At 70.8% G+C, this 50850-nt stretch carries 55 protein-coding genes and 6 pseudogenes; 28 read left to right on the top strand and 33 right to left on the bottom strand.

Translation table 11 applies throughout. From position 1 onward, the window contains the following. Both ACZ7LT_RS34270 and ACZ7LT_RS34265 read left to right on the top strand, forming a co-directional pair. A pseudogene (locus ACZ7LT_RS34270) lies at nucleotides 1-99 on the top strand (DUF4097 family beta strand repeat-containing protein); the annotation flags it as partial. A 286-nt stretch (nucleotides 100-385) separates the two neighbouring features. After that, a complete protein-coding gene (locus ACZ7LT_RS34265; RefSeq protein WP_471240006.1) occupies nucleotides 386-2662 on the top strand; it encodes a S9 family peptidase in 2277 nt (758 codons plus the stop codon). 163 nt (nucleotides 2663-2825) lie between these two features. On the opposite strand, the gene ACZ7LT_RS34260 is transcribed toward ACZ7LT_RS34265, so the two are convergent. Next, nucleotides 2826-3539, bottom strand: coding sequence for an aldehyde dehydrogenase family protein (locus ACZ7LT_RS34260; RefSeq protein WP_471240005.1), 714 nt, complete (start codon nucleotides 3537-3539; stop codon nucleotides 2826-2828). A gap of 132 nt (nucleotides 3540-3671) precedes the next feature. On the opposite strand from ACZ7LT_RS34260, the gene ACZ7LT_RS34255 reads away from it, so the two are divergent. After that, entirely contained in the window at nucleotides 3672-4475 is an 804-nt protein-coding gene (locus tag ACZ7LT_RS34255) for a HEAT repeat domain-containing protein (RefSeq protein ID WP_471240004.1), read from the top strand. A 229-nt stretch (nucleotides 4476-4704) separates the two neighbouring features. Next, entirely contained in the window at nucleotides 4705-5064 is a 360-nt protein-coding gene (locus ACZ7LT_RS34250; RefSeq protein WP_471240003.1) for a hypothetical protein, read from the top strand. Between the two features lie 193 nt (nucleotides 5065-5257). On the opposite strand, the gene ACZ7LT_RS34245 is transcribed toward ACZ7LT_RS34250, so the two are convergent. After that, complete coding sequence (locus tag ACZ7LT_RS34245; RefSeq protein ID WP_471240002.1) at nucleotides 5258-5518, bottom strand: hypothetical protein; 261 nt, start codon at nucleotides 5516-5518, stop codon at nucleotides 5258-5260. A 311-nt stretch (nucleotides 5519-5829) separates the two neighbouring features. Continuing rightward, nucleotides 5830-6318, bottom strand: coding sequence for a carboxymuconolactone decarboxylase family protein (locus ACZ7LT_RS34240; protein WP_471240001.1), 489 nt, complete (start codon nucleotides 6316-6318; stop codon nucleotides 5830-5832). A 262-nt stretch (nucleotides 6319-6580) separates the two neighbouring features. Here ACZ7LT_RS34240 and ACZ7LT_RS34235 point away from each other — a divergent pair. From ACZ7LT_RS34235 to ACZ7LT_RS34200, 8 genes and pseudogenes are all read left to right on the top strand, one after another. Beyond that, nucleotides 6581-7631, top strand: a pseudogene (locus ACZ7LT_RS34235) (threonine/serine dehydratase). A gap of 150 nt (nucleotides 7632-7781) precedes the next feature. Further along, nucleotides 7782-8570 (top strand): GNAT family N-acetyltransferase, encoded by a 789-nt coding sequence (locus ACZ7LT_RS34230; RefSeq protein WP_471240000.1) that lies wholly within the window; start codon nucleotides 7782-7784, stop codon nucleotides 8568-8570. A gap of 213 nt (nucleotides 8571-8783) precedes the next feature. Next, complete coding sequence (locus ACZ7LT_RS34225) at nucleotides 8784-9959, top strand: tetratricopeptide repeat protein (protein ID WP_471239999.1); 1176 nt, start codon at nucleotides 8784-8786, stop codon at nucleotides 9957-9959. Continuing rightward, entirely contained in the window at nucleotides 9956-11047 is a 1092-nt protein-coding gene (locus ACZ7LT_RS34220) for a polyprenyl synthetase family protein (RefSeq protein ID WP_471239998.1), read from the top strand. The genes ACZ7LT_RS34225 and ACZ7LT_RS34220 overlap by 4 nt, the downstream gene beginning before the upstream one ends. Nucleotides 11048-11293: 246 nt before the next feature. After that, complete coding sequence (locus ACZ7LT_RS34215; protein ID WP_471239997.1) at nucleotides 11294-11578, top strand: hypothetical protein; 285 nt, start codon at nucleotides 11294-11296, stop codon at nucleotides 11576-11578. An 80-nt stretch (nucleotides 11579-11658) separates the two neighbouring features. Continuing rightward, nucleotides 11659-12276, top strand: coding sequence for a hypothetical protein (locus ACZ7LT_RS34210; protein WP_471239996.1), 618 nt, complete (start codon nucleotides 11659-11661; stop codon nucleotides 12274-12276). Between the two features lie 285 nt (nucleotides 12277-12561). Further along, a complete protein-coding gene (locus ACZ7LT_RS34205; protein WP_471239995.1) occupies nucleotides 12562-12807 on the top strand; it encodes a hypothetical protein in 246 nt (81 codons plus the stop codon). A gap of 69 nt (nucleotides 12808-12876) precedes the next feature. Beyond that, nucleotides 12877-13179, top strand: a complete 303-nt coding sequence (locus ACZ7LT_RS34200) for a hypothetical protein (protein WP_471239994.1) — start codon at nucleotides 12877-12879, stop codon at nucleotides 13177-13179. Between the two features lie 98 nt (nucleotides 13180-13277). Here ACZ7LT_RS34200 and ACZ7LT_RS34195 read toward each other — a convergent pair whose 3' ends face one another. After that, a complete protein-coding gene (locus ACZ7LT_RS34195; protein ID WP_471239993.1) occupies nucleotides 13278-13778 on the bottom strand; it encodes a hypothetical protein in 501 nt (166 codons plus the stop codon). A gap of 30 nt (nucleotides 13779-13808) precedes the next feature. On the opposite strand from ACZ7LT_RS34195, the gene ACZ7LT_RS34190 reads away from it, so the two are divergent. The 3 genes from ACZ7LT_RS34190 (at nucleotide 13809) to ACZ7LT_RS34180 (ending at nucleotide 15804) form a co-directional block, all read left to right on the top strand. Next, nucleotides 13809-14183 (top strand): peptidase inhibitor family I36 protein, encoded by a 375-nt coding sequence (locus tag ACZ7LT_RS34190; RefSeq protein WP_471239992.1) that lies wholly within the window; start codon nucleotides 13809-13811, stop codon nucleotides 14181-14183. A 132-nt stretch (nucleotides 14184-14315) separates the two neighbouring features. Beyond that, the gene (locus ACZ7LT_RS34185) at nucleotides 14316-14636 is read left to right on the top strand and encodes a hypothetical protein (protein WP_471239991.1); all 321 of its coding nucleotides are present in this window, start codon (nucleotides 14316-14318) and stop codon (nucleotides 14634-14636) included. Between the two features lie 220 nt (nucleotides 14637-14856). Beyond that, nucleotides 14857-15804 carry a LysR family transcriptional regulator gene (locus tag ACZ7LT_RS34180; RefSeq protein ID WP_471239990.1) on the top strand — a complete coding sequence of 316 codons (948 nt, stop codon included), beginning with the start codon at nucleotides 14857-14859 and terminating at the stop codon, nucleotides 15802-15804. 62 nt (nucleotides 15805-15866) lie between these two features. Here ACZ7LT_RS34180 and ACZ7LT_RS34175 read toward each other — a convergent pair whose 3' ends face one another. The 4 genes from ACZ7LT_RS34175 to ACZ7LT_RS34160 all read right to left on the bottom strand — a co-directional run bounded on the left by ACZ7LT_RS34175 (nucleotide 15867) and on the right by ACZ7LT_RS34160 (nucleotide 19318). Continuing rightward, nucleotides 15867-16118: a hypothetical protein gene (locus ACZ7LT_RS34175; protein WP_471239989.1), complete on the bottom strand. Its 252-nt coding sequence runs from the start codon at nucleotides 16116-16118 to the stop codon at nucleotides 15867-15869. After that, on the bottom strand, nucleotides 16115-16420 hold the full coding sequence (locus ACZ7LT_RS34170; protein WP_471239988.1) for a hypothetical protein: 306 nt from the start codon (nucleotides 16418-16420) through the stop codon (nucleotides 16115-16117). The genes ACZ7LT_RS34175 and ACZ7LT_RS34170 overlap by 4 nt, the downstream gene beginning before the upstream one ends. Nucleotides 16421-16702: 282 nt before the next feature. Then, nucleotides 16703-18112 carry an FAD-dependent oxidoreductase gene (locus ACZ7LT_RS34165; protein ID WP_471239987.1) on the bottom strand — a complete coding sequence of 470 codons (1410 nt, stop codon included), beginning with the start codon at nucleotides 18110-18112 and terminating at the stop codon, nucleotides 16703-16705. A 36-nt stretch (nucleotides 18113-18148) separates the two neighbouring features. Further along, on the bottom strand, nucleotides 18149-19318 hold the full coding sequence (locus ACZ7LT_RS34160; RefSeq protein ID WP_471239986.1) for a polysaccharide pyruvyl transferase family protein: 1170 nt from the start codon (nucleotides 19316-19318) through the stop codon (nucleotides 18149-18151). A 468-nt stretch (nucleotides 19319-19786) separates the two neighbouring features. On the opposite strand from ACZ7LT_RS34160, the gene ACZ7LT_RS34155 reads away from it, so the two are divergent. After that, nucleotides 19787-20062, top strand: a complete 276-nt coding sequence (locus ACZ7LT_RS34155) for an early set domain-containing protein (RefSeq protein ID WP_471239985.1) — start codon at nucleotides 19787-19789, stop codon at nucleotides 20060-20062. 40 nt (nucleotides 20063-20102) lie between these two features. On the opposite strand, the gene tpg is transcribed toward ACZ7LT_RS34155, so the two are convergent. The 3 genes from tpg to ACZ7LT_RS34140 form a co-directional block, all read right to left on the bottom strand. Continuing rightward, nucleotides 20103-20660: a telomere-protecting terminal protein Tpg gene (tpg, locus tag ACZ7LT_RS34150; protein ID WP_471239984.1), complete on the bottom strand. Its 558-nt coding sequence runs from the start codon at nucleotides 20658-20660 to the stop codon at nucleotides 20103-20105. Nucleotides 20661-20670: 10 nt separating this feature from the next. Then, nucleotides 20671-22896: a telomere-associated protein Tap gene (tap, locus tag ACZ7LT_RS34145; protein ID WP_471239983.1), complete on the bottom strand. Its 2226-nt coding sequence runs from the start codon at nucleotides 22894-22896 to the stop codon at nucleotides 20671-20673. Between the two features lie 136 nt (nucleotides 22897-23032). Beyond that, nucleotides 23033-24034, bottom strand: coding sequence for a LysR family transcriptional regulator (locus tag ACZ7LT_RS34140; RefSeq protein WP_471239982.1), 1002 nt, complete (start codon nucleotides 24032-24034; stop codon nucleotides 23033-23035). A gap of 162 nt (nucleotides 24035-24196) precedes the next feature. On the opposite strand from ACZ7LT_RS34140, the gene ACZ7LT_RS34135 reads away from it, so the two are divergent. The 4 genes and pseudogenes from ACZ7LT_RS34135 to ACZ7LT_RS34120 all read left to right on the top strand — a co-directional run. Further along, nucleotides 24197-24730 (top strand): hypothetical protein, encoded by a 534-nt coding sequence (locus ACZ7LT_RS34135; RefSeq protein WP_471239981.1) that lies wholly within the window; start codon nucleotides 24197-24199, stop codon nucleotides 24728-24730. 84 nt (nucleotides 24731-24814) lie between these two features. Beyond that, on the top strand, nucleotides 24815-25348 hold the full coding sequence (locus ACZ7LT_RS34130; protein WP_471239980.1) for a hypothetical protein: 534 nt from the start codon (nucleotides 24815-24817) through the stop codon (nucleotides 25346-25348). A 36-nt stretch (nucleotides 25349-25384) separates the two neighbouring features. Next, on the top strand, nucleotides 25385-25960 hold the full coding sequence (locus ACZ7LT_RS34125; RefSeq protein ID WP_471239979.1) for an IS607 family transposase: 576 nt from the start codon (nucleotides 25385-25387) through the stop codon (nucleotides 25958-25960). After that, nucleotides 25953-26483: pseudogene (locus ACZ7LT_RS34120) on the top strand (IS200/IS605 family accessory protein TnpB-related protein); the annotation flags it as partial. The gene ACZ7LT_RS34125 and the pseudogene ACZ7LT_RS34120, both read left to right, overlap by 8 nt. Before the next feature lie 78 nt (nucleotides 26484-26561). Here the strand turns inward: ACZ7LT_RS34120 and ACZ7LT_RS34115 are convergent. Both ACZ7LT_RS34115 and ACZ7LT_RS34110 read right to left on the bottom strand, forming a co-directional pair. Next, on the bottom strand, nucleotides 26562-27341 hold the full coding sequence (locus ACZ7LT_RS34115; protein WP_471239978.1) for a hypothetical protein: 780 nt from the start codon (nucleotides 27339-27341) through the stop codon (nucleotides 26562-26564). A 166-nt stretch (nucleotides 27342-27507) separates the two neighbouring features. Then, nucleotides 27508-28275, bottom strand: a complete 768-nt coding sequence (locus ACZ7LT_RS34110; RefSeq protein WP_471239977.1) for a transposase — start codon at nucleotides 28273-28275, stop codon at nucleotides 27508-27510. Nucleotides 28276-28317: 42 nt separating this feature from the next. Here ACZ7LT_RS34110 and ACZ7LT_RS34105 point away from each other — a divergent pair. From ACZ7LT_RS34105 to ACZ7LT_RS34095, 3 genes and pseudogenes are all read left to right on the top strand, one after another. Then, a pseudogene (locus tag ACZ7LT_RS34105) lies at nucleotides 28318-29421 on the top strand (nuclease/transposase family protein); the annotation flags it as partial. Beyond that, nucleotides 29422-29843 (top strand): annotated as a pseudogene (locus tag ACZ7LT_RS34100) (hypothetical protein); the annotation flags it as partial. It lies immediately after the preceding pseudogene. Continuing rightward, a complete protein-coding gene (locus ACZ7LT_RS34095; protein WP_471239976.1) occupies nucleotides 29843-30319 on the top strand; it encodes a hypothetical protein in 477 nt (158 codons plus the stop codon). The pseudogene ACZ7LT_RS34100 and the gene ACZ7LT_RS34095, both read left to right, overlap by 1 nt. A 124-nt stretch (nucleotides 30320-30443) precedes the next feature. Here ACZ7LT_RS34095 and ACZ7LT_RS34090 read toward each other — a convergent pair whose 3' ends face one another. The 6 genes from ACZ7LT_RS34090 to ACZ7LT_RS34065 all read right to left on the bottom strand — a co-directional run bounded on the left by ACZ7LT_RS34090 (nucleotide 30444) and on the right by ACZ7LT_RS34065 (nucleotide 34875). Beyond that, the gene (locus tag ACZ7LT_RS34090; protein ID WP_471239975.1) at nucleotides 30444-31103 is read right to left on the bottom strand and encodes an HAD family hydrolase; all 660 of its coding nucleotides are present in this window, start codon (nucleotides 31101-31103) and stop codon (nucleotides 30444-30446) included. A 23-nt stretch (nucleotides 31104-31126) separates the two neighbouring features. Next, nucleotides 31127-31588 carry a hypothetical protein gene (locus tag ACZ7LT_RS34085; protein ID WP_471239974.1) on the bottom strand — a complete coding sequence of 154 codons (462 nt, stop codon included), beginning with the start codon at nucleotides 31586-31588 and terminating at the stop codon, nucleotides 31127-31129. Nucleotides 31589-31682: 94 nt separating this feature from the next. Beyond that, nucleotides 31683-32822, bottom strand: coding sequence for a helix-turn-helix domain-containing protein (locus ACZ7LT_RS34080; RefSeq protein ID WP_471239973.1), 1140 nt, complete (start codon nucleotides 32820-32822; stop codon nucleotides 31683-31685). A gap of 171 nt (nucleotides 32823-32993) precedes the next feature. Then, nucleotides 32994-33338, bottom strand: coding sequence for a hypothetical protein (locus tag ACZ7LT_RS34075; RefSeq protein ID WP_471239972.1), 345 nt, complete (start codon nucleotides 33336-33338; stop codon nucleotides 32994-32996). Nucleotides 33339-33772: 434 nt separating this feature from the next. After that, entirely contained in the window at nucleotides 33773-34357 is a 585-nt protein-coding gene (locus tag ACZ7LT_RS34070; protein WP_471239971.1) for a hypothetical protein, read from the bottom strand. 143 nt (nucleotides 34358-34500) lie between these two features. After that, nucleotides 34501-34875 (bottom strand): VOC family protein, encoded by a 375-nt coding sequence (locus tag ACZ7LT_RS34065; RefSeq protein ID WP_471239970.1) that lies wholly within the window; start codon nucleotides 34873-34875, stop codon nucleotides 34501-34503. A gap of 657 nt (nucleotides 34876-35532) precedes the next feature. Between ACZ7LT_RS34065 and ACZ7LT_RS34060 the strand changes: the two genes are divergently transcribed. Further along, nucleotides 35533-35709, top strand: a complete 177-nt coding sequence (locus ACZ7LT_RS34060; protein ID WP_471240007.1) for a replication initiator — start codon at nucleotides 35533-35535, stop codon at nucleotides 35707-35709. A gap of 56 nt (nucleotides 35710-35765) precedes the next feature. On the opposite strand, the gene ACZ7LT_RS34055 is transcribed toward ACZ7LT_RS34060, so the two are convergent. The 6 genes and pseudogenes from ACZ7LT_RS34055 to ACZ7LT_RS34030 form a co-directional block, all read right to left on the bottom strand. Beyond that, nucleotides 35766-36116 carry a hypothetical protein gene (locus tag ACZ7LT_RS34055; protein ID WP_471239969.1) on the bottom strand — a complete coding sequence of 117 codons (351 nt, stop codon included), beginning with the start codon at nucleotides 36114-36116 and terminating at the stop codon, nucleotides 35766-35768. Nucleotides 36117-36132: 16 nt separating this feature from the next. Further along, entirely contained in the window at nucleotides 36133-36900 is a 768-nt protein-coding gene (locus ACZ7LT_RS34050) for a polymorphic toxin-type HINT domain-containing protein (RefSeq protein ID WP_471239968.1), read from the bottom strand. A gap of 507 nt (nucleotides 36901-37407) precedes the next feature. Beyond that, nucleotides 37408-37743, bottom strand: a pseudogene (locus ACZ7LT_RS34045) (RHS repeat-associated core domain-containing protein); the annotation flags it as partial. A 1569-nt stretch (nucleotides 37744-39312) separates the two neighbouring features. Next, entirely contained in the window at nucleotides 39313-39690 is a 378-nt protein-coding gene (locus ACZ7LT_RS34040) for a fic family toxin-antitoxin system, toxin component (RefSeq protein ID WP_471239967.1), read from the bottom strand. Continuing rightward, the gene (locus ACZ7LT_RS34035) at nucleotides 39690-39932 is read right to left on the bottom strand and encodes a hypothetical protein (RefSeq protein WP_471239966.1); all 243 of its coding nucleotides are present in this window, start codon (nucleotides 39930-39932) and stop codon (nucleotides 39690-39692) included. The genes ACZ7LT_RS34040 and ACZ7LT_RS34035 overlap by 1 nt, the downstream gene beginning before the upstream one ends. 121 nt (nucleotides 39933-40053) lie before the next feature. After that, nucleotides 40054-40422, bottom strand: a complete 369-nt coding sequence (locus tag ACZ7LT_RS34030) for a DUF6247 family protein (protein ID WP_471239965.1) — start codon at nucleotides 40420-40422, stop codon at nucleotides 40054-40056. Between the two features lie 176 nt (nucleotides 40423-40598). On the opposite strand from ACZ7LT_RS34030, the gene ACZ7LT_RS34025 reads away from it, so the two are divergent. After that, the gene (locus ACZ7LT_RS34025; protein ID WP_471239964.1) at nucleotides 40599-41135 is read left to right on the top strand and encodes a DUF6083 domain-containing protein; all 537 of its coding nucleotides are present in this window, start codon (nucleotides 40599-40601) and stop codon (nucleotides 41133-41135) included. 18 nt (nucleotides 41136-41153) lie between these two features. Here ACZ7LT_RS34025 and ACZ7LT_RS34020 read toward each other — a convergent pair whose 3' ends face one another. After that, nucleotides 41154-42137: a quinone oxidoreductase family protein gene (locus tag ACZ7LT_RS34020; protein ID WP_471239963.1), complete on the bottom strand. Its 984-nt coding sequence runs from the start codon at nucleotides 42135-42137 to the stop codon at nucleotides 41154-41156. 133 nt (nucleotides 42138-42270) lie between these two features. Here ACZ7LT_RS34020 and ACZ7LT_RS34015 point away from each other — a divergent pair, with 133 nt between their 5' ends. After that, nucleotides 42271-42609 (top strand): ArsR/SmtB family transcription factor, encoded by a 339-nt coding sequence (locus tag ACZ7LT_RS34015; RefSeq protein WP_471239962.1) that lies wholly within the window; start codon nucleotides 42271-42273, stop codon nucleotides 42607-42609. A gap of 50 nt (nucleotides 42610-42659) precedes the next feature. On the opposite strand, the gene ACZ7LT_RS34010 is transcribed toward ACZ7LT_RS34015, so the two are convergent. Continuing rightward, nucleotides 42660-43226 carry a hypothetical protein gene (locus tag ACZ7LT_RS34010; RefSeq protein WP_471239961.1) on the bottom strand — a complete coding sequence of 189 codons (567 nt, stop codon included), beginning with the start codon at nucleotides 43224-43226 and terminating at the stop codon, nucleotides 42660-42662. 295 nt (nucleotides 43227-43521) lie between these two features. Here ACZ7LT_RS34010 and ACZ7LT_RS34005 point away from each other — a divergent pair, with 295 nt between their 5' ends. After that, entirely contained in the window at nucleotides 43522-44469 is a 948-nt protein-coding gene (locus ACZ7LT_RS34005; RefSeq protein WP_471239960.1) for a GNAT family N-acetyltransferase, read from the top strand. A gap of 24 nt (nucleotides 44470-44493) precedes the next feature. On the opposite strand, the gene ACZ7LT_RS34000 is transcribed toward ACZ7LT_RS34005, so the two are convergent. The 4 genes from ACZ7LT_RS34000 to ACZ7LT_RS33985 all read right to left on the bottom strand — a co-directional run bounded on the left by ACZ7LT_RS34000 (nucleotide 44494) and on the right by ACZ7LT_RS33985 (nucleotide 47777). Further along, on the bottom strand, nucleotides 44494-44973 hold the full coding sequence (locus tag ACZ7LT_RS34000; RefSeq protein ID WP_471239959.1) for a hypothetical protein: 480 nt from the start codon (nucleotides 44971-44973) through the stop codon (nucleotides 44494-44496). A gap of 237 nt (nucleotides 44974-45210) precedes the next feature. Continuing rightward, nucleotides 45211-45438, bottom strand: a complete 228-nt coding sequence (locus ACZ7LT_RS33995; RefSeq protein ID WP_471239958.1) for an isochorismatase family protein — start codon at nucleotides 45436-45438, stop codon at nucleotides 45211-45213. A gap of 249 nt (nucleotides 45439-45687) precedes the next feature. Next, nucleotides 45688-45990 (bottom strand): DUF3303 family protein, encoded by a 303-nt coding sequence (locus ACZ7LT_RS33990; protein ID WP_471239957.1) that lies wholly within the window; start codon nucleotides 45988-45990, stop codon nucleotides 45688-45690. Nucleotides 45991-46268: 278 nt separating this feature from the next. Then, nucleotides 46269-47777: a DUF4246 domain-containing protein gene (locus tag ACZ7LT_RS33985; RefSeq protein ID WP_471239956.1), complete on the bottom strand. Its 1509-nt coding sequence runs from the start codon at nucleotides 47775-47777 to the stop codon at nucleotides 46269-46271. Nucleotides 47778-48020: 243 nt separating this feature from the next. Between ACZ7LT_RS33985 and ACZ7LT_RS33980 the strand changes: the two genes are divergently transcribed. After that, nucleotides 48021-48950 (top strand): hypothetical protein, encoded by a 930-nt coding sequence (locus ACZ7LT_RS33980; protein ID WP_471239955.1) that lies wholly within the window; start codon nucleotides 48021-48023, stop codon nucleotides 48948-48950. Here the strand turns inward: ACZ7LT_RS33980 and ACZ7LT_RS33975 are convergent. Both ACZ7LT_RS33975 and ACZ7LT_RS33970 read right to left on the bottom strand, forming a co-directional pair. Further along, nucleotides 48940-49626: a TetR/AcrR family transcriptional regulator gene (locus ACZ7LT_RS33975; protein WP_471239954.1), complete on the bottom strand. Its 687-nt coding sequence runs from the start codon at nucleotides 49624-49626 to the stop codon at nucleotides 48940-48942. The two genes, ACZ7LT_RS33980 and ACZ7LT_RS33975, sit on opposite strands and share 11 nt — an antisense overlap. A 39-nt stretch (nucleotides 49627-49665) precedes the next feature. Continuing rightward, on the bottom strand, nucleotides 49666-50577 hold the full coding sequence (locus ACZ7LT_RS33970; protein ID WP_471239953.1) for a helix-turn-helix domain-containing protein: 912 nt from the start codon (nucleotides 50575-50577) through the stop codon (nucleotides 49666-49668). Between the last annotated feature and the right edge of the window lie 273 nt (nucleotides 50578-50850).

The following is a 50850-nucleotide window of genomic DNA, read 5'->3' as shown; positions in this document are numbered from 1 at the left end:
CGGATCCACAACACCCTCAACAACACCGACGGCGCCTCCGCCGGCCTGAACATCAACGCGACCACCTCGTACGGCAACATCACCGCCCGCAGCCTCTGAAGCGGCAGCCACCAGGGCCGACTTGACCCCCGCGGCGAACGGGCTGCGCACTGCGGCGGCAAGACCGTCCTCGACGGCGCCGGCCCGGCCGTCCGGGGACAAGCACCTTCGCCCGGACGGCGCCGGCAAGACCACCGCCGTCCGGACCCGTTCCCACCCTGCCTCACCCGGCCCGCGAGACGGCGAAAACGCCCTCGCTCAAGCCCCCATGTCATGATCAACTTCGCCGTAGCGGCGCCACCGTGGCGTCCCATGCCGGCACCAACACCGAAGAGGGCCACAGAACATGAGCACCACTCAGGACTACCAGGCCGCGGAACAGCTCCTGCGCCGGCCCGCCCGCCCCGGCGAGCTCGTCGTCGGCGACAAGGTCAGGCCGCAGTGGATCGACGGGGGTGCCCGCTTCTGGTACGCGGTGAGCAACGGCGCCGGCAGACGGTTCGTGCTGGTCGACCCGGCGACGGGCACCCGGGAGCCGGCCTTCGACCACGCCCGGCTCGCCGCCGCTCTGGCCGCCGCCTCCGGGCAGCCGGTCGACCCTGAGGCCCTGCCGTTCATGGCCATCGAACTGACCGGCAACGCCGTGGAGTTCGGCGCGCTCGGCGCGTACTGGCGCTGCCGCCTGGACGACTACACCTGCGAGCAGGCAGAGTTCACGCCGCCCGGCAACCCGCTGGACGTGCCCTCACCCGACAGGAAGCTCGCGATCTCCCAGCGGGGCCACGACCTGTGGGCGCGTTCGCTGTCCGACGGCCGCGAGTGGGCGCTGACCACCGACGGCGAGCCCGACCACCGGTACGGCTCCGGCCCGCAGTGCACGGGCAACGCCACCCTGCTGCGCAAGTTCGGCCTGCCGCACCTGCCGCCCGCGGTGGCCTGGTCGCCCGACTCCACGAAGGTGCTGGCGCACCGGACCGATGAGCGCAACGTCCGCCAGACGCACCTCGTGGAGGCCAGGCCCGCCGACGGCGGCGCGCCCCTGACCCACACGCAGCGCTTCGCCTACCCCGGTGACGAGCACGTGCCGCAGGCCGAGTTGGTCGTCCTGGACGTGCAGGCGGGCACCATGGTCCGCGCGCAGGCCGAGCCGCTGCTCATGCCGCAGCTGTCGCCGATCATGATCAAGTGGGCGTGGTGGGCCGAGGACAGCTCGGCGGTGTACTACCTCAGCCGGCCCCGCGACCTGCACACGCTGACCCTGCACCGGCTGGACGCGGTCACCGGCGAGGTCACCACCGTGCTCGCCGAGAGCGGGGAGACCCGCGTGGAGCCCAACCAGTGGATGTTCGAGCCGCCGATCGTGCGGGTCCTGACAGACGAGGTGCTGTGGTACTCGCAGCGGGACGGCTGGGGCCACCTGTACCGGTACGACCTGCGCAGCGGCGAGCTGCTCGGGCAGGTCACGTCCGGGCAGTGGGCGGTGCGGCAGATCCTGCGCGTGGACGAGGCCGCGCGGGTGGTGTACTTCACCGCCTCCGGGCTGGTCGAGGAGGACCCGTACCGGCGCACGGTGTGCCGTGTCGGTCTGGACGGCTCCGGCTTCGCCAAGGTCACCGACGACGGGCTGGACCACATCGTCACCATGGCGGACAGCCAGGAGTACTTCCTCGACTCCGCCTCCACGGTCGACACCCCGCCGGTCACGACGGTCCGTGACTGGGCCGGGCGGGTGCTGGTCGAGCTGGAGCGCGCCGACATCAGCAAGCTCACCGCCACCGGCTGGACGGCGCCGGAACGGTTCTGCGTCAAGGCGGCCGACGGGGAGACGGACATCTACGGGGTGCTGTACCGGCCGCGGGGGTTCGACCCCTCCCAGCGCTACGCCGTGGTGGACAACCTCTACCCCGGCCCGCAGGTCAACCGGGTCGCCCCGTGCTTCGACCCCGGCGGGATGGGCCTGGATGCGGAACCCCTCGCGGCGCTGGGGTTCGTCGTGGTGGCGGTGGACGGGCGCGGCACCCCGGGGCGGAGCAAGGCCTTCCACGACGCCTCCTTCGGGCGTGTGGCCGACGCGGGCGGCCTGGCCGACCATGTCGCGGCGCTGCGGCAGCTGGCCGAGACCCGGCCGTGGATGGACCTGGACCGGGTGGGCGCGTTCGGCCACTCCGGCGGCGGGTTCGCCGCGGCGCGGGCGATGCTCGACTTCCCCGAGACGTACAAGACCGCGGTCGCCCTCTCCGGTTCGCACGACGCCCGCTACTTCAACCTGGGCTTCGTGGAGACCTACGACGGCGCGGACAACCCCGAGGCGTGGGCCCGGTCCTCCAACGTGGACCTCGCGGACCGGCTGGCGGGCAAGCTGCTGCTCGTCCACGGCGAAATGGACGACCAGGTCCACCCGGACCTCACGCTGCGGCTGGCCGACCGGCTCATCGCCGCCGACAAGGACTTCGAGCTGCTCATCGTGCCCGGGGCCGAGCACACGTTCATCGACCACCTGGCCTACGTCCGGGGGCGCTGCTGGGACTTCCTGGTACGCGAGCTGATGGGCACGCAGCCGCCCGCCTACCGGCCCTCCCCCATCGCCGTCGGCCCGGAGCTGCTCGCCGAACTGTTCGCCTGAGCGCGGACACCCCACGCTCGGGCCGCCGAGCCGTTGATGCGCGGCTGCCGGCAGGCAGGTCCCGCTTGGTTCGCTGCCCCTCCGTCACGCAGGCGGAGGGGCAGCGAACTGTCGGGGCGGCAGAGCGGTCCAGGCCGCGACCTGACCACCGGACCTTTCCCGGTCACAGCACTGGATCGCCCGGCAAATTGATCGTCTTGTACTCCAGGAACGAGCTGAGGCCCTCGGGGCCGAACTCGCGGCCGATCCCGGATTCCTTGTATCCGCCGAAGGGGGCGGCGAACTCGATCCGGTACCCGTTCAGCGTCAGGGTTCCGGTGCGCACTCGGCGGGCGATGTGCATGGCCCGGTCCGGGTCGTTGGTCCAGACGCTTCCCGACAGGCCGTACTTGGAGTCGTTCGCGATGCTGACGGCGTCGTCGTCGTCGTCGAACGGGATCACGACGAGCACGGGGCCAAAGATCTCCTCCTGCGCGATGCGCATGGAGTTGTCGACGTTGGCGAAGATCGTCGGTTCGATGTACCAGCCCTTTGGCTGGCTCGCGGGTCGGCCGCCGCCGACCGTGATCGTCGCGCCGTCCTTACGTCCGCCGGCGATGTAGTCCTCGACCCGCCGCCGCTGGCGCTCGGCCACCAGTGGGCCGACCTCGGTCGAGGGGTCATCCGGATCGCCGACCCGCAGCGCAGCAGCTGCTTGGGAAACCGCATCCACAACCTGCTGGTAGCGGCTGCGATGAGCGAGGATCCGGGTCTGCGCCAGGCAGTGCTGGCCGGACATCATGATCGCGTACGGCATAAGGGCGGGCACGACGCTGTCGATGTCGGCGTCCTCGAGTTGGCGACCCGCGAGCAGCAACCGGCGAACCTTCCCGGTCACGGCACGAGTCGCCGAAGTTGTGACGCGCCGGGTCTGTGGCGGGGGCCTTACGGCGGCGGACGCCGGCAGCTGCGGCCTGGGTGACCGATTCCGAGAAGGGCGGTGATCGGGCGGTCGCCTAGCATGCCGGCCATGGCGATGTTCGTGCACGTGACGTCGGCGGCGAACGCGCCGCGCATCCGGCGGTCCGGGATCCGCGCGGCCGGCTGCGGACAGGGCGGTGCGCGGGGGGTGTACTGCTTCCCGGTGCTGCCGTCGTACACCCTCACGCACCAATGGCTGCGTGAACTGGCCCGTTTCGGCAGCCGGGGCGGGCTGGTGGCCGTCCATGTGCGACTGGACGACGCCCAGCCCGTGCTGGTCGGGCGCTACAGCGACCGCAGGCGGGACGCCCAGGCCACCGTCCCCGCGGCCGAGGCGGTGCGGCGGATCGCGGTGCTGGAGGACCCGCGCGGGTGGGAGGTGTTCGTACCCCGGGCGATCCGGCCGCGCGAAGTCCACCGGATCCGCACCGCGCCGCAGGTGGTGGGCTGGCGGTACCAGCCGGACGCGCACGGCGTCCCTCCCTGCACCTGCTTCGGGTGCCGGGTGCGCGGCGGATACGGGGCGCGGCGCCTGCTGGAGCGGCTGCCGCATCCGCTGGACGGGCCGCCGCCGCCAGCCAGGGTGCTGCTCGCCAGGGTCGCGGCGGCCGGAGCCCCCGGGGACCCGGCCGCCCTGCGGGAGGCACTGCACTGGTTCGGCATGCGCCGGCGGGGCCCGCTCGCCCAGTTGAGCCCTCTCGCTGCCCACCCCGACCCGGGGGTGCGGGAGGAGCTGGTGTGGGCGGTCGCCCGCTGGTCCACCCCTGGAGTCGCCGAGCTGCTGGACGGCCTGGCCGACGACCCGCATCCGGACGTACGGGAGGCGGTGGAGGTGGTCCGGGCGCCGGAGTGAGGCACGATCGGCGTCGGTGGGAGACTGGCCGGCCGTGCAGTGAACAGAAACAACAAGGGGGATGGAGATCATCGTGCGACGGCGACAGGGGCGCACCGCCCTGGCGTCCTTGGTCCTGGCGGCGCTGATGACGGCGACGGGCTGCGCCGCCCCTCTGCTGAGGGACCTCGGGCCTCTGCCCCCGCGTTTTTCGGGTCCGCCGCTGCCTGCGGACACGGCGGTGGCGGAGATGACGTCGGTTTTGACGGCGGAGGGCATCACGGTGGAGCGAGAACCCTCGAACGTTCTGGGCCGATGCTTCGAGCGGCTCATGGGACGGCACGATCCGCAGACGGTGGACGCCGCCCTGAAGGCGGCCTTCGCGCGGGCCCGTTCCCAATACGGCTGGCAGAGCGGCCCCGACATGGGCAGCGAGACCCTCACCCTCGTGAAGGGCAACTGGACGGTCCTGGCCGGCCTTCCCGGGGAGCCGGCCCAGGGCCTTCCGGCGACGGTCGTCATGTCAATGACCTGCCTGGACGGCGGTACGCCCTCTGCTCCCCCGGGATCGTCCGTACCGGAGCTCACCCCGGCACCGGCGAAGTCCTGAGGGGCGGCAGGGCTTGGCCGCATCCGCGGCCTGACCGCAAAGGAGCCTTGAAAGTTCGCCGCGTCGCTGCAGGACCCCGCCGATCGTCGTCGTCCGGGTGAGGATCGCGTGGGTGCGCCTGGGCGACTTCCGCTCCCTACCGCGGTGGTGCGGGAGACATCCGGTCCGTGGGGAAACGGACCTGACGCTTCTGTCAGCAGTTCTCGGTGATCACCTGCTCCAGGGTGTCGAGAGACAGCTCTTCCTGCTGGAGCTGCTCCCGCAGGCTTGTCAGCCTCTGCTCGAGGGCCGCGATCGCCTTCTGGTCCGGGTCCGGCTGCCCCTTGAGGTCACTGATTTCCCTCTCAAGACGGGTGATCTCCTTCCCGCGGCGGATGATTTCGTCGCGGGCACTGTCCGCCTGGCGGCGCATCATGGCGCAGGGACTTTCGGTTCTTACGGCCTCGGCTGCCATCTCAGAACTCCTTGCTCTTGCGGCACTTCTCCTACGGGGGTGGTGTGGTCCGCGGCGGCGCGCGCATCCCAGCCAGGTCACGGGTCGAGTCGAGGCGGGAGAGGGTCTTCACCCTCCAGCCGCCGCTGCCGCCGCACCCGTCGTGGTGGGTGTTTCTCGCCGCTTGCGCTCACGAGTCCACCTTGAGGGGCGGGGGTGGCCCACCGCCCTCCGAGACGGGGCGGACGGGTGAGGGCGGCGAGGTGCCCGCGATCTGCGCGGGCGGGGCGGCTGCCTGAGGCAGGAGAACGGGACCACGCCGAGGGATCAGGTCAGTCCCACTGCTCGTCGGCGAGGGAAGTGACCGGCTGCGGCTTGCCGATGACGGCCAGGGCGATGAAGAAGTTGATCTGGCCGATCGCGATCGTGAGGGTGGCCAGCGCCTTGTCGTCGTAGTGCTTCGCCACCTCCGCGTACAGCTCGTCGGAGACGCGCTCCTTGCCGTGCGGTGCGGGCTGGAGGGTGGCCTCCACCAGGGCGAGGGCGGCACGCTCGGCGTCGGTGAAGTAGGGGGCGTCCTGCCACGAGGAGACGGCGGTGATGCGCTCCTCGGACTCCCCCGCCTTCCGCAGGAAGGAGGTGTTCAGGATGGTCAGGTAGGTGTTGCCCACGATCTGCCCGGCGCGCAGGTGAACCAGGCTCATGGTGGTGCGCGGCACCGAGCGGTTGCCGGTGGCCCGGAAGAGGGCGGCGCTGATGTCGCTCAGCTCGGGCACGAACTCGCCGGGGTTGGGCATCCGGGAGACGGAGGGGTTCGTCATGGCTGTGTCCTTCGTGTTGGCTTGTTCGGCGTCTTCACTGCACTGACGGAGGGGCGGAGAGAGATGTGACAGGAATCCGGAAAAGATTTTTTCCGGCGCGCGCGGGCAGGGTGGCAGCCGTGTCCGAGGTCGTGGTTACGGCGTGGTGGACGGCCGCGTGGGACGTTCGGGGCGGCCCGTGGCGGGCGCCGTAGCAGACCTCGACCGCACCACCGGCCGGGTCATCGCCGGGCCGTGTCCCTCTGATGGCAGGAGCAGCGAAGTGCACCTACTGACGTACGGCGACATCAAGGCCGCCGCCGACCGGATCGCCGGGCACGTTCGCCCTGTCACCGTGGCCAGGGCCGAGCCGGGCGCGTTCCGCACCGCCCGCCGTGACGCTCTCGGCGACGCTGTCGGCGAGCGGCCCGGGGAGGCGTGCGAGGTGTGGCTGGCGCTGGAGTTCATGCAGCACACCGGCAGCTTCAAGGCCCGGGGCGCGCAGAACTTCATCCAGGCCCACCGCGGCGGCCGGCACCCTGCCGGACGCCGGGGTGACCATCGCCTCGGGCGGTAACGCCGGCATGGCGTGCGCCTGGGCCGCCCAGCAGCAGGACGTCCGGGCCACGGTCTTCCTGCCGGCGACCGCCCCGGCGGTGAAGGTCGCCAGGCTCCGCGGCTACGGCGCCGATGTCCGCCTGGTCGGCGCCGAGTACGCCGAGGCGCTGGCCGCCTGCGAGGAGTTCGCCGCCGCCACCGGCGCGCTCGCCTCGCACGCCTACGACCACCCGCTGATCGCGGCCGGCGCCGGCACCCTGCTGGAGGAGATCCAGCAGCAGATCCCGGGCCTGGACACCGTGGTGGTCGCGGTCGGTGGCGGCGGCCTGTTCGCCGGGGTGGCCATCGCCGCCCAGCACCACGGCATCCGCACCGTGGCGGTCGAGCCGGAGAACTGCCGCGCGCTGAACGCCGCGATCGAGGCCGGCCGCCTGGTCGACGTCCCCGTGGACTCGATCGCCGCCGACTCCCTGGGCGCCCGCCGTACCTCCGCCATGGCCCTGCACGCCGGCCAGCAGAACGGCGTCCGCTCCGTCCTGGTCCCGGACGCCGAGATCGTCCGCGCCCGCCAGGCCCTGTGGGACCACCGGCGGATCGCCGTGGAGCACGGTGCGGCCACCGCTCTGGCGGGCCTGCTCGCGGCCCCCGTGCCCGACCGAGACCTGCCGGCCCAGCCGACGATGCCGAGCCGCGGCTACCGGCCCGGCAGCGGCGAGAAGGTGTGCGTGGTCCTCTGCGGCGCGAACACCGACGCGGGGACGCTCATGCACCCCTGAGCCCCGACCAGCGGCGCCCCCGTGCCTCTCGTACGAGATCATCTGGGACGGACAGAGCAGACCCGCGAAGGGGCCAGGCCGCACACACGGTCCGGCCCGTCCGCCGCTCCCGGACGGAGCTCGGCCCAGGCACCGCCGTACGCTGGGCGGGTGACCCTGCGCAGCCTTCATGACCGATCCGACCTGGCCGAACGCTTCGGGCGCGATCCGATGATGCACCTGATGGAACTGGGCGACCTGGACGACCTGTTGTGGCCGCACACCAGCTGGTACACGGTCTCCGAGGGCGGGCCGGTCGCGCTGCTGTACGCGGTCGGCGACATTCCCACCCTGCTCGCCTTCTCCCGGCCCGCGCAGGCCGCGGAGCTGGAGGAGCTGGCCGGTGCGCTGGTGCCCGTGCTGCCCCGGCGCTTCTTCGGGCATCTGACCGGAGCGGCGGGCAAGGTGCTGGAGTCGGCGTACGCGGTCCAGACGCACGGCACCCTGCTGCGGATGGCGCTCACCGGCCCCGATCGCGCCGCCCTGCATCCGGACGGCTCGTGGCGTCCCGCGCCGCTGAGCCGGGCCGACCTGCCGGAGCTGCTGGAGCTGTTCGCGCAGGCCTACCCGGGGAACTGGTTCGACGAGCGGATGCTGGACACCGGCCAGTACGTGGGGGCCCGGCAGGACGGGCGGCTGGTCGCCGTGGCGGGCGTGCACGTCTACTCGGCCGCCTACCGGGTCGCTGCCCTCGGGAACGTCACCACCCACCCCGAGGTACGCGGGCAGGGCGCGGGCGGAGCCTGCGTCGCCGCGCTGTGCCGGCGGCTGGGCAAGACCGTGGACCACATCGGGCTGAACGTCCGGGCGGACAACGCCACCGCCGTCGGGCTCTACCGCAGGCTGGGCTTCACCGAGGTGAGCGAGTTCACCGAGGCCACCTTCACGGCGCTCCCGTAAACGCCGCGTCCGGCTGAGCCGGCCTGTCCTCGCCCTGTATCGGGTCGGTCCGCCGGAGGCGGCCGTCGTACGTCTCGGTGACGATCTTCGGCCGTCCGCGTAGCACTTGAGGATGACGCCGCACCCGTACGTAGATGGACTTCGCGGCCTGTGCGGAACCTGCGCCTCCCACCAGCGTCTTGATCATCAAGTCGACTGGTGGAGGTTGTTTTGATGGCAGGTCAGGTCAGTGAGGCAGGACGGGTGAAGGCGTCCGCGCCGGAGTACCAGGGGGCTTTGGGGTCGCTGTCGGTGAACGCATCCCTGGACGAGGTGCTCGCCCGGGGTGTCGAGGAGCTGGCGGCGGCCGAGCGGGCCGGGGACCGGTCGGAGGTGGCGCGCTGCGGGCTGGCCGTGGCGGAGGCGTACCGGAGGCTGGGGCGGATCGAGGAGGCCGACCGGGCGTGGAAGGCGAGCTACCGGGCGGCGCGTTCGGCCGGGCACGAGGGCGCGATGGCGTGGGCCTTGTGGAGTGGTGGCACGCTGGCCCGGCAGCGGGGGGCGTTCCGGCTGGCGTACCGGTTGCTGCGGCTGGCGGCCGAGATGGGTGAGCGGGGCGGGGACGTCGTCGTGCGGGGCTATTCACTGGCGGGGCTCGCCGAGACGGGGCGAATACAGGGCGATTACGAGGCCGTGGGCCGGCTGCACGAGCAGTTGCTGGCCGAGGCCCGGCGGCGTGGTGAGGCGCGGCATACGGTGTGGGCGCTGGAGGGCATCGCGCAGATGCACCGCAACACCGGCGCCTACGACAAGGCGCTGGCGCTGTTCGAGGAGGCCGCCGAGACGGCGTTGCGTGCTGAGGACCGGCGCGGGTGGGCGTGGGCGCTGCGGGGCATCGCCGATGTGGTGTCCGTACGGGACGGGGACGTGGAGCGTGCCCTGTCGCTGCTGTCGCGGGCGGAGGAGGCCTGCCGGGAGATCGGGTTGTCGAGCGCGCTCGCCTACAACCACAAGATGCGCGGCAACGTGCTGTACCGGGCGGGCCGGTACGCCGAGGCCCGTGAGCTGTATACGCGGGCGCTGGCGGAGTTCCGCGAGATGGAGGAGCCGCGGGGTACGGCTCTGTCGCGGCTGGGGCTGGTCAAGGCGCGTGCCCGGCTGGGCCAGGATGCCGCGCGCAGCGCCGCCGAGCTGGCGGAGCTGCGCACGATGCTGGACCGTATCGGGCTGCGGCACGCCCGGGAGATGGTGGAGAAGGCGGCGGCCGAGCTGGGCGTGGGCCCGCTGCCCGAGGCGGCCGAAGGCGGGACGGGGGCCGGCGCGCCGGTGCTGCCCGCGGACGGGGCGCAGGCGCTGCGGGCGGCCGACGTGGACGGGCTGCGGGCGGCCGGTGCGGAGGGGCTGCGATGAGCTCTTTCCTGACAACGTCGTCACCGTCGCAGGCGCAAGCGCCTGCTGGCGACCGGGCCGCCGCGGTGGCCGGTGTCCTTGGGCGCTGTCGTGAGCTGGTGAGGCCCGCGCTGGTGGAGGCGGTGGGGCAGCTGCATCCCTGGACCGGTGAGATGGCGGCGTACGCGCTGGGCTGGAGCGATACGGCCGGGACACCGGATCCGGACGGCTCCGAGGGCAAGGGGGTGCGGCAGGCGCTGGCCGTGCTGGGGGCCGAGGCCGTGGGGGCGGACGGCGAGGTCGCCGTCGCCGGTGCGGTGGCCGTGGAACTGGTGCATACCTTCTCCCTGCTCCACGACGACATCATGGACGGCGACGGACTGCGGCGGCAGCGTCCGGCGGTGTGGAAGGCGTACGGGACGGGTCCGGCCGTCCTGGCCGGGGACGCGCTCCTCGCCCTGGCGGTGCAGAGGCTGGCGGAGGCGCCGGGCCCCTGGTCGGCGGCCGGCGTGCGGCAGTTGTGCGGGACGCTGAACACGCTGGTGTGGGGGCAGGCGGAGGACCTGCGCTTCGAGCGGCACCCGTGGAGCGGGCCGGGCGCGGTGGGGCCGGAGCAGTACCGGTCGATGGCGGAGGGCAAGACGGGGGCGTTGCTGGGCTGCGCGATCGCGCTCGGTGCGGTGCTCGGCGGTGCTGGAGCCGGGACGGTGGCGGCGCTGGAGCGGGCCGGGCGCCATCTGGGCGTCGCCTTCCAGGCGGTGGACGACCTGCTCGGTATCTGGGGTGACCCGGCGGTGACGGGCAAGCCCGTCCACGGCGATCTGCGGCAGCGCAAGAAGACCTTCCCGGTGCTCGCCGCGCTCGCCGGGGGCGGGCCGGCCGCGCGCGAGCTGGCGGTGCTGCTGGAGTCCCCCGGGCCGCTGGACGGCCCGGCGGCGGCGCGTGCCGCCGTACTGGTGGAGGAGGCGGGCGGGCGGGCCGCGACCCGCGCGGAGGCGCGGCGGCATCTGGACGCCGCCCGCCACGGCCTGCGGGAGGCCTCGCTCACGGCCGCGGCTGCCGGGGATCTGGACGCGTTGTTCACGTACGTGATGGACCGCAGCTGGTGACTGGGCCGGCGGCGGGGTGCGGGTGTGCGGCTGGCCGGCGGACGCGCCGGTGGCGTGTCGGCGACATCGGCGTCGAGGCGCTCGCCACCCGTCCGGTCGTCGGCGGCACCTGTCGTTCTTCCTTCCGGGGGATGCCGGGCCGGGTTCGGATGCCGTTGCCGGGCGGACGTGGTGTGCTGGCCGTGGGCTGGGCCGCCACCAGCGGCCACAAGGGCACCGCACCGCGCACACCAGGAGAGACCAGTTATGGCGATCTTCGTCCATGCCGTAGTTCCGGGCGCCACGACCGAGCAGTACGACGCCCTCAACGCGAGGCTCCAGCAGCTGCCCGGCATCTTCCAGGGGTGCCTGTCCCACACTTGCGCACCGACCAGCAGCGGCCTTGAGGTCTTCGACCTGTGGGAGTCGCAGGAGGCCATGGTCCGCTTCGGCGAGAGGATGATGCCCATCGCCAAGGAGCTCGGCTTCCCCGCCGCCCCCGACCAGCCCCAGGTCCTCCAGGTGCACAACTACTGGTTCGCCGGCTCCTAGGAACGTAACTGCCTTTGCAGGAAGCGGTGTTGGGCCGGGGCGCTCGTGGTTCTGGTGGGGTGCGCGTGGATGATGGGCGTATGGCAGAAGACAGTCGGGCCATCTCCAACCACCACACCGGTGACAGTACCGGTCCGGTCATCCAAGTCGGTGTCGTCCACGGCAACATGACGGTCCACACCGCACCGCGTCAGCCCGCGACCGCGCTGTCGGTCTCGGTCACGGCGAAACGGGTGGAGAGCACGGCGTACCACTACGACGGGGTGAGGCGGAATCCCACGCGCGAGGTGCATGTGTTGCTGGAGGCGTTCACCGCGCAGGCGGTGATCCTGCATCGGCTCAGCCCGGTCGTCGTGCGCAGGATCGAGGGCGACGTCGGGGTGAGTCACGCGATGATGATGCGGCCGCGCGCATACACGGCACGACTCGACCTGCCGCGGCCCACGCTGTTCGATGCCGGGCTCGACGAGCAGGCGCTCCTGCCGGACCCGTCTCGTTGCGACCGCACGAGCGGTTTCCCGTTCTACGTCACGGCCAGTGAGCCGGAGTACTTCGTGATCAGGCCGCAGGGAGCGGACCGGGTCGAGTGGCGGTTGGAGCTGGAGTGGTCGAGCCTGGGCCGGCACGGCACCGTCGTGATCGATGACAGGCGTGATCCGTTCCTCTTCTCCCCTGCTGAAGCGGTCCGTTGGCGATGAGAGCCCTTGGGCGGTAGACGTATCCGCAAGACGCGCACCGGACCCGGTACGCAAGGGCCGGCACCCGTTGCCCTCGATGTCCTGCATCACAATGCATGGATCGTTGTCGTCATGCAGCGTGCGCTTTAGGCCTCAAGCGGGGCCAGGCGCTCTTCACGGCCCGGCCGGGGCCGTGCCCCGGGACTCGGGCATGTACGGATCGTCCCAGCTCCGCATCCGGGAAGGAACAGCGGGTACAGGCATACCGTGACAAACATCCACAACAGGCGCGGCGAGGGAGGCATCATGACGAACGGAACCGCCGGTAACCCCGAGACCGGTGGAGTCACCGGCACCAAGGACAAGGACTACAACCTGCTCTGGTACGTCGAGACCTGCCTGGCCAACGCCCTGCGGCTGGAGACCTACATCCAGGACGCGGAACGCGACGGCGACGCCGAAGTCGCCGAACTGTTCCGCAAGGCCCAGGCCGACAGCCGCAAGGGCGCCGAACTGGGCAAGCGACTCCTGCGGACGCGCATGGGAGGCTGATGCGGCCATGAAAGCGGTTGTGTGGCACGGCGTCGGCGACTCCAGCACTACCCGTTCGGTGAAGCGTTCATGAAGAACCTCATGTTGAAGACGGGCAACTGCCATCACCGTCGCTATCTGCCCCGCCTCGTGTCCCTGGTCGGATCCGGCACGCTCGACCCGACGCCCCTGGTCACGCGCTGGTCCGCGCCGGAGGACGCCATCGACGCGTACCGGGCCTTCGACCGGCGGGAATCGGGCTGGACGAAGGTCGCGCTCGGTCTGGACGACCGAGGAGCCGTCGCCCCGGGCATGGGAGAAGAGGCCGGCACCGGTGCCGCCACCACGGCGGGCTCCCACGAAAGCGGCAACGGCGGTTCCCGCGCCGGCTGAGCGCGACCGCGGCCGGCGTCGGCCCGCCCGGCCCGTCCGGCCCGTCCGCTGGGTTGCCCCACTGGAGCACACAGCACAGGAGGAGACCACGACGCCGCCTAACGGGGCACACCCAGGACCCGGCGGGCCGCTGCCAGCCAGCGGTCCTTGCGGGCTTTCGCCTCCTGAAGCCGGTCGGAGTTCTGCTGGATCAGGCGATGCTGGACGCGGGTCTCAGCCGCTGCCCAGACCTTCACCAACTGCGCCGACTTCTGGCAGGCCACATCGGCGCGGGCGGTGGCACGTTCGGCCGGTGTGGGGTCGGGCGTCCTCCAGCGCTTGTCGTCGACGGCGGCAAAGGTGTCCGCGTAGCCGAAGCCCGCCTTCGCCATGCATGCGCGCAGCGCGTCGCGGACTTCGGGGGTACGCCGGGAGGTTTCCAGTGCGGTGCCGGTGAGCTGGTTGAAGGCCTGGTAGTCGGGTGGGGCGGTGTCGCCGACGAGTTGGCGCTGGGCGGTCTTGACGCATCCGCCGCCCTTGCCCGGTGAGCCGTAGGCCGCGTTCAGCACCTTTGCCGGGAGCGCTTCGCGCTCGTCCCAGGCGCGGTTGCGCCGCACCACCGACGGCGGGTAGGGGCGCGGGTGGTATCCGTGGCGGGCCGCTTCCGCCTCGGCTCCGTACCGGCCGCCGGGGCCGCGCCTTCCCAGGGCGCCGCAGTGCAGGTCGCCGCGGACAGCCACGCGGACGCTGTCGAGGCCAAGGGCCGTGTCGGGAAGGTCAAGGTGTTCAAGGACGCCAATTACAAGGGCCCGAACACGATCTTCACCGAGAACATGAAGAATCTGAAGAAGGACGGCTGGAACGACACGATCAGCTCCGCCAAGAACTTGGGCAACCGCGGGGTCACCTTCTACCAGCACGCCGGCTATCACGGAGCCGACGCCTACCTGGCAGCGGGCCTGTCCGAGCCCCGCCTCAGCAGCCACGGCCTGCATGACAGCACGAGCTCCATCAGGTTCAACTGACAGCGGGTTCCGTCGGTAGCGCATTGCTGACAGGTGGGGTGCGGCGACCGGGCCGCACCCCACCCCCCTGCCGCGAACTACACCCGATTCAACGCGCACCACGCACCACGCACCGCACGACGAGAGGCAACCATGCCGCCCTCCCGCGCCCGGATCACCACCACGCTCGCCCTGCTGCTCCTGGCCACCACCGCCTGCACAGCTGCCGGGGAACACCAAGAACACCAACCCCCGCCCGCCCCGCCCGTCAAACCGATCCAACTGCCCCTGGACGCCTATGCGCCGAGCGTGACCGAGACCCATCTCATGGAAGACGCACAGGACATCCTCATACGCCGGTGCATGAACGACCTGGGCATGGAGTGGAAGACCCTGCCCCGGGTGGACGCCCAGGACATCGAGCCGCCGAACCTGCGGTCGCCGATCCCACGCCGACCAGGCCGGCGACACTAAGCGCCACCACACCGAGCGACATGGCCACATTCTGCTTCATAATTCATCCCCTCGTTTTCCAGCAGTCCGCTTTCTCCCGGACCGCTGCTTTCTGAATTCCATTCTGGCGGGGCGGGATTCGCTTTGGAAGGGGTTATTGATGCGGCCGAATTCGCCACTGATACCCTGCCTGCATAAGTTCGGGACAGGCGACCAACTGTCCTTGTTTGGGGGAGGATTCATGACCACGGATCCCAGTACGCATCAGTTACGTCTGCTGCTCGCGCTCGCGGAGGAGTTGCACTTCGGCCGGGCAGCCAAGCGCGAGTTCATCAGCCAGCCCGCGTTCAGCCGCCAGATCCGCGCCCTGGAGGAGCACTTGGGCGTGGGCCTCGTGGAGCGGTCCACGCGCCGGGTGGAGCTGACACCGGCCGGGAAGGCGCTGCTGCCTCGGATGCGCGCCGTGGTGGATGCCGTTGACGACCTGCGTGGTGCCGCCGCGGGAGAAGCGCAGGCGCATTCGGGCCGCGTGGTGATCGGTTCGTACATCACCGCTCTGCCGGCGCTGCGGATACTCCTGGATCAGCTGCGGGAACGCATGCCGGGCCCGGAGGTGGAGTGGCGGGCGGTGGACAACGTCGAGCAGCTGAGCCTGCTCGTGGACGGCCAGATCGACGGTGTCATCTGCTACGAACCGCTGCCGGAGGGCATCAGCACCCTCCGCCTCGGGACGGAGGAACGGTTCGCCTGCATGCCGGAGACCCACCCGCTGGCCGAGCGCGAGACGCTGACCCTCGCGGACCTGGCCGACCTGCCCGTCATCGGCTACTCACCGCACGTGGACCCGGAGTTCCGTGCCTTCTGGGCCGTCGACCCACGCCCCGACGGGACCCCGGTGCGCTACACCGACCACGCGGCGACCACCCTGGAGTCCTATGTCGCCCTGGCCAGTCTGGGGCACGGCATCCGTTTCATCCCCGAAGGCTGCCTGCACCTGATGCCCCGGCCCGGTGTCCGCTTCATCCCCGTCACCGATCTGCCCCCGTGCACCCCGGTGCTCGCCTGGCCGGCGTCCCGTCCCCTCACCCCCGCCTTCGGCGCGCTTCTGCACGTGCTGCGTGCCCACGCCCGGACCACGGACCGTGAGACGCTGCGAAAGACCAACAGGCGCTGGTGGAACGTGGCCTGACACGCCGCTTCACTTGCCGCAGGGAGCGGGACGGGCGGCGCTTTGACCGGCGCGGGGGGTGTTCAGGGAGTTCCGGCGTAGGCGATCGCGAGCACCGTGAGGGTGCGGGTGGGGTGGCCACAGAGAACGACTGCGGTGACGTGGCCGTGGGCGACTGTGCGGATGATGCCGTCGTCCTCGCCGTACGGCTCCGAGTGCCCGAGCGGGTCCTCCTGCGCGTCGACCAGGCATACGGCGAGGTCCCGGCGCGCACGGTCGGGGAGTTGCTTGTAGGTGTCGAAGACGTCGGCGGGAAAGTTCAGCCGGTACGTCACGCCGCGCCCTGGCCGCGCTCACCGCGGGGACCGGCGTCCCTGAGGACGTCCGTGGTGTGGTCCTCGGCGGCCACGCCGTCGGGGAGCGTGCCGCGTCCCTTCGCCCTTGCTGTCAGGCGGGCTGTCTCGATCCGCCCGGCCGCATCCTGTAGCTGCTCAGCGGCCGTCGCCCACCGCTCCAGCACGGCCGGCAGCTCGTCGATCGGGGTGAGATTCACGTCCGCGAGGAGCTGCTGGCGGGAGGCTGAGTGCGGCAGGGCGTGGTGGAGTCTGTCCACCGTCCACCTCTCACGTGCGCTCACTGCGACCTCCCCTGCCGGGTGTTCCCATCTCCCCAGCTTACGCGGCCCGGTTGGAGCGGGTCAGGCGCTCTGAGCGGTCTCGCCCGGGGAGCGCTGTGCGCAAGCGCGGGCTCGGCCAGGCGCAGGTCGCCCGCACCCACGCCACGGAGAGGGTCGCGGAGACAGGCACGCATCGCCGTCGGCCTCGCCGGGAACTCATGGGTGCGCCTGGGCAGATGGGGGCGATGGCGGCCCGCTTCCGGTGGCGTGCGGCCCGCGCCCTGCCGTGCCCCCCCCGGGGTGTCAGCGGAGGCTGGCGCCCTGGGCGCGGAGTTCGGCCTGGATCGCGGCCACGGGGACGTCGCGTGGGCTTGTGCGCCGGGCCGAGGCGAGGGCCGCGCAGACGCCGGCCGCCTGGCCGGTGGCCATGGAGATCGGCATCACCCGGTAGGAGGAGTGGGCCACGTGGTCGCCGGAGATGCAGCGGCCGGCGACCAGGACCCGGTCGAGGTCTCGGGGCAGCAGGCAGCGCAGCGGGATGTCGTAGGACTGGCCGCGGGGCACGCGTTTGAGGATGGTGCCGCGGCCGCTGGGGTTGTGGATGTCCACGGGGTAGGCGCCGCGGGCGATGGCGTCGTCGAACGTGCGGGCGGCCAGCACGTCCTCGCCCGTCAGCTGGTACTCGCCCGCGATCCGGCGTGTCTCGCGGACGCCGACCTGGACGCCGCTCTGCACGACGTAGGAGTCCTTGAAGCCGGGCACGCGGTCGCGCAGGAAGCGGGCGATCTGTGCCATCTGGCGGTGCGCGGTGAATTCGGCGCGGGTGAGGTCCCAGACGCTGGTGCCGAGGACCTCGGTGACACGGGTGGAGTTGACCGCGATCTCGCCGGTGTTGGGGGTGGCGAAGAAGAGCATGTCCTCACGCGGCAGATCCAGCTCGCCGGCGTCGGTGGCGGCGCGGACCAGGTCCCACAGCCCGTGCACGCCCTTCCACTGGTCCGGGTGGGCGTGGGCGTACGCGGCGAACTCGTCGTGGTCGAAGCGGACCATGCGGAACATCAGCGTCATGGGCTGGGTCCAGCCGTCCTCCGGCCGGCCGATGTCGTACGTCGCCCCGGCCGCGGCGGCGATGTCGCCGTCCCCGGTGCAGTCGACGACCACGTCCGCGTCGATGACGACCGGCCCCGACTTCGTCTCGAACACCGCTCGTGCGCGGTCGGGCAGCGGGATGAACCCGGAGGCGGTGGCGTGCAGCAGGGTGCGTACCTCATGCGTCTCCAGGAGCTCGTACAGCACGAGTTTGAACAGCTCCGCGTCGAAGGGCACGGTGTAGCCGGTCTCGAGCGAGGGGCGGATCGCCGCCTGCGCGCGCACCAGCTGTTCGAGCAGGACCCACAGCACGCCGCCGACGACCGGCTCGCCCTCGCCGTGGTCGGGCGGCAGCAGGCGGGCGGAATCGCCGGCGACGGCCTGCTTGACCTCGTTGTGGAAGCTCATCAGCGGCATGACCAGGGCCGCTGTGGCGTTGCCGCCGAGGAATCCGTACCGCTCGACCAGGACCACCTGGGCGCCCGCGCTCGCGGCGCCGAGGGCCGCCCCGATGCCGGCCGGTCCGCCGCCGACCACCAACACCTGGGTGGAGCCGGCGTGCAGGGCCTGGCGCGGGGGCAGCTCCACGCTCCGTGGCACGCGGGGCGGCATCAGGTAGGTCACGGTTCCTCCCGTCAGGGATCTGGGCGATCACGGGCGTCAGGTGCGGGTCGCTGCCTGCGGTGCGGGGTGGTGGTCCAGGGGCCGCGGGGCGGCGGCGTCGAGGTAGCTGATGAGCCGGTCGGCGGTCTGGGCCGCCCGCAGCTTCATCGACGCCGTACGGGCGGCGATGTGGGCGACGCGGGCGGGCCGCTCGTCCCACAGGCGGTCCACTTCGGCCAGGAGGGGGCCGGCCGCCTCCCTGACCACTCCGCGCAGGGCGGGCGCGCCGATCTGCTGGGCGAAGTCGAAGACCTTTCCCGCGTACGGCAGGGGCAGCAGGGGGATGCCGGCCAGCGCGGCGAAGATCAGGAAGTGCAGTCTCATGCCGATGGCCAGGTCCAGCTGCTGGACGATGTCGAGGACCTGCTGGGGGCGGTAGGTGCCGTGCAGCACGTGGCAGCGATCGGCGTGGATCATGTGGGAGACCACCGCGTGCGCGTGCCGGATGTCGTCGCGTTCCATGGGGACGAAGACGACGTGGGCGTCCAGCCGGTGGGCGAGGAAGTCGCCCACGTTCGCCAGGAGCTGGTGGTAGCCCTCTTCGTCGAGGTGCTCGGCCGCGCGGCCGGGCTCGCGCACGCTCATCCCCACGAGGCGGACGCCGCGGGGTACCCCTTCGGCGCGGAGCAGCTCGATACCGCTGTCGCCGGGTTCGAGCAGCAGTGCCGGGTCGGCGGTGACGGAGACGGGCCGGGCCAGCCCGGCTTCTTCCAGTACCAGCTTCGACTCCTCGTCGCGGACCGTCACCTCCGCCGCGTCGGAGAGTGTCGCGCGGACCCAGGCGCAGTCGGCTTCGTCGGTGAGCGGACCGGCGCCGACGGCATAGGTGAACAGGGGGACGCCGAGGTCCTGGGCGGTGCGGGCCAGCCGCAGGTAGCGGCGGGCTTCGGTGTTGTAGAGGATTCCGCCGCCGCCGAGCACGAGCACGCTCAGCCGCCGCAGGTCCTCGGAGATCTGGTCCCGGCACACGCCTTCCCAGCCGACCACCTCGATGTCCGGATAGGTGCTGCGGCTGTGGGCGGGATCGCGGGAGAAGAGCATCAGGCGGGCGTCCGGACGCGCGAGCCGGATGCCTTCCAGCATGGCGGTGAGGATCGCTTCGTCTCCCACGTTGCGGCCGCCGTAGGAGCCCAGCACGCCGATGGTCATGCTGCTTCGACTGTCCATGTTCAGCCCCCTCGCAGGCCTTACAGGTCTTACGGGTTTACGGCCCTTACGGGTCTTACGGGTCTGGTGTTGCGCGGCTGGTGTGGTGGAAGGACGGACGCGGGGCCGCCTTGGCCCCGGGCCGGCGGCGGGCCGGTCTTTTGCCGTGCTGCGGCCTTTGAGGTGCTGCAGCTTTTGACGTACCTCTCCACCAGTTCACCCCCCTGAACGGTTTTGCGCCTCTCAGCGCCGCGGGGCGGCGGCTCGACCGAGGCGTACGGCGTACGGCGTACGGGACGCATGGCGGCTCGGCTACCCGCCCAGGGCGCCGTCACCCCTGTGGGCCGGCCGGCCGGTGAAGCATGCGGCACGGGCAGTCATGCCGGACGGGTGAAACGTGGAGACGTGCGCGGCCGTGTCGGCGGGCGGCGGTGGCGGCCGGTCGCAGGATGAGCGCTACATCCCCCTCGTTGCCAGGAGCGTATTCCGGTGCTCGAACGCAAGCAGGTCAAGGGCCGCGCCCAGATCACCTTCGTCCTCCCGGAAGGCAACCCTCCCGGCCCGGTCAGTGTGGTGGGCGACTTCAACGACTGGAAGCCCGGCACCCACGTCCTGAAGCCCCGCGCGGACGGAATGCGCGCCGTCACCGTCGCCCTGCCGGCCAAGGGCGTGCACTCCTTCCGCTACCTGGCGGCCGGTGACTACTGGTTCGACGAGGAGCACGCCGACGGCCACGACGGCACCAACAGCCGCCTGCACACCTGACCCACCCACGCCGCCCCAGGCCGCAGGGCCGAGCGGGTCCCTACAGGTCGAACTCCAGGTGCTCGATGTCCGTGAAGCGGATCTCCTCCAGGGAGCCGGCGCGGCGGCCGCCGTCTTGGAAGTAGACCTCCTTGAGGGCTTCGGCGGCGATCTTCTGGAGCTCCTGGTCGCCGGCGCCGGCCTCCCTGGCCTCGAAGAGGCGGGCGGCGTGGCGCGGGGGCAGGGCGACGGTCAGGTGCCGGATGCGGGTCTCGTCCGTCGTGCCGATCGGCGCGGTGTAGCCCAGGCGGGCGCGGGTGTCGATGACGATGCCGTCGGTGGTCGCCGCCTTCTGCCGGGCCTTCGCGCGGATCTGCGGCTGCCACCGGGCCTGGACCTCGCGCTCCAGGCGGGCCGCGAGGTCGGGGCGGGGCTTTTTGATCTGGCCCTTCACGTACCGCTCGACGGTGCGCTGGGAGATCCGCAGCATCTGGGCGACGGCCCTGGTGCCTTTGAGCTGCTTGACCAGGTAGCGCATCTGCGCCCCGGCCGACTTCGGGGCGGGCCGGGTGAACGCCTTGCGTACCGCCTGGTCCAGGCCGTCGGCGAACATGTTCATCGCGCTGCGCCTACTCCCCGTTGTCCGTGTCGGTCACGGTGCCGTCCTTGATGTACCGGGCGAGGTTGAGCTCGGGGGCGTCGAACTGCTCGCGCACGCCCTCGCCCCACAGCACGCTCTGGGTGCCCTCCCACTTGACCAGGCCGGGGTTCACGCCGAGCCGGAAGCCGCCGGGCAGCGGTTTGCCGTCGCGGTAGGGCAGGAAGTCCAGCGGCGAGGGCCCGTCGGCCGCGTACACGGCGCAGTCGGAGAGGATCGCGACCGGGTACTGCCCGGTGAAGGCGGCGTGCTTGAGGATCTTGCGGTGCATGTTGATGCGGGTGCGGGAGATGACCGCGGCGCGGATGTCCGGGCGCCAGGTCGGGCGGGCCAAGGCGCGCCAGGGCTGGCCGGGCTTCCAGCCCTCGCCGCGGGGGCGTTCGCGCAGCTTGCCGATGCCGCCCTTGACGGTCGCCTTGACCGCCGACACCACGATGGCGAGGTGCGGGTCGCGCTGCCGGTAGGTGTCCATCGCGGCGAGGAAGTCCTGCGGCGCGAGGTCGGTGCCCACGCCGAGGTCGGCCATCGTGGCGAGGTAGGCGTCGCGCAGCCGGTTGTACCAGCCGTCGAGGTAGCGGCCGTTGTCGTGGCGTACGTACGCCTCCAAGGGCGCGACGTCGTAGCCGAGCTCGACGGCGTAGGCGACGGTGGGTGTGGCGTACCAGGCCGGGCCCTGGGGCCGTTCGCCTTTCGGTGTGAACGGGCTGGGCAGCAGGTCGCCGTCCAGCCGCACCCACTCCTTGCCCGACTTCACCCTCGACAGGTCGACGTGGGAGAGGTCGACCAGCCAGGAACCGGGCAGCTTGGGGTCGAAAGCCGGGTTGGTGAGGTGCGTGGGTGCGCCCAGACCGACGGTCAGCCCGTTGGCTCCGGCGGCGAAGGCCATGTTGACGTCGATGCCGACCAGATGCCGCTTGGTGCACTCGGCGTCGGTGAGCGGACGCGCCCAGTCGTAGGCCTCCTCCACCAGGACCTCCGCCGGGCCGCGGCGGTGGAAGCGCGGCAGGCCGGCGAGGAGCGGGTGGCCGTCGGGCGCCTCGCACGGCGCGCAGTCGACCGGCTCGCTGCCCAGCGAGCCGGGGTTGTGCTCGGAATGCCGCTTCCCCGTCGCGTCGGGCTCGGAGGCGCGGGTCGGCGGGTGCAGGGCCGTCATCAGCTCCAGGCCGGTCACGGCCGTCGAGCCGCGCGGCGTCATCACGCGGGCCGCGTACGTGCCCAGCAGCCGGGCGAGTTCGGCCGGCGGGAGCTGCGCGGCACCGTTCCAGTGGCGGGCGTCGAGCGCGTCCCAGGACGGGATGCACAGCTGGACGCAGGCGCGCTCGGAGCCCTGCGCGGGGCGGTAGATCCGCGCCCACGGTCCGAAGCCCCGCTTGGTGAGCCGCCAGTCCGCGCGCGCCAGCTGCTTGACGACCTTGTGGCTCTCCGGCAGCCGGCCGGCGAGGCGCTCCTCGTCGGTGAGGGTCACCGGCAGGCCGTAGCGCTCCAGCGCGGTCTTCGTGAGGACGAGCAGCGGGTCGGCGTCCTTGCCCGCCCCGGACAGGCGCGGCTGCCCGAGCTGCGCCTCCTTGAGGGTCCAGTCGACCAGGGCCGGGACGGACTTGGCGGGTACGTCCAGGATCAGGCCGCCGACGCAGTACGCGAGGACGTGGCCGTCGTCGGTGACGTCGAGGACCGCGAGCGGGCCGTTGGCGAAGCGCGGGTCGGCACTGGAAGGGCCGCTCGCCGCCTGGGTGTTGGCGGGGGTGGGGGCGGGCTTTCTCGCGGCCGGGGGGCGCGGCGCCGACGACGGCCTGGCGGTACGGGGCGGGCGGGGCGGGGCCTCCGGCTCAGGGACGGGGACAAGGGCAGGGACGGGGGCGGTGGTGGGGGTGGGGGCTGCGGTGGACGTGCCCGGCGCCGCTGCGGCCGGCGCCGTGTCCTGTGCCGGTGGGGGCGTGTTGGTGGGGTCGGGGGCGGGGTAGAGCTCCGCGAGCTTGTCGAGCAGGCGGGCGTACGCCTCGCGCTCCGGCCCGCGCGGCTCCGTCCTCGTCCTGCTGGACTCCCAGCCGCTGACGGTCGCCCGCCTCACCTGCAGCGCGGCGGCCACCTCGTCCAGCGTCAGGCCGTGCGCCTGGCGCAGCCGTTTGCGCTCCTGCGGCGGCGGCAGCGGGGCGCGGGACGCGACCAGGGCGTCGACCGCGTCGAACAGCTCGGACATGCAACACCTCCTGTTCCGGCCCACACTAATCCACGAACCGTACGCATCGCGTACGGCGACCGTACGGTTCGCGTACGAAGCGCGTTCGGTGAGGCGGCAAGGCAGTTGCTCGGGAGGCAATCGGGCAGTGGGGCAGTCAGCCCGGGAGGCAACCGGGCGGCCGAGGAGCTGCGGCCGGGGCTGGGGGCAGTGCCGGGCTGAGGGACATGGCTGCGTGGACGACGGCCTGGATGACCGGCTCGGCGCGGTTGGTCCGTAGCCAGGCGAGTGCCGAGGTGGACGGCGGCAGGTCGGTGACGTCGACATAGCGGACGCCGGGCCGGGGGAAGAAGTCACGGGCGGCGGCGGGCAGGAAGCACATTCCCCTGCCCTGGGCCACGAGGTGCAAGAGCCCTTCCATGTCCGAGGCGACCGGCCCATAACGTACGGAGGTGCCGTCGGGTCTCGGGTCGACGGCCCAGAAGTCCCACCAGACCCGTGGCACCTGGGGCGGGACATCGATCACGAGGTGGCGGGCGAGCTGGGCGAGGGTGATCCGTTCCCGGTCGGCGAGGGGGTCGCCCGCCGGCAGGCAGGCCACCCGTGCTTCCGTGGCCAGGTGCAGCACCTCGATGCCGCCGGGAACCGGCGGACGGAGGAAGACGACGTCGACCTCCTGCCGGAAGAGGGCGTCGACGTGGTCGATGAAGTTGAGGCTGCGCACATCGATGTGTAAGCGCGGGTGCCGCTCGTGCAGCAGGCGCAGCACCGCGCGTGTGTGGGGCATGGCGGCTTCGGCGCCGATGCTGCCGACGACGAGCCGGCCCGAAAGCCGGCGGGCCTGGGTCCGTGCGCTGCGGCTCAGCCGGTCCACGGCGACCACCGCCGCGCGCGCGTCCGCGAGCAGTACGCGTCCCGGTGCGGTGAGGGTGACGGCCCGGCTCGTACGGTCGAACAGCTTCAGGCCGAGGCGCCGTTCCAGGTCTTTGATCTGCTGGCTCAGCGCCGACTGCGTGATGAACAGGCGAGCGGCGGCCCGGGAGAAGTGGAGTTCCTCCGCCAGGGCGACGAACAGCCGCAGTTGATGCAGGCTCGGCGTCCGCGGGTCCGGGTCTGCCAGTGGAGTGCCGCCGTCAACAGCCGCTTCGCCTGCGGTCATGATGAATCCCCCATCGATCGTCCCTCATGTCGCATGGTCGCAGGCGATGACATGAACACACCCGTGGTGGAAGGCTCCCGAGCGACGGCCGCGGTCGGCAACCGCAGGGTGCCGCAGGGCCGTTGAGACCGATCTCTTCATTCTCTGCACCGGGGGACGAACATGTCTGTGAGACAAGCGGTGGCGGTGATCGCTGCCCTCCTGGCCGTGATGTTCGGTGCAGGCGCCGCGCAGGCCGAGAGCCCACGAGCCGCCACCGCGCACAGTGACGTACGCACGGCCGCCGTAAGCCCCGCTGCCGTAAGCCCGGCCGCCGTACGTACGGCCGCGGCCGGCCCGTTCACCGCGCAGGGCTCGTGCACGTACCGCAACGTCAGTCACTACGACGCCTACACCAAGCGCACCTGGAGCGGTGACTGGGTGTGCGGCAACCGTGCCGGGGCCCCGCTGTACGGCTGCGCCAGCTTCATCTCCGCGTGCCCGGTGATCGGCTGGCTCGACACCTCGCCGAGCTGGTTCGTGTGCTGGGGCAGGGGCGCCTGGCACAACGGCGGCAACAACATCTGGTACTACACCAAGGGCGACCGGATGGCCTCCGGCGAGGCCGGTCATCACGGCTGGGGCTTCATCCCCGCGGTCGATGTGTGGACCTCGACCGACCCGTGGCCCGGCATGACGGAGTGCAACATCCCGTAAGCCGCCGTGAGCCCGTCTCCCTTAAGCCGCTAAGCCGCCAAGGCGCCTCTCTGCCGTCTCATCGCCTCAGGACGGACGACTTGCATGCGTAGCACTGCCCTCTCCCATGCCCCCGCGCGCCGACGGGCGGGGAGTCTTCTCGCCGCGACGGCGGCGATCTGCTCCCTCCTCTCCCTTCTCTTCACCGCGACGGCGTTCGCTCCCTCCGCCGCCGCGTCAGCGCAACCCGTGCGCGGTGCCTCGTCCGGCGAAACGGCCGGTGCCCAGGTGCCCGTCGGTGTGACGGCCGGGATCGCCGTGTTCGACCGGCAGACGGGCACCTTCACCGAGCAGCTGAATGCGGGCGCACGGTTCCGGTCCGCCTCGGTCGTCAAGCTCCTGCTGGCTTTGGACTTCCTGTGGACCCGGAGCCCCGACGCCGTCCCGGCCGGCGACCGTGCCCGGCTGGAGGCGATGCTGCGCAGCAGCGACGACGACGCGGCCAACCACTACTGGTCCACCTACGGCGGGCCCGCGATCGTGCAGCGGATGATCCCGCGGCTCGGCCTCACCGACACGGCGCCGCCCCGGCCGGCTTCGAGGGTGTCCACCTGCTGGTTCTCGAAGTCGGGTAAGTGAGCGTAACCATGTATGAGTGAGTGTCGTTGTCTGAGCGTGAATCTGACGGAATGGGCGAAGACGCAGGGCGTGCATCCGCAGACCGCGTATCGCTGGTTCCGTGAGGGGACGTTGCCGGTACCGGCTCAGCGGGTCGGGCCACGCACGATCCTGGTGAACATCGACGCAAACACCACGCCCGAGGTCATCGGCGGTCTGGGCCTGTATGCCCGCGTGTCCTCGCACGATCAGAAGACCGATCTGGAACGCCAGGTCACACGGCTGTCGGCGTGGGCGGCGAAGGCCGGTCACCGAGTCGTTCGTGTTGAGGCGGAGATCGCTTCTGGGATGAACGGCTGCCGTTCCAAGGCCCGGCGTCTGCTGGCCGACCCGAACGTGACCACCGTGGTGGTGGAGCACAAGGACCGGCTCGGCCGGATGAACGTCGAGCTTGTCGAGGCCGCCTTGTCCGCGACGGGCCGTCGCCTGCTGGTGCTGGACGACGGCGAGGTCGAAGACGACCTGGTGCGGGACATGGTGGAGGTGCTGACCTCGTTCTGCGCCCGCCTGTACGGGCGCGGGTCGGCGAAGAACCGCGCCCGCAAGGCACTGGAAGCCGCCGAACGTGGCTGACCTCCGCCCGGTCGCCGCGCCGTTCGTCGCTCTCGGCCCGTCCGGTGTGGCGGTACGTACCCGGCTGGGGGACCTCACGCCCGAGGACGAGAAGGTTCTGCGCTTGGTGGGTGCGCACCTGGGCTCGCTCGCCTCGAAGGACCTCAAAGCGCGTTGCGCTGACGGCCTGGAGCACTCCACCGAGTCATGGGCGGCCCGTAAGCGGGACCTGACGGCCGAGTCGTCGTCCAGGTGGGCCGGGTCGATCACGAAGGCCACGCATGACCAGTGGGCGCTCGCCCGGCGCGGCCAGGCCGCGCACGTGAAGTCCCTCGAAGCCGGTATCACGACGATCCGGCACCGGCTGTCGCTGCCGGTCGGGCAGAAGGGCACCAAGCAGGCTCCAGGCGGCTACCGATCCGCGCACGAGTGGTTCCACAAAGCACGCCGCCTGCATGTGCTGGAGGACCGGCTCGATCAGATTCGGGTCGACCGGGAAGCGGGCCGGGTGCATGCCGTGCGTGGCGGTAAACGTCTGCTGAAGGCTGTCCCGTAACCATCCGCCCTGGATCGGTTGCCACCGAACTTGGACCGGTTCCTGCGTGGCCGTGGCCGCGAGGCTTCATGCGTTCGTGCGGTAGGTCATGAACCAGTGAGTGTCGAAGTAGTGGGCCATGGTGAAGGGGTGGTCCTTCTCAACGAGGATGCGGCAGACGAACTCTGCGGTTGAACAGTCGAAGGGGACGTTCTCGCCGTCGAATGTCTGTATGGTGACGGGCCAGTGGTCAGGGTCTCCGTCGTCGATCTGCCAGCAGTACCGATTCTTGTGTTCGGTGCCTGCCCAGACGAGCAGGCCGTCCTTCTTCCAGTCGGTCCACGGTTCCTGGTTCAGATGGAGGTACGCGTCGAAGGCGCCCTCCCCGAACGTCTCCACCATGCGTTTGTAGTCGCGGGGAAGACGCGTGCCCGTGCGCGCCTCAATCTGCGCCCAGTCGACGTCCGGTCGCTGGGGCGGCAGGATCCAGCCGGTGATGCCGATGAGCCGCTCGACCCAGTCTTCGTCCTGGCGGGCGATCCCCGCGGGCAGTGCTTGGATCTGCCGCGGGGTGACCGCCAGCACCGGCACGATGTCGCCCTGCGCATCCAGTGCAGTACCCGCGCCGAGCCACTGTCCCCCATGGGCCCAGGCCACTACCGTCTCGGCACGGTCTTCGAGGAGGTCGAGGAGATTTGTGCCATGAACCTCGCTTACGCCCGGGGCCATGACGCCGTCCAGGACCAGGGCCCGTGGTTCCCCGTGAAGGGAAGCCAGCTTCTCGACCAGCGCGTGCGGGTCGGTGTCCTGCGAGAGGTACAGAACCCCGCTCGGCCGGGGGATCCGGTCCAGCAGGTTGTTGAGCATCGAATGAGTGAACTCCATGGAGGACAGGAAAGCGCACTCCACTGACAAGAGCCCAGGATCCGACTCCGATGACAATCGGTCCAAGTTCACTGTCCGAGGACAGCTACCGTGCGACGCCATTCGAGCAAGACGGTCCGCCCGCGAACCGCTCCCCTGCAGGGTGGGGCTATCCGGTGAGGGCGAGGTTGTGCAGGCGGGCGATGCCGTGCATCGCGTGCTGCACTCCATCGCCCCTCAGGCGGCAGTCGCGCAGGATCTTCCAGGTCTTCATCCGGGCGAAGGCGTGTTCGACGCGGGCGCGAACCGACTTGTGAGACTTGTTGTGTGCCTGTTTCCAGTCGGGCAGATCCTCTCCCTTGCGGCGACGATGCGGCATGACGAGTCCGGTACCCGGGTAGCCGCCATCGGCGATGGTCATCGTGTTGCCGACGGCGTCCTTCGCACCGGACTCCGCCCACGCCCGGCAGTCGTTGCGATTGCCCGGCAACGGCCGGCCGACTACCACGACCAGGCGAGTGTCGGCGTCGATGACCACCTGATGGTTGGTGGAATAGCGATAGTTCTTCGACTGCTCGGCCACCTCATGGTCCCGGGTGGGCACCAGGGTGCCGTCCACGATCAGCACCGCGTCCTTGGCGAACCGTCGGCGGGGACGCAGCGCAAACCTCGGGCCGAGGTCGTTGATCACCCGGTCCACGGCCGACTTCGACACCCCGAACAGCAGGGCCAGTTGCCGCATCGTCAAGTTCGTCCGCCAGTAAGCGGCGACCAGCAGCACCCGGTCCTCCAACGACAGCTTCCACGGCCGGCCTCGGCCCGGGGAGTCGGCACCCTCGCGACGCAGCGCGGTCACCAACCTGCCGAAGACGCGGGGACTCAGACCGGTGAACGGAGCTATCCAGGACGGCTCGGACGCCGTGATCACGCCTGACATAGTCGAGATCATCGCAGGGCAAGATCGCTTACGGGACAGCCCTTGGGCACCCGTCACAACCTCGACAAGGCGCAGCTCACCGAGGCCGAGTGGCGTGAGCGGTGGGAAGCCGAGCGCTGGTTCCTCCGGGCGGACGGCGAGTCGGGGAAAAGGTTCGGCAACGAGACGATCCGCATCACGCCCGAGGGCGAAGTGTCGATCAAGCTCCCGGCCCCTCTCGCCGACCTGGCGAACGCCAAGCACGGCCGGTACGTACTCGCTGCGAAGGTGCGGTTCCCTCACCGGGGGCAGGAGTGGGCCGACCGTGTGGAGGCCAACCGGGCCGTGGCCTACCGCCTCCACCACGACACGGGGCGCGGGCGCTGGTACGTTGACGCCTCCTGGCAGATCCCTCTCACCAAGACCGTCCCACTCGAAGCCGCCCTCTCCGAAGGCGTGATCGGCGTGGACACCAACGCCGGCCACCTCGCCGCATGGCGCCTCGACACGCACGGCAACCCGAACGGCCGGCCGCGCCGGTTCTTCTACGACCTGTCCGGCAACGCCCAGCACCGCGACGCCCAGGTACGGCACGCCCTCACACGGCTGCTGAACTGGGCCAAGAGCTGTGGCGTCAAAGCCATCGCGGTCGAAGACCTTGACTTCCAGGCCGAGAAAACCAGAGAGAAGCACGGGCGCAAGCGCCGATTCCGGCAGCTCATCTCCGGCATGCCGACCGGCAAGCTCCGCGCCCGGCTGACCTCCATGGCCGACGCCACGGGCATCACGATCATCGCCGTGGACCCGGCCTACACCAGCAGGTGGGGCGCCCAGCACTGGCAAAAGCCGATGGCCGGCCCCACCCGTAAGACCACCCGGCACGATGCGGCGAGCATCGCGATCGGACGACGCGCCCAGGGGCACCCGATCCGGCGACGGACGACACCGCCCCGTGCACACCAGAGCGATGTGCACGGGCATCGGACCGTCCAGGCCGACCGGCGTGCCCCTGGGCGTGAGGGACCCCGCCCCCGCATCCCCGGACCACGGGCACGATCCGTGCCGCCGGACGCGGCGAGTACGCGGGCGACCAGGACATCCAAAACCGTTCGGGATGTCCGCCGTGACCAGGTATGGGTCCAAGACTCACTCCTGCTCACTGATTAGGAACGGTACTGGGGCTACACCGCCATGTCGGCCCGCGACACCGTCAGAACGTACCGTCACATCCTGGATGTGGCTCCCCCGGCCGTACGGGACTTCCTCATGGGGCCCTGCGGGGTTCGACGCGGTGCGCGTCGGACACGTTCGACCAGCACTTCGGTATCGCGGCCGCGTTCGACCGCCCCTGGGCCGTGAAGCAGGGCTGGTCGGGCCGGTACGCGAAGGGCACCTGCGGCCCCGGGAGCGGTGCCGGCAGCGCTGCCGACAACCATGCCGTGAGTGTGGACCTGAGCCGTCCGGCGCTGCACACGACCGGCACCGTCGGGGCCGGCGACCGGTCCATCGTGGCCGTCTTCACCCTGCACGCGGACGGTACGTCGTACGGCAAGGCGTACACCGACCTCGGCCGCCTGACGCGTTCGCTGTGATCGGTGCCTTCCTGTGCGTGCTGGTGTCCGCCTTCGCCACGGGCCCGGCCCAGGCGGCCTCGGACACCCCTCGCGAGAGCGGCAGCTACATGATGATCATGCCGCCGGCGCCTGAGGGCGCGAACGCGCCGTCGTCGCCGTCGTCGCGGGCTGTGGCGGCGGCCTCCCCGACGGTCTCTCCGTGGGCGGACTATGTGCACACGACGTCGGGCAACCCCGTCGAGTGCAAGGAGGGGAACCTGTGCGCCGGGGTGTGGGACCCGGCGGTGGGCACGTACAAGGTGTTCTTCCTCTACCGGTGCAACCTGTACTCCCTGTCGTACTGGAACGGCTGGGGCCAGGCGGTGAACAACCAGATCGGCGCCGCCGCGTTCTTCTACGGCCAAAACGGCCAGGTGCGGGACGTCGTCCTGCCGGAGAACAGGCCCTTCACCTACGACTGGACGCCGGTGTGGTCCATCCGTAACTGCTGATCCGTAACTGCTGATCCGTGACTACTCAGCGGTGGGCGTCACCGACGGCGATGGCCGGGTCCATGGACTGTCCGGATTCCCCGGACTCCACGGACCCGGCGAGCTGCCGATCTGGCGGCTGATGTCATCCCTGCGGGACGCGCGCCGGAATGCGGGGTCCGGCATCCAGGTGTGCTGCGATGCGTGTGATCGTCCGGGCGTTGTCCTCGAAGAGGTGCGCCTGCATGCCGGCTGCCTGGGCGGCCTCGACGTTGACTGCGACGTCGTCGATGAAGAGGCAGTGCTCCGGGCGTACGTCCAAAGCGGCGCAGGCGGCCTCGAAGGCGCGCGGGTCGGGTTTGCCGATGCCGATCTCGTGCGAGTAGACGATCTGTTCCACCAGTTCGTCGAAGTGGTACAGCGCCGTCTCCCGTTCCCGGGCGCCGACGAAGCTGTTGCTCAGGATGCCGAGCCGGCAGTGTCCGCGCAGCCCTCGCACGTAGGCGATGAGTTCCTCGTTCGGCGTCCCGAGGTATTCCGTCCAGAGGTCGGTCATGAAGGCGTCGACCTGGGGCGCGTCGAGGCCCAGGCGTGCCGCCACCTGCTCGTGCACCTCGCGTTCGCTGATGCGGCCGATGCTTCCCGCGCGCCACACCTCGTGCATCCGCTCATTGACCGTGCCCGGCGGCAGCTCCAGCCGCTCTTCCCACCGCTGCACCCAGCCCGTGTCGGGCGTGAACTCCAGTACGCCGCCGATGTCGAGAAGGACGCAGGTCGCGGTCGTACGAACTCCCATGTGATCCATGGGCACACTGTCGCAAAGCACGGTCAGGGGTGGTGCGGCGAGGTGGCCTTGGGCTTCGTCCAGGAGCCGAGCAGGTAGCGGATCTTGCTGGGGTCCTGGCCGGTCGCGTCGGCGGTGGCGGTGATCGAGCAGCCGGCGATGTGGTGCAGGACGACCGCCTGGTACTGCAGGCCGACGTCGGCGTGCAGGGGCAGCGGGCGGGTGCGGGCGTTGAGCCAGCGGGTGAAGTGGTCCCAGGCCTCGGCGGTGGGGTTGAGCCGGCTGACGATGTCGGACCAGTGGGTGACCAGGTCGCCGAAGGCTTCCCGTACGGCGGTCGTGGCCGCCGGGGCGTCCAGATGGGCCTGGGCGTAGGCGAGGTAGCGCGCGTGGTGCAGCCCGTAGAACGCTTCGAAGGCCGGCGGGAGGCGGAGCGCCGGCGCGTGCCCGGTGGCGGATGGGGCCAAGGGCGTGGGCGGGGTGGGAAGCGTGTGGGTGAGGCTCATGGGTGTTCCTCCCCTGGTCGGGCGGCGCGGGCGGTCATCGGGCGGGGGGCGGTCATTGGGGGGGCATCGGGCGGGGGCGGGCGGCGGGTTCGGGCTATCCGAAGGCTGCTGCGGGCAGGGGGGACGGGGTCGTGATGGTGGGTGCGGGTTGGGGGTGGGCGGGGGGTGCGGCGGCTTCCTGCCACAGCGGGCGTATGTCGGTGGGGCGGCCGCTGAGGGCGGCGACGAGACGTCCGGTGGTGTTCCAGTCGGGTACGTAGGGGCCGCTGAGGACGCGGGTGATGGTGGCGAGGCTGAGGACGTTGTCGCTGTTCGCGCGGATCGTCCACAGGTCGGGCCGGTCGGCTGCCAGGTGGAGGCTGCGGATGGCGGTATGAAAGCGCCGGGCGGGGTTGTGGTCGGGGTGCGGCGGCATCGTGCCGGGTGTGCGCTGCTGGTGGGCCGCCTCCCACAGGGGGCGCAGGTCGGCCGCGTCGACGTCGTACGCCTCGGCGAGCCGCTCGGTCACCGGCCAGGACGGCAGCCGGGTGCCGGCGAGGATCTTCGAGACGTACGACGGTGTGATCAGGGCGTAGGCGGCGATCTCCCGGACGGTCTTGTGGCCGGCGCGCTGGAGGTGGGACAGCGCGCGGGCGAGCTGGTGGGGGCCTGTGCCGGTGGGCGGCAGGCCTGCTCGGTGGGCGGTACGGGGGCGCGGGGCGCCGCCGGCCTGAGCGGGGTGGGAGGGGGGTGTGGGGCGGGCGGTTCTCGGGCCGGGGATGAGCGCGTTCTGGAAGGCGGGGGTCGCTTCGGTCTCCGCACGGGAGGCGCGTAGTTCGAGGCGGCGTTCGAGCGCGTCGTTGGTCCACTTCTTGCGCAGGCGCTCGGGGCTGATGCTCAGGGCGACGCTCAGGTCCTCCCAGGACTCGCCGCGCGCCCGGCCGCGCCGGACGACGGCGGCCTCGAAGTCGTCCAGGTGCCGCTGGAGAGCGGCGCGGCGGTCGAGCAGTTCGGCGGAGGACAGCTCCGCGTACACGTCGGAGACCAGGTCGGCGGCCTCGCGGCTGATGTCTTCGCCGATCTCGATGACGGGGAGCGTGTAGGCCGAGGAGTCGGGAGGTTCGGCGGCTTTACGGCGGCTGGCGGCTCCGCAGGCGGGGGTGCAGTACTTGTTGGGGCGGCCACGGCCGCCGGGGCGGGTGAACTCCTTGCGGCAGTTGGGGCAGATGACGGTGCGTTCGACGTGCGGTGCCATGGCGGTGGTGCCCCTTTCGGGGGAAGCGCGAGGCCCGGTTTTGTGTGTGAGACCTGGTCGTCCACGGCCGCTTTTGCAGCAAATTCCCGGACCCGTTGTGAGTGAGCGGTGAGGCAGGCGCTGCCGGGCCCCCGTGCGGGGGTCCGGCAGCATGGATGGCGGCGAGGCCCGTCAGTGGCCGCGAACGCGCAGGTAGGAGGTAGTACTACCGGGTCCGGCCGCGGTGAGGAAGGCGACCAGGGCCATGGCAGCCCAGTCACCCGATGCACCGCTGACGAGAACGATCGGCATCACGACGAGCGCGATGAAGAAGTATGCGTACAGCGGGACTGCCATGTCCTCGCCCTGTCGGGTTTCCCAAGGTGAGAAGGACGGCATGATACTTTCAACGCCCGACGCCAAAGGCCCTACCAGGCCAAGGCGATGATGACGGCCCAGATACATGAGCAGTCCCTTCCAGTGGATGCGGCTCAGGTGCGGCAGGTCGGAATCTTGGTGATCGACAGGCCCTGGCATGGTTTCGACGGCCCGCCAGGGTCACTGTCTTTTCCGGCGTCAACTGCCGGTTCCCGGACACTACTTGGGTATCGCACGGTCGCGCCAACGCCACGGAGCGTTATGGCCAGAGACGACCATGCGCGCTACGCAAAATCCCCTCGCCTCGCAAGACCACCCAGTGCGCCCTGTTTCCACCACAGGAAGTCACTTTCGAAAGAGAGCGGTCAGCTACCGGCACGCATTGATCGGAACAAGCCGCGCAAGGCCTCCACCGAGCCTTGCGGGGCCTCGTCGGTGCCCCTTCTTCACCGACACTGACCAGGGAAAACCCCGGGCAAATCGCCACCATGGGGGGCAGGGACCGTACGTTCGTCCAGGACCGGTCAGTCTCCCTTCGGCGCGACGGGGTGGCGGGAGGCCGGGGGACGGGCCGTCCCCGGCCGCTGTCATGGTCACGGCCAGCGGGAGTATTCGTAGCGGCGCAGGCGGGAGCGGGCCTCGGGTTCGGTGATGCCGAGGCCTTCGGCGATCCGCTGCCAGGGGATCTCCTGGCCGTTGACCGCCATGAACGCTGCCGTCGGCCCGGTCGTGGCGATGATCGTCTCCAGCCCGCTCATGGCCTTGAGCGCGGCGAGCGGAGCATCCTCGGCCAGGCGGTCCAGCCGCTGGTCCAACTGCTCCAACAGGTCGGTGATCTCGTCCGGCAGGGGTACGGTCCGCGCCTCGACGTCCTCGATGTGGACCTTCCAGTCCTGGGCGAGTGGGGAAGTGTCGTACGTGAACGGTTCGCGGCGCCGGACCTGGCTCCAGTCGATCGGGTACGAGGCCTGTGCGCGCCAGCCGCAGTCGCAGGCGGCCCTCATCCGCTCGGCCCGAGGGGCGCCGAGGGTGCCGTCGTAGATCCACCAGTCGGTCGACTTGTGGAAGTTGCCGCCGCTGCCCATGTCGAAGTAGACCGCGCGCGGTTCACTGCCGTCGGCCAGGAGAACCCCCACCGTTCCCTCGTGCGCGGGGAACCCGTCCCTCTGCCAGTCCATGGCCCCTCCTCGTCCGTACGGCTGGGCGCTCGCAGCGCCCGCTGTTGCGGCAACGATGGGGCAGCCGGGGGCGCTTGTCCGGCGAACCGGGAAGAACCACCCTCCCGGGCGATCGCCAGAGTCATATGCCGGGGGTCTTTGGCTCAGCGTTGGACGAGGCAGAAGGGGTGCCCGGCCGGATCGGTGAGGACCCGCCACCTGTCCTCGTTCGGCTGATGCTCCGGCCTGCCGGCCCCCAGCTCCACCAGCCGGGCCTCGGCCCCGTCCAGGTCCGCGACGTCGAAGCACATGTGCAGCTGCTGCGGCACGGCCTGATCGGGCCAGCTGGGAGCCCGGTAGCCCTCGACCCGCTGGAAACCGATGAGGAGCCCGTCCTCCCGGTTGAGCCCGGCGAAGTCGGCGTTCGACTTCGGGTGGGGCTCGAGACCGGTGGCCTCCTGATAGAACGCCAACAGGGCAAGCGGATCAGGGCAGTCGAGCGTTATCGCACTCAACTTCATCCCCAGGGCGTCGGCCATGGCACCTCCAGGTCAGGTCGATCGGTGAACTCCCCCGAACGCCCACCCTAGATGCGGCCGCCGACGCCGATCACTCCTTCAGGGCCGTCCCCTGGCAGGGCAGGCGGGGACGTAGTCGCCCGCGAGGATCTCGTTGCCGTCCATGTCGCTGATGTGGAAGCAGTTGCCGCTGGCCCACCCCGTGACCGAATCGGCCCGATGATTGACCTGGAACGGCTCGTCGCCGCGCAATGTCCCTGGCCCTGAGCCTGTGGGCGGTCAGCTCCAGCGGCGTGCCCTCGTCGTTGCCGACGACCAGCCGCGCCGTTCTCCCCGTCACCTGCGCAATGAGATCACACGACGAGCGCGGCCGACCTGCGAGCGCGTCCCCTGCGGATCAGGGGGGCAGGTCAAGCACGCGCACCGGCTGTCGTTCCCACCGATCGCGGGCGGTGGTCGCAATGATCGCCCGCCGGGACAGCCCGGGTTGGACTGTGCCGCGTACTGGCTGTGCACCGCGGCCCAGGTCGAAGGGTTCCGGGACACTAGTCCGCCGACATCCAGAAACCGAGCGCTGCTACCCGAGCCTCACGTCTACGCTGAATTCCCTGAGAACACCCACAGCGGACGCCGCTAGCGAGGCGCCCATCCTTTCCTGCGCACCGGAAAAGTGTTCCCATACCAACTCGAACGGATCGCCAGAGTATCGCCGCCGGCCTGCGCGGTGGCAAGGACATCCCCGACCAGGTCGCTACCCATCCCCGCGTCTTCGCCACTCTCACCGTGCCCTCGTACGACCCGGTCCACGGGCGACGCGTCAACGGCTCGGCCCGCTGCCGCTGCGGACGCACCTGACGGGGCTTCATTTTTACGTTCGCAACTTATCTGCTCGCACGCTGAGAGCTACGGCCTCACGACCCAGAGAATCTCGCGAAGAGATCACGATCGCGCCAGGAATCAGAGAAGGCGTCCAGCATGGCCTCGTAAAGTCGAAGATTGCTGACGTCTCCTCGGGGGTGTCTGATCCTTTCTTCAATCGCCTCTCGGACAGTCTCCCAACGCAGCACATACATCAGGAAAGAAACCATTTCAACGACACCCCCCTGAGGGGAATCGATCAGGGCAATCATGCGATTCTCGAATTGCCCTCTCGATCCAGGGTTCTCCTGCAAAATTGCAAGAGCACGCTCCAATCCCGGCTCGAGTTCTTCGGTGCCGCAGGTCTCCTCTGCAATAGCTAGGACCCTCTGGACGACCTGCATGAACTCTGCGACCGGGTCAGCAGCTAGGCCGCCACGCCTCGATGTACTTCCCATCAGCACCAAGTCCATTCCTATTGAAGGCATCCACTGCCGCCCTCTGAGCGTGGGCACCGTAAGGCTGATAATGACCAGACTTATTGTCGAGGTACACGACTTGACCGCCCTTGGTCTTGAATTCTCCGGCAGCCAGCACGTCCCTCCCCTGGGCGAGGCTCACATGCCCAGCCGTTCGCTTCCCAATGACGAGCTCACCATCGCCGGTCACCACGTATGCATAGTTTCCCGAGCGAGAGAGAACGGTGCCGGGAGCAATCGGCTTGACCCAATCCGGCGTATCGGCCGGAATCAAGTTCGAGAATGAGGTGGGGTCAGGGCCCGATCCGCTGTTGTGAACCAGGACCGGAGTCTTGCCCGCCAGCACATAGTACGTGTGCAGGCCCTCGACGGTGAGGTTGTAGGTGCGGGCGTGCGTGGTATAGGGGCGGTTGTCCTTAACCGTGACGGACTTCCCGTCGTCGACGAGGAGGGTGGTGCCCTTGATCAGGCGGCCGGCCGCGATCCATTCCTTCTTTGTGGGTGACCAGAAGGGGTGCTCGTGCGTAGCGGTGAGCTTTTGCGGGCCAGTTTTGGTCTGGATCGTAAGTTCGTTGAAGTGCTTGTCGTCTTCGGTGACGATCAGCTGCGTTACCTTGCGGGGTTCGGACTTTCCGGTTTCGGGGTCAGTGGCCAGAACCTCGTCGCCCACACGGATTTTGTCAATATCCTTCGTGGACCCGACCGCCATGAGCACATCCGTGCCTGCCAGGAAGCACTTGCAGCCGGGCCGATTCGGCTTGTTCGTCTTTGCTGGCCGGTGCGAAAGCATTGCGAGCAGGAGGCCAGGCGCTTGGTAGGCGTCACTCGATGTGTCAAAACCAAGCTCTGCGAGCCATTCATCGTACTGAGAGCCGTAGTCGCATCCCGGTGCGCCGGCGCCGCCTCCTTTATGGCAGTCGCTGTCGACTAGCCAGCCGCCGAGTTCGGCAGCGTAGGGGACGTTTGCAGCGAGGCCGACGAATACCTCAGCCTGTACACGTGCATGGTTCCGGAAGAAGTCTGTGACCAGGTTGCCGCGATCGCTCCCGCCGTTGCCCTTGGTGCCGTTGGTTCCCTGGGTCGTAGGTTGCGGCCCGGCACAAAGGCCGACGCAGATGCCGACGCCTCCACCCCTGGGCTTGCCGCTTCCCTCGCCCGTCTTCTTGCCCGGACGCTCTGTACGGCCGGTGCCGTCGTCTAGGCCGAGGCCCGTGGGGTCGCTGAAGGTGACGGGGTTGTTGGCGGCGTAGCTGTAGCCGTTGAGGGTCTGGGGCTTGTCGATCTCGAGCAGCGGGTCGGCGCTGATGAACTGGCCCAGGGTGGGGTCGTATTCGCGGGCGCCGATGTGGGTGAAGCTGGTGGCGGTGTCGATGTCGCCGCCGACGAAGCCCTTGTGGCCGGGCCAGAAGGCCGGGGCCGCGCCGCGCTCGCCTCCGTAGGGGAGGGTTTTGCGGCGGTTGAAGGTGAGGGTGGTGGCGCTGACGGAGAGAGTGTTGGTGTTGTGGTGGTCGGCGACGAGGAAGCGGAGCTTGCCGTCGTTGCTGGTGCGGATCGCTGAGCCGCCGGGGACGGTGTAGTAACGCGTGCCGTCGACCTTGTTGGTGGCGAGGGTGAGGAGGAGTTCCTGGCCGCCGGGGAGGTAGAGGGTGGTGGTGGTTGGTTCCCGCTTGAGGATGCGGGTGCCTTCGGCGTCGTAGAGGAACTTCGTGGTCTGGCCCGCGATGGTGGAGGTGGCGTTTGCCTTCCTCGTTCCAGGTCAGGGTCTGGGGCGCGCCCGAGGCGGTGTCCTTGACCGTGAGGTTGCCGGTGACGTCGTAGGCGTAGGTGTCTGTTCCGGTGGCGCCGCCGGTTGCGGTGACGCTGCGGACGCCGTGCGCCTGGGCCGCTCCCTCGGTGGTGGGGTAGGCGTAGGTGCGGGTGGTGTCGGCGGTGACGGGGCCGGCCTTGTGCTGGGTTTCCGTCTTGCGCTGACCGGTGTCGGTGAAGGTCCAGCTGGTCCAGTACGGGTCGACGGTGCCGAGGTTCGGGGTGCCGGAGCCGTTCACGGGCTTGGTGGCGCAGGCGTCCGCGGTGGTCCAGGCCTCGGTGAGGCGGCGGGCCCAGTCGTAGGTGAAGCACTGGTCGTCGACGGTGGTGCCGTCGTTCTGGGCGTCTCGGATCCGGGTGATGTTGCCGGCCGGGTCGTAGGTGTAGGTGAGGCGCGACAGCAGGGAAGGACCGGTTGCCTCTCGGTCGACGTCCACGGTCATGAGGCGGCGTGTGGAGGTCTCGTAGGTGAGGGTCTGGATGACCCGCTTGCTGGCGTTGCCGAGTTGCGCCTGTTCGAGTTCGCCGAAGGGGCTGTAGGCGGCGCCGCGCAGGTAGGCCTGGGCGATGGTCCCCGCCGTGTTGGTGCCGCTGACGATGGCGAGCTGGTCCTGGGCGCCGTACTGGCTGGTGACCGTCTCCTCGGGCAGAGCGGTGGTGGCGTTGGTGGTGGTGGTGCTGTAAACCGCCGTGCTGGGGAGGCCGTTGCCCGGTGTGGCGGTCGTGGCGACGGTGTAGGTGCCGGCGAGTTCTTCTTCGCCGGTGACTGTGGGAACCGTGACGGTGTTGCCCGTTGAGCGCCCTGCGGTGTCGTAGCCGGTCACCGCCGTGGTGTAGGCGGCGGCGGGGGTGACGGAGTTGTCGTAGCGGACCGAAGTGGCCGGCAGGCCCTTGCCGCCAGGGGCGGTGTCGTAGGTCCACTCGGCGAGCTTGGCGCCGGTGACGGAACGGCACCACCTTCCTCTACAAGCAGTTCCAGCCCACGCCCGGAGAGGAAGCCGGCGACATCTGGGCCACCACGCCCGCAGACACCCGCACCGTCACCTACGCCGACGACGCAGGCACGACGAAGACAACCACCTGCCCCACGGGCTGTCTGCTCATGTACCCGGGATGGACGGCGGGGAGCGCCAACCGCCTGCCCAGACTTGTCAGCAGCGGCGCCTGGGCCAGCACCGTGATCAACATCTACTGAGCCCCGCCCCGCGCACCCGTGGTCCCTACCCGCCTTCCCCGGCGCGCAGGGACCGCGGGTGTGCTGACGTCTGGCTGGCCGCGACTCGATGCACGGACCGCTTCCAGGACGGGTTACCGGTCAGGTGGTGGTGGGCCAAGAGCGCAGCAGGGCGGCGACCTTGGCAGCTGTGCAGGCCGGGTCGAGGAGAAGGTCCTTGAGGGCGATGGCGTCGTCGCGGGTGGGTTTGACGGTGATTCCCGCGGCTTCCAGGTACATGACGCCGGTGGCGGCGGCGACGGCGAGGTTGGAGCGTTCCAGCCAGCGGCAGCGGCCCAGGGTGTGGACCAGGGCTGCCGCTTTGGCGTAGGGGCCGTCGTAGACGGGCTGCTCGAAGAGTTCGCCGCGGTGGCGTGCGACGGCGGCGAGCGGCACGCCGTAGTCGTCAGGGGCGGGATCGTCGGCTCCTGCGGCCTCGGCGACCTGGAGGATCCAGGGAACGTCGATATGGAGTTCCATCAGGCGGCGCGATTCTTCCCGGGGGCGGTGCGCTGGGCGTCCTCGGCGTCGTCGAAGACGTGCTGGTGCTCGGCGAGGAAGCGGGAGGCCGCGTCCACGGCGCGGGCGCGCAGTCCGCTGGTGTCGTCCTCGATGAGGCGGGCGAGATAGTCCCCCACGCTCAGCCCGAGGTCGGCCGCGCGCTTCTTGGCGAGGTCAGCGACATCCTGGTCGACTCGTGCACCCAGCTGTGTCTTACCCATACCCCGGATGGTAACAGCTGTTACCAAACGCTCGGAGGTGCGCGGCCAGGGGTGGCGAAAACCCGTGGGTGGCGGGGGCCGTCGGGGTGCGAGGCGGGGGTGGGTGTCGTTAGAGGCGGGTTCACCTGCCGGGCTCCGCCTGGGCGGCTTCGTGCCGCAGCCGGCTGTACTCGTCCAGGAGGCGGGCGGACTCCACCGGGTCTTCGGACGTAGCGGCGCGGGCTTCGAGGTCACGCAGGTGCTCTGCCAGAGCGGGGTCGCGGGCGATGGCGTACTCGGTCCACCACAGGCGCATGAACGCGGGCACCGGAGTCAGGTTGACGGCCTCACCGATCGCGCGGCGCCAGTGCGCTGCGAAATCGGGCAGCAGGTGCGGGGCATGCTCCTGGATGGCCAGGCGCAGGGCCTGGGGGGTGCGCTCGGGCATGGGCGGCACGCGGCGGGGTCGCTCCCCGCCGGGGCCGTCGAAATACAGGGGTTGCCCGGTCATGAGATGGCTCCTGAGTCGTGGCGCAGGGCGTCCAGCCGGGTGCGGCCGGGGGCCGAGCGTGGGCATCTGCTGGAGGAGAGGGCCGAGTTGGGGGTGGGGCGTGAGCGATCGCCCAGCAGGGTAGCTGACTGCCGGGCACGCGCCGGTGCGACCCAATTGCGCCCTATCGTCCCGGGATGCCAGCGCCGAGTCTGCGTCACATGGGGGACATGGAGGACATCGGCCGGATATGCCAGAGCTGCCAGGCGGGCGGGCCCACCGTGCGGGAACGCGGACGGGTCAGGCGCATCGCCGAGCTCTGCGAGACCTGTTGGAACGTCCACGCCAACCAGCGGGCCCTTGAGGAGGGCGCCACCGCTCCTCCCCGGGCCGAGCCCGGTCCCGACGACGTCGCCCCGTACGAGCCGCCGACCTGCCCCGACTGCGGTGCCCAGGTCGGGCAGTACCCCACCACCTACGACCGGTGGGTCCACCTGGCCCTCGGCGACCTCCCGGCCCGGGACGTGCCCCCGCGCTATCGGTGGCGGCTGGAGACCGTCCCGGGACGGCACACCCGCATTCCGGTCGACATCGTGGCCGTACGCGTGTGCGGCATCGAACCGCTCCCCGGCGACCTTGTGCGCCCGGCGCACCGGGCGGTGTGCCTGAGTCCGGACGCCGCGTGGGAGGCCGAGCGGGAACGGCGGGCCGCCCGCGCCGCCGGCCCGGGGTGAGCGCGCCCCAGCAGCCCGTCAGGCGGGGCGGCCCGTGGCGTTCAGCAGCAGCTTGCCCGTGCTCGTACGCGTACCCATCAGCCGGTGCGCCTCGGCCGCCTCCGTCAGGGGGAACTCGGCGGTGACCGGGAGGGTGACGGTCCCCTCGGCCACCGTCGCGAACGCCCGCTCCGCCAGGGCCCGCAGGGCGGCGGGGGCGGTGGTGGCGAGGGTGAGGATGGAGAAGCCGCTCACCGAGATACCCGTGGGGTAGAGCTCGGGCTGGCCCACGGTCCACGGGTCGGCCGAGCTCGCGTTACCGAAGGAGACCAGGCGGCCGAAGACCGCGAGCGAGGCCAGGGCGCCGCGGAAGGTCTCGCCGCCGACCGGGTCCAGGGCCAGGTCGACCCCGCGCCCGCCGGTCGCCTCGGCGACCGCCTTCTCGAAGTCGCCGACGAAGACGTCGTCGTAGCCGTACGCGCGGGCGTAGTCGGCCTTCGCCGCGGACGACGCCACGCCGTACACCCGGCCCGCGCCCGCCGCCTTCGCCAACTGGCCCACCACCGTGCCGATTCCGCCCGCCGCGCCCTGCACGAGGACGCTCTCGCCGGGCTGGAGCCGGCCCACCGCGTGGACGAGGGCGTACGCCGTCGGCAGGACCGTGGGCAAGGTGGCGGCCGTACGCAGGTCGAGTCCGGCCGGGAGCGGGAAGACGGTCGTGGCGTCGGCGAGGGCGACCTCGGCGTATCCGCCGCCGTCGGTCAGGGCGGTCACCTCCTGGCCGACGGTCAGGCCCCGGGTGCCCGCGCCGAGCGCGCGCACCCGCCCGGAGACCTCCAGACCGGGGCGGAAGGGAAGCGCCGCGACGCGGTAGCCCTCCGTGCGCGCCTTCAGGTCCGCGAAGTTCACCCCGGCGTAGGCCACATCGATGCTGACCTGACCCGGGCCCGGGTCGGGTACGGCGGTCTCGACCACCTGAAGGACGTCGGGACCGCCGTACTGGCCAAACTCGATCGCGCGCATGCCACACTCCCCGCTCGACTGTTCAATCAAAAGCGAACACCCGCGAGTGTATGGTTTCCATCGAACACTCGGCAAGCGACGGCAGAGGCCGGCGCCCCCGGCAGGCAGGTACGTTCACGGAAAGGAGCCGGCCATGACCCCGCGCGGCACCGGTCACCGGGCAGCCCCCGAGCACACCCACCCCGACGACGTCCCGGTCCTCACCGCGCTCGCCGCCCTCGCCGACCCCGTACGCCTCACCCTCGTACGGGAACTGGCCGGATCGCCCGAGTGGACGCGGGCCTGCGGCAGCTTCGACGTACCCGTCGGCAAGCCCGCCCTCAGCCACCACTTCTCCGTCCTGCGCGCAGCGGGCCTGGTCGAGCAGCGCGACGAGGGGGCCAGGCGGGTCAACCGGCTGCGCCGGGATGAGTTCGACGCCCGCTTCCCCGGGCTGCTGGAACTGGTGCTGCGCGCCGATCCCCTCGGCTAGAGGGCCCAAGGGGAACACGACGTAAGCCGCCTTCTCTGTCACTCAATCACTCAGTTGCCGCTGCGCCGGGGCCTGCTCGGCGATCCCTGTTCGGCGGCGGGGGTGCGGTGGCGGCGGTGGTAGGAGAGGGTGACGGCGGCCAGGAGCGGGCCCCAGAGGAACAGCGGCTGGTAGAGGATGCCGACGACGAGGCTTCCGGTCTGTGTCATGTCATCGTGAGGCACGGTCCACCACCAGGGGACCAGGGCCCAGAGCAGGGTCAGCGCCGCCGCGCCCAGGGCGGCGGGGACCACGGCTGCCATGGGGCGGACTCTGCGCCCTCCGATCAGCGGTATCCAGCGGGGCACGACCTCCCCCCATGGCCGTACCAGACCGATCGTGAGGAAGGCTGCGAACTCGCAGACCACGCTGAGCGTCACCATCCACACCTTCGCGCCGACCGTCTGGAAGCTCTCGAAGCCGGCGTCGGTGTATCCGGCCGGGTATCCGAGCACCAGGGCAATGCGCCACAGTCCACTCGGCAGCACCACCCATGTCGTCAGATGCGCAGCCCATACAGCCCAACGGGGTGGTGCGGCGGGGCAGATGACGGTCGTGTCGTCGGCGTGAGTGCTCATATGGCACATCGTCACGCGCCGCCGAACAGGCTTCATCAGCCTGGGCGACCGACTCGGACGGCCCTGGGGAACGAGGGCACGGCGCGGGTCTCCCCCGCGTGGCGGAGACCCCATCCCCCTCCGAGGCCTCGGCGGCGGCCGGAGTTGCACCCCACACAACGGGGATTTCCTGATCCCCAGCCGGCCCGCGAATCCGGCTCCGGGGGCGGAAAAGGGCTGGTCGGGTAGCGGGCGGGGGGTTAGGTTCGCGGGGCTGTCTGTCCCGAACTGCCCCTGCCCTGCGAAGGCTTCCCCTGTGACGTTGATCCGTGCCGCCCGCCCCGACGAACTCCCCGCGCTGCTGGAGTATCCCGGCGACACCGAGCGCAACGCGACGACCCGCGCGTACCTCGGCCAGCTGCTCGACACCACGTGCACCCGGCCCTCGTGGTGCCTGGTCGCCGAGGACAGCGGGGATGGCGGGGGGGGGCGGCTGGTGGGCAGTGTGGTGCTGTGGACGCTGCCCGGGCATGAAGTCCCGTACGCCTTCGTGCTGTTCGAGGCGACGGCGCCGGGTACGGGGGCCGCGCTGCTGGAGGCGGCCGTGGCGAAGGCGCGCGAGCTCGGGGCGGACGAGCTGGAGCACGTCGTCGACACCCCCGCGCAGGCGCCGCAGTTCCAGCGGGAGCCGGAGCGCCGGGGCGAGTTGCTGCGGGCCGCCGGGTTCCGGGTCGTCCGCGACGGGCGCAGGTTCAGCCTGCGCGTTCCCGGGAGCCTTGGTGAACTGCCGGCGGACGACGCCCGGCTGACCTTCCGCAGCCTCGCCGAGCTGGGGCCCGGGCCGTTCGTCGGTCTGCTGGAGGAGCTGCTCGCCGTCACCTCCGACGCCCGCCTGGCCGCCGACGTCGAACGGTATGGGGCGCGGCGCGCCGCCGAGCAGCTCTTCGCGGAGACGGCCGAGCTGCGGCACGAGCCGCAGTGGTGGGAGATCGGCTACGACCCGGACGGCACCGCGGCGGTGATCAGCCTGCCCGCGCAGAACCCGAGCGTGCCGGTGATCGGCTTCGTCGGTGTCGCCCCGGCCCATCGCGGCAAGGGCTACGCCACCTCGGCCGTCATCCGCGGCACGCGGATCCTCTCGGCGCACGGCGCCACGGAGATCCGCGGCGACTGCGACGCGGCCAATGCGGCCATGGCGAAGGCGTTCACCAGGGCCGGGTACGAGAACTTCGCGGACAGGCTGGAGTACAGCCGCTCTCTGTGACCGTTCCCGAGGGGCCCGGGCCGGTCACGCCTTCGGGCGGGTGGTGCCGGGCAGGCAGCGCACGGTGGGGTTGTAGACCTCGAACATGCCGTGGGGGTTGTGCTTCCACAGCCACACGTGCAGGGCGTAGTGGACGGGCTGGCCCTTGAAGCGGCCGGGGAAGGGGCCCTTGAACGGCCGGCCGAAGAGGCTGGGGCGGTCGTCGTCGGTCGTGGTGTTGCCGTCCCGGTCGGCGACGACCCACTCCAGCGCGGTCAGGCGGCGGCTGCCGTGCCGGCCGTCCTCGTAGATGAGCGCGGCGGGCCGCCGCGGGTCGAGGGAGTTGTCGTAGGCGTGGTTGAAGTGGGGGTAGCCGAGGGCGCCGGGGCCGGCTGGGTTGGGGACGCAGTACCGGTCGGGTACGTATCCGGCGGCGGCAGCGGCCCGCGGATCGAGGTAGCGGCTGCTGGCGACGAGGGCGGTGGCCAGGGCGGCGGCGTCGGTGATCGCGGAGCCCCCGAACACGGGGCCGGGAGCCAGGGCGGAGGCTGGAGCCGGGGCTGGGGCGGGGGCTGGGGCTGGGGCTGGGGCTGGGGCTGGGGCTGGGGCTGGGGCGGCGGACAGGCCGCCCAGGAGAACGGCGGCGAGGGCGGAGGCGGCAAGCTGCATGCGAGCAGCATCACCTCGGCCCGCCGGAGCAGGCCTGCAGACCGGGCCGGGCGGGAACCGATGTTCCACCACAAGGGCCAGTCGGGGCGGTTGTCACGGGCCGGGGAGGGTGGGCCGGGCCGGTCGGATGGAGGCTGCGGTGGTGCGTACGGACTCGAACCGGGGGAAGGTCCGTTCGATCGCGACGGTGTGCTCGTTGGCTGCGAAGGCTGACATCGCGTCCGCGACGGACTCGCTGTCGTAGCCGTGGTCGGCGGCGGCGCGGGCCGTGGATTCCACTCCCCTGGTGGTCACCAGACCCGCGACGACCACGGTGTCCACTCCCCTGGCCCGCCTGGTGCCCGTCCAGGCCGGTGCGGTGGAACGCGCCCACCGTCCCCTTGACGATCTCGATGCCGCCGGGCCGCTCCACCCGGAGGGCCACCACCGGCAGGCCCTTGGCCCGGAAGCCGTGGGCGAGCTGGCGGCAGCGTTCGGCGACCGGTCCCGTGGGGCGCTCTCGCCTGCCGTGCTCCCGGGGCGACGGCGCCGACGCGGAGCCGAACGGGGCGGGGCGGTTGCGGGGCGGGGTCAGCCTTGGCGGGACTGGAGGGCCTGGAGGCCCTTCTTGAGGTCGTCTGCGTTCATGACGGGTACGACTTCGACCTCCGCGTTGAGATCATTGAAGAACTTCTCCGCCACGAGAGGCAGCTGCGAGCTGTCCGGCATGTCGAAGACGAAGATGCACGAGCGCCTGCCCATGCTGGGGTAGAAGTAGGCCGCCTCCGGCTTGAGCTGCTCCATCACCGAGTTCATCAGCTCCGGCATCGTGCCGTTGCGGATCGCTTCGTTCCCGGCCTCGGTGTCGACATGGGCGTGCAGCAGGACCCTCATGGCGTTCGCTCCTTCGGCGCAACCAGGGCCGGCGCGGTCCACTCCGCGCGCACGCTGAAGCCCGGTGGCGTCTCGCTCAGCGTCACCGAGGGTGACGGGGGCGGCAACATCTCGTCGACCGTCCGTGCACAGGGGCGCCCCAGGCCGGTGCGGCCCGGGGGCACCGGGGACCGCCCGGCCGGATCCGTCCGCTGCACCCGGCTACGGCGACGGCTGTCCCGAAGAGCGCGGCGGGCCGCCAGGGCTCGCCGCACCCCGGCTCCCGCCGCGCACGAGGTTCAGTGCTCGCAGAGGGAGAATTCTCGTTCGTAGAGCTGCTCGTTGTGTTCGTCGACGAAGAACTTGCGTTCCCGCATGAGCTCTTCGCGGTAGTTCTTGGCCTGTTCAAGCGTCATGGTCGAGGTGTCGGACCAGGGCTGCTGCGGCGGCACATCGGACGTCGACACGATCTTTTCCGACGGGTCGACCAGGAAGAACGCCAGAATTTTGCGATATCCCGGGCGGGTGGGATCCGTGAGGCCGAATGGGCCGACGCGGTGCTGCAGGATGTTCGGGAACGCCAGGCAGCGGCCCGCCGGGGTCGATGCCGATCCCAGCATCTGGTTCAGGGCGTCTTCGTCCTCCAGGCCGTAGACGTCCCGCACACCGTTGTCGTCGTTCTGCTCGTAGTACGGGTCGTCGAGCGCAGCCCGGAAACTCAGCCGGCTTTCGGTGATGTTCTCGCTGTCGAAGTAGTAGATGCCGGTCGAGACGATCCGCTCGTTCAGCATCCCCTCGACATGCCAGGAACCGCCGGGGTACTCGGGCTTGTCCGGGGTGAGGTGAATGGTGGCGAGCTTGACGATGACCTGCAGACTGCGGCCGCGCAGGTCGACTCGGGCGGATTCGTCGGGCACCTCGGGCGCGGTGAAGTCCGGGGCGTCCGGGAGGACCGGGCGGCGGTTGTCCCACCAGTCGTCCTGGGCCACTTCATAGGCACGGAGGGCTTGCTGGTAGGCCTCGTCATCACTGTAGGAGGATTCGTCCGGGTGCTCCGGCTCCGAGTCGTACCACCCGAAAGGATCGGCCTCGATCCGCAGGGGCCGTGGATGGCGCAGATCGGTGAGCACGTTCTCCAGCAGCGGGCGGAAGCGTGCGAACAGCTCCGGCAGGACGGCGGCCAGTTCGTGATGAGTCTCGGGGTGGACGTTGTTGACGGACGAACGGAAGTCGACGACGCCGTCGTCACTGACGTCGAGGTCCGTGGGCAGCCACTGGAACTTCTCCGAGAACTCGTACTTCGAGTAGCGGTCCGTCGGGTTCTGCCAAGCCCGCTCGGGCGCGCCGCTGACCTCTCTCACCAGGCAGAACAGGGAGGGATGCACCAGATCCAGCACCTGGCCGTCGGATCCGGGATGCCAGTCCTTTTCTGCTTCGGGAACCTCTTCCAGAACCCGGACAGCCTCGCGCAGGCGGGAGCTGAGCTTGTCGTCGATCAGGGTGTCCGACTGCCACACGCCGTCGACGGCGGACACCTCGATGCCGGTTGATTCATCCCGCAGCGCGGCGTAATGCAGGAGTTCGGCAAGCACGTAACGCACCTGCGCTTCGGTCAGGCCCTGGGCGACCGCTTCTTGCGTCCACCTGGCGACGATGTCGGCATCGTGCATCTTGTCGAACCATCCCGGCTTTGACCGGATGTGTGCGCTGCACTGAATCATCTCAAGTTCCCGCAGCGTTCGGGGCGTCGCGAACGCTATGGAACGGGAAGCTTGAAAGGGCAGCGGGAAAGCGGACAGGCCGGTCAATTCTCTTGATCCTCACAGTCGGTGCGCGGTGGCGGGAAGGATACTTCAGCCGACTGACACCACTGCCGCGGCGCCAGGCGCGGCGGTTTGGGCAAGTTGGTCAAGTGCGGTGCGCCGTAGGGGGGTTGCGGGCAGGGGGGCCGGGACGCGGTTAGCGTTTTGGGGCTGCGTATGTGCGTGCCGTTGCCGGGTGCGTGGGTGCGCGTCGTGCCGCATGTGGGGGAACCGCCGGGAGGGGTGCCGATGGGCTACGAGAGGCTGCCGCAGTACGAGGTGTCCGACGCCGACATCGCCCAGGTCAACACGCTGGTGACCGAGCTGGAGAAGGCCGGCTGCGATCCGGGGCTCGGGCTCTTCCATGACGGGGCGTGGGAGCTTTTGGAGGGGCTTCCGGCCGGGCTGCGGTGTTTCCTGGAGGACTTCAGGCGTGAGGAGAGCGCCGGGGCGTGTGTGGTGCGGGCCTTTCCGGTGGACGATGTGGCCGTCGGGCCGACGCCGGGGAGCTGGAGTGTGGCCGCCGCCTCGACCAGTACGCGCCGTGAGGAGCTGCTGCTCGGGCTGCTCGCCCGCTGCCTTGGGGAGGTGTTCGGCTGGTCGGGGCGCCAGGGCGGCCGGTTGGTGCAGGACGTGCTGCCCGGCGGGGCGCACGGCGGCGCGGTTCAGCGGGAGGAGTGGCACACCGAGGACGCCTCCCACCCCTACCGCTGCGACTATCTGGCGCTGCTGGGGATCCGCAACCCGGCCGCGGTGCCCATCATGCTCGCCTCCCTGCGGGATGTGCGGCTGCCCGCGCCGCTTCGGCGGGTGCTGTTCGAGCCCCGGTTCCAGATCGCCTCCGACGCCGAGCCGGTCGCGGTCCTCTCCGGCGCCCAGGATGATCCGTACCTGCGAATCGATCCGGGTGTGATGAGCGGCGTGCCCGGGGACCGGGCGGCCCGGCACGCGCTGGGGGCGCTCATGGCCGAGCTGGAGTGCAACCGCAGGGACGTCGTCGTGGATGCGGGCACCCTGCTCGTGGTCGACAACTATCTGGCCGTGCACGGGCGACTGGCGTACCGGGCCGGGCCCGGCGGCAGCGGGCGGTGGCTGAAGAAGGCCCATGTCACGCGGGATCTGCGCAAGTCGCGTGCGGTGCGGGCCTCGGCGGCCGGGCGGGTGCTGTTCAGCGGGTGAACGCGCCGGCCCGGGCCGCGGCCAGCGCGGTGCGGGCGGCCCGCAGCGCGTCCTGCCGGGTCGGTACGGCGCCGGTGACCACCCGGTGCGTGAGCGGCGCGCACACCGCGCGGACGGTCTCGGCCGCGTCCGTGCCCGTCGGCAGCTCGCCGGCCGCCACCGCCTGGGCCACCAGCGGCGCCCAGGTGGCGTCGCACGCCCGGTAGAAGCGGGCCAGCGCACCGGCCGCGGGCGCATCGAAGGTGGCGGCCGCGATCGCCGCGCGCAGCAGCGCCGCCTGCCCCGCCTGGGTCAGGGCTTCTTGGACGTGCAGGGCGCACGCGGCGAGGTCTCCGGCGAGGTGGCCGGTGGTGGGGCGCGGCGGGAGCGGGTGGGCGGTGGCCTCTTGGAGGAGGTCGGTGACCAGCGCTGCCGCACTCCCCCACCGGCGGTGCACCGTGCTGCGGCCCACACCGGCGCGGGCGGCGACCTGGGCGAGATCCAGGCCGGTGAATCCTTTCTCCGTCAGGATCTCCGCGGCCGCCGCCAGCACCCGGGCGCGGGTGCGTGCGGTGCGGCCCCCGGGGCGGACCGTGCCCGCCCGTACGTCCCGCTGTGGCAGCAGGCCGGTGCCCGGCCCTTGCGGCCGTACCGCACACAGGGGCCGGTTGTCGCCGGGTATGTGTGCGCCCTCCATGCGGGTCTGTCCTCCAACTCCGCCCGGCGGGCGGGGGCTTCAGCGGGACTCGGGGTGCGACCAGGAGGTCTGGTCGGTCAGGGTGTCCAGGGTCAGGGGCACGGGCAGGGAGCTGGCGAGCAGGCGCAGGGCGGCCTCGGAGGGGGTGTCCTGTTCGGCGCTGTAGGTGAGCATTCGCTGGCCGGAGTCGTCGGCGAGCTGCATGCTTTCGAAGGCCAGCTCCATCGCGCCGACCAGGGGGTGTCGCAGCTGTTTGGTGCCGTAGGTGCAGCTGCTGACCGGGTGGCGGGACCACAGGGAGGCGAACTCGGGGCTTTTCATGGCCAGTTCGCCGATGAGTTCGGCCAGGTGCCGGTCGTCGGGGTGGCGGCCGGCGGTCAGGCGCAGGGCGGAGACGGACGTACGGGCCTCTTCCTCCCAGTCCGAGTGGAGGCGGCGGGTGGGCTCGTCGAGGAAGAGCATCCGGGTGAGGTTGGGGCGGTGTTCGACCGTGTCGGGGCCGTGCGGGTCCAGGTGGGGGCCGAGCAGGGCGTGACCGAGGGGGTTCCAGGCCAGGACGTCGTTGCGGCGGTCCACGACCACGGCGGGGACCTCGTCCATGGCGGCCAGGAGCTGGCGCAGCGCCGGGCGGGCGTGGGCGGGGCGCGGCGGGCTGGGGCGGCGCTTGGGGCGGGAGGGGCGGGCGAGGTCGCGCAGGTGGGCGCATTCGTCCTCGCTCAGGCGCAGGGCGCGGGCGATCGCGTCGAGGACGGCGTCCGAGGCGTTGGTGTTCTGGCCCTGTTCGAGGCGGGTGTAGTGGGTGACGCTGACGCCGGCGAGGAGGGCGAGCTCCTCGCGGCGCAGGCCGGGTACGCGCCTGCGGCTGCCGTGGGGGGTGAGGCCGACATCTTCCGGCTGCAGCCTGGCGCGGCGACTGCGCAGGAAGTCCCCCAGCTCGGATGGTGTGTCCATGGGCCCAAGTGTCCCTGATCACGCGGGTGATCGGGGAGCGGGAAGGTAGTCATGTCGTGACCAGTCTTACGGGAACCATCCTGGGGTTGGGTAGCCAGAACAGAGGGCTGGGTAGTCAGCGGCGCCGGGTGCACGCTCTTGTTCCGTAACCCCCAAGCGGATCGGAAGGGAGCGCTGACCATGTCGGCGGTTGATGAGGTGTCTGTTGCTGGTGGTGTGCGGGGGGTGGAGCCCGGGCCGCCGACGGTGATGACGGGCCGGCTGCGTCTGGTC

This window comes from Streptomyces sp. NPDC039465, assembly GCF_055639315.1.
Note: the sequence above shows the minus strand (reverse complement) of the source record. Positions and strands in the feature narration are given on the sequence as shown.

Bases quoted from the DNA above. Each gene is read 5' to 3' on its own strand.
- ACZ7LT_RS34265 (WP_471240006.1), top strand. From the start codon at position 386: ATGAGCACCACTCAGGACTACCAGGCCGCGGAACAGCTCCTGCGCCGG.
- ACZ7LT_RS34255 (WP_471240004.1), top strand. From the start codon at position 3,672: ATGGCGATGTTCGTGCACGTGACGTCGGCGGCGAACGCGCCGCGCATC.
- ACZ7LT_RS34250 (WP_471240003.1), top strand. From the start codon at position 4,705: ATGACGTCGGTTTTGACGGCGGAGGGCATCACGGTGGAGCGAGAACCC.
- ACZ7LT_RS34245 (WP_471240002.1), bottom strand. From the start codon at position 5,518: ATGGCAGCCGAGGCCGTAAGAACCGAAAGTCCCTGCGCCATGATGCGC.
- ACZ7LT_RS34240 (WP_471240001.1), bottom strand. From the start codon at position 6,318: ATGACGAACCCCTCCGTCTCCCGGATGCCCAACCCCGGCGAGTTCGTG.
- ACZ7LT_RS34225 (WP_471239999.1), top strand. From the start codon at position 8,784: ATGGCAGGTCAGGTCAGTGAGGCAGGACGGGTGAAGGCGTCCGCGCCG.
- ACZ7LT_RS34220 (WP_471239998.1), top strand. From the start codon at position 9,956: ATGAGCTCTTTCCTGACAACGTCGTCACCGTCGCAGGCGCAAGCGCCT.
- ACZ7LT_RS34215 (WP_471239997.1), top strand. From the start codon at position 11,294: ATGGCGATCTTCGTCCATGCCGTAGTTCCGGGCGCCACGACCGAGCAG.
- ACZ7LT_RS34210 (WP_471239996.1), top strand. From the start codon at position 11,659: ATGGCAGAAGACAGTCGGGCCATCTCCAACCACCACACCGGTGACAGT.
- ACZ7LT_RS34205 (WP_471239995.1), top strand. From the start codon at position 12,562: ATGACGAACGGAACCGCCGGTAACCCCGAGACCGGTGGAGTCACCGGC.
- ACZ7LT_RS34200 (WP_471239994.1), top strand. From the start codon at position 12,877: ATGAAGAACCTCATGTTGAAGACGGGCAACTGCCATCACCGTCGCTAT.
- ACZ7LT_RS34185 (WP_471239991.1), top strand. From the start codon at position 14,316: ATGCCGCCCTCCCGCGCCCGGATCACCACCACGCTCGCCCTGCTGCTC.
- ACZ7LT_RS34180 (WP_471239990.1), top strand. From the start codon at position 14,857: ATGACCACGGATCCCAGTACGCATCAGTTACGTCTGCTGCTCGCGCTC.
- ACZ7LT_RS34160 (WP_471239986.1), bottom strand. From the start codon at position 19,318: ATGGACAGTCGAAGCAGCATGACCATCGGCGTGCTGGGCTCCTACGGC.
- tpg (WP_471239984.1), bottom strand. From the start codon at position 20,660: ATGAACATGTTCGCCGACGGCCTGGACCAGGCGGTACGCAAGGCGTTC.
- tap (WP_471239983.1), bottom strand. From the start codon at position 22,896: ATGTCCGAGCTGTTCGACGCGGTCGACGCCCTGGTCGCGTCCCGCGCC.
- ACZ7LT_RS34140 (WP_471239982.1), bottom strand. From the start codon at position 24,034: ATGACCGCAGGCGAAGCGGCTGTTGACGGCGGCACTCCACTGGCAGAC.
- ACZ7LT_RS34135 (WP_471239981.1), top strand. From the start codon at position 24,197: ATGTCTGTGAGACAAGCGGTGGCGGTGATCGCTGCCCTCCTGGCCGTG.
- ACZ7LT_RS34130 (WP_471239980.1), top strand. From the start codon at position 24,815: ATGCGTAGCACTGCCCTCTCCCATGCCCCCGCGCGCCGACGGGCGGGG.
- ACZ7LT_RS34115 (WP_471239978.1), bottom strand. From the start codon at position 27,341: ATGCTCAACAACCTGCTGGACCGGATCCCCCGGCCGAGCGGGGTTCTG.
- ACZ7LT_RS34110 (WP_471239977.1), bottom strand. From the start codon at position 28,275: ATGTCAGGCGTGATCACGGCGTCCGAGCCGTCCTGGATAGCTCCGTTC.
- ACZ7LT_RS34090 (WP_471239975.1), bottom strand. From the start codon at position 31,103: ATGGATCACATGGGAGTTCGTACGACCGCGACCTGCGTCCTTCTCGAC.
- ACZ7LT_RS34085 (WP_471239974.1), bottom strand. From the start codon at position 31,588: ATGAGCCTCACCCACACGCTTCCCACCCCGCCCACGCCCTTGGCCCCA.
- ACZ7LT_RS34080 (WP_471239973.1), bottom strand. From the start codon at position 32,822: ATGGCACCGCACGTCGAACGCACCGTCATCTGCCCCAACTGCCGCAAG.
- ACZ7LT_RS34075 (WP_471239972.1), bottom strand. From the start codon at position 33,338: ATGCCAGGGCCTGTCGATCACCAAGATTCCGACCTGCCGCACCTGAGC.
- ACZ7LT_RS34070 (WP_471239971.1), bottom strand. From the start codon at position 34,357: ATGGACTGGCAGAGGGACGGGTTCCCCGCGCACGAGGGAACGGTGGGG.
- ACZ7LT_RS34065 (WP_471239970.1), bottom strand. From the start codon at position 34,875: ATGGCCGACGCCCTGGGGATGAAGTTGAGTGCGATAACGCTCGACTGC.
- ACZ7LT_RS34055 (WP_471239969.1), bottom strand. From the start codon at position 36,116: ATGCAGGTCGTCCAGAGGGTCCTAGCTATTGCAGAGGAGACCTGCGGC.
- ACZ7LT_RS34050 (WP_471239968.1), bottom strand. From the start codon at position 36,900: ATGGCGGTCGGGTCCACGAAGGATATTGACAAAATCCGTGTGGGCGAC.
- ACZ7LT_RS34040 (WP_471239967.1), bottom strand. From the start codon at position 39,690: ATGGAACTCCATATCGACGTTCCCTGGATCCTCCAGGTCGCCGAGGCC.
- ACZ7LT_RS34035 (WP_471239966.1), bottom strand. From the start codon at position 39,932: ATGGGTAAGACACAGCTGGGTGCACGAGTCGACCAGGATGTCGCTGAC.
- ACZ7LT_RS34030 (WP_471239965.1), bottom strand. From the start codon at position 40,422: ATGACCGGGCAACCCCTGTATTTCGACGGCCCCGGCGGGGAGCGACCC.
- ACZ7LT_RS34025 (WP_471239964.1), top strand. From the start codon at position 40,599: ATGCCAGCGCCGAGTCTGCGTCACATGGGGGACATGGAGGACATCGGC.
- ACZ7LT_RS34020 (WP_471239963.1), bottom strand. From the start codon at position 42,137: ATGCGCGCGATCGAGTTTGGCCAGTACGGCGGTCCCGACGTCCTTCAG.
- ACZ7LT_RS34015 (WP_471239962.1), top strand. From the start codon at position 42,271: ATGACCCCGCGCGGCACCGGTCACCGGGCAGCCCCCGAGCACACCCAC.
- ACZ7LT_RS34010 (WP_471239961.1), bottom strand. From the start codon at position 43,226: ATGAGCACTCACGCCGACGACACGACCGTCATCTGCCCCGCCGCACCA.
- ACZ7LT_RS33990 (WP_471239957.1), bottom strand. From the start codon at position 45,990: ATGAGGGTCCTGCTGCACGCCCATGTCGACACCGAGGCCGGGAACGAA.
- ACZ7LT_RS33980 (WP_471239955.1), top strand. From the start codon at position 48,021: ATGGGCTACGAGAGGCTGCCGCAGTACGAGGTGTCCGACGCCGACATC.
- ACZ7LT_RS33975 (WP_471239954.1), bottom strand. From the start codon at position 49,626: ATGGAGGGCGCACACATACCCGGCGACAACCGGCCCCTGTGTGCGGTA.
- ACZ7LT_RS33970 (WP_471239953.1), bottom strand. From the start codon at position 50,577: ATGGACACACCATCCGAGCTGGGGGACTTCCTGCGCAGTCGCCGCGCC.